This is a genomic window from Thermogemmatispora onikobensis, assembly GCF_001748285.1.
Lineage (GTDB): Bacteria > Chloroflexota > Ktedonobacteria > Ktedonobacterales > Ktedonobacteraceae > Thermogemmatispora > Thermogemmatispora onikobensis.
In genome coordinates this window covers 1-57,081 of record NZ_BDGT01000031.1, presented here as the reverse complement: position 1 = coordinate 57,081, position 57,081 = coordinate 1, and the positions used below count along the sequence as shown (strand labels likewise).

The following is a 57,081-nucleotide window of genomic DNA, read 5'->3' as shown; positions in this document are numbered from 1 at the left end:
TGGCCCCCTGCGGCGTCGCGGGACAAGGCCAGCAGAAGCATCAGCCTTCCTTCCTGATATTTTCTCTTCAAGGAAGAGCCGTCGCCCCTCTCGTGTCTCCAGCTGGGCAGCGGAGAAACGAGTCGGGAGCACTTCACAGAGCTGTGACCAGTTGCCAGGAGGTTTTTCCGCCCATGTCCGATCTACGCATCCTCGTCAGCTGCGGCACCGGGATCGCCACCTCAACCCTGGCCGCCGACAAACTCAAGCGCCTGCTCAAGAGTCGCGGCCTCAGCGTTACAACCGCCTCGTGTAAAGCCGCCGAAGTCGCTGGCAAAGTCTCCACCTTTCGACCACACGCTATCGTCTCGACCACCCAGGTCGCTGTGAAAGTGCCCGTCAAGGTCTTCAACGGCCTGCCCCTCATCAGCGGCGTGGGAGCCGACCAGCTCGCCGACGAGATTGCCGCCTATCTTAAGACTCTCAGCGCTAGCTGAGCTGAGTTGCGCTAGCAAACAAGAGAGGAACCCCCTGGCAAGCAGGTAGAGGGTAGGCAGGCACGCAGCAGACAGAGCAGACAATCACCGCAAGGTTCGCGAACGGGCGTACATCGCGCGCAAGAGTAGAGATGTACGCAAAGAGTTGGCTTTTTATCCTCACTACGGGTAGGAGGAACCAGCCATGTCCGCTGTTATGGGCGTTATCAACTATATCTTGAATCTTGGCCCCAGCGTCATGATGCCCATCATCATCTTTATTCTGTGCATGATCTTCCGCATGCCTCTTGGGCGCTCGCTGCGGGCCGCCATCACCATCGGCGTTGGCTTCATCGCCATCAACCTGGTGATCGGCCTACTGGTCAATACGCTGGGGCCGGCGGCGCAGGCGATGGTCAACAACCTCGGCATTCACCTCGACGTCATCGATGTCGGCTGGCCGGTGGCTGCCGCCATCTCCTTCGGCACTGTCTCCGTTGTTCCCTGGGTCTTCATTCTGGGTATCCTGCTCAACCTGCTGTTGATTGTCGTGCGCTTCGTCAAGACGCTCGACATCGACATGTGGAACTACTGGCACTTTATCTTTACCGCGGCCTTCGTCTACGTCATCACCGGCAACTTCTTTATCGCCCTGGCGCTGGCCCTGCTCACTGAGCTGTTCATCCTCAAGCTGGCCGACCTTTCGGCTCCCGTCGTCCAGGACTACTACGGCCTGCCGGGCATCTCGCTGCCGCACAGCAGTACCGTCGACTGGTCGCCGGTCGGCTGGGTCTTGAACAAGCTGCTGGACCGCATTCCCGGCCTCAATAAGCTGCACGCCGATACCGGCACCATTCAGGAGCGCTTCGGCATCGTCGGCGAGCCGATGATCATCGGGCTGGTCCTGGGCCTGCTCATCGGCCTCCTGGCCTATTTCCCGGGCCTGAGCAGCGACTTCGGCGGCTCCTTCGCCAAGATCCTGACGACTGGTATTACGCTGGGCGCCGTGATGCTGGTCCTGCCGCGCATGGTGGCTATCCTGATGGAGGGCCTGGTTCCGCTCTCGGAGGGCGCACAGACGTTCATCAGCCAGCGCTTCCCGGGCCGGGAACTCTACATCGGCCTGGATGCCGCTATTGTGATCGGCTTCGCCAATAATATGACGGTGGCCCTGCTGATGGTGCCAATCACGCTCATTTTGGCGATCGCTCTCAGCTTCCTTGGCCTGAACCATGTGCTGCCTTTCACCGATCTGGCAGTCCTGCCCTTCCTGGTGATCTGGGCCACGACCTGGTCGCGCGGTAATGTGATCCGTGGGGTGATCATCGCTACGATCTTTATGGCCGGCATTCTCTCAGTGGGTACTTTCCTGGCGCCGATGACGGTGGTGCTGGCCAAGGGCGCCCATTTCGCTATCCCCAAGGGGGCAATCTCTATCTCTAGCCTCGATTCTGGCGCTCACTTGATTTCCTTTGCACTGGTCTTCTTCTTCTCGCTGCAGCAGGTTGGCTCCTACGGACCGGTCTTCTTGATCTGGTCGGCACTGTGGGTGGCCTTCACGGTGGCCTGCTATATCATCTACTTCCTCTATTGCCGCTCCCATGTGCCCGGCATCGACGATAAGGCCCTCTACGTGCGCGAGGAGGCAGAGACACCGGAGAACGAAGCCGGGGTCGGGATCGAGGCCGAGGGCGCCAGCGGCCAGGCGATCGCTGGCCAGGGCTAAAGGCAGCTCTGGACCGTCTGTCTGTCTGTCTGTCTGCCTGCCTGCCTGCCTACCGGCCAGGCTCACTACACGGTCAGCGGGCGGATCGCTCTGGCCCGCCGCGGTGCGGCTGGAACCAGGGCGATCGAGCGCCCGGCTGGCCGTGGGCCGAGGAAGGGCCTGCCTGGCCTGGCCAGGCTAATGGGACGGAGAGCAAGCAGAAGAAAGGGAGCCAACCAACGATGATCGGCGTTCTGGTCGACTATTTGATGGGGCCTTTGGGGCGCGCCCTGGAAAACGCTTATCTGACCCATTCCTTGCCCATTGGTCTGCTCTTGCTGGTCTGGATGGGAGTGGTCTGTTGGGGCCTGCGCGGAGTGATCCGTCTGCGGCAGCAGCTGCGGCGCTGGGTACAGGAGCTACTGCCGCTTTGCGATCCCTCGCAGCCGGGGACGCCCCAGCAACTGCTAGCGGTCCTGGAACCACGCTGGCAGGAGGCGGCGGCCCGCGTGCGCTATATGCCAACCCGCCACGGCCTCTGGATACGGCGAGCCACTCCCGAGGCCCTGCGCGCGGAAGTGGGCTTTACTGCGGAGGGCCTGGCTCGTCTGCTGCTCCGCCTGACCCCCCAGTCAGCAGCGTCCCACCCGCCGTCTGCGTCCCACCGGCGCCGCCAGTCCCGCACGGCGCTAAGCGCGCGGCCCCTGGACCAATGAGTCTGCATTGTTTCCAGACAGGATCAGTAAGAAAGGAAGCGACCGACGACGACGACGACGATAGGAGAGGGCATTACTCGGAACATGGAACCGATCGAGCTAGAGCTAACGCTCAGTGGGATCACGATGCCAGTGCTGGTGCTGTGGGGCCTGGCGGTCAGAAGCAAGGAGGAGCTGTTTGCCTGCGTGCATGCAGAGTTGCTGCGGCGCGGCCAGGTGCACCCGAGCTATCTGGAGGGCGTCCAGGAGCGCGAGCGACAGTATCCGACAGGACTGGACTTCGGCGACTTCGCCGTGGCCCTGCCCCACGTCGACTTCGAGCATGTCATTCAGCCAGCATTGGTGGTGGCTCTGCTCAGCGAGGCGCTACCTTTTCAGGCGATGGATGATCCCGCACGGCAGCACCTCTGCCGGCTGGCTATTTTCCCCGTGCTGACTTCCGGAGACGCACAGCTGGCTTTTTTGCAGGCTGTGACCTGTGCGCTGCAACAGCCCGGCTTCTATGAGCACTTCATTGCCCTGCAGACGCCCCAGGAGATCAAAGCCTGCCTGCAAAGCATGCTGCAAATCGCCGTGAACGAGGGGTAGCGAGAGTCCGGGCCCGCTGGAGGCAGACAGACCAGCGCTCCTGCCCCAGCAGGCCCCTGGCTCCCCGCCTCGCCGCCTTCTTCCGTGCTTCACGTCATCAGCCCTGACGCTTCTTTACCCGGGGAAATGGTTTCGTTTCATCGCGAAGCATCTCATACAGCCTCTGAGGAACGTTCCCTTGATCAAGCCCAGCGTGGAAGGAAGAGAACGGCCTCCCATCCCGCTCCCCGCCTCGCTTCACGCCGCCCGCCTATTGACAGCTGCCCTTCAGCATGGTACATTGAATATGTGTGCATTATTGAATATTTGTGCAACAGAGCAGGAGAGGCCAGCTATGTCTGAAGCGGTTCCCGCCCTCTCTCCCGAGCAGATGCGCTGCCTGCTGCAGACCATGTACCGCATCCGCGCCTTTGAAGAAAAGGTTGATGAACTCTTCATGCGCGGAGAAGTCCACGGCACCACCCATCTCTCCATCGGAGAAGAGGCTACCGCCGCCGCGGCCTTACAGGCCCTGCGGCCCGATGACTATATCACCAGCACCCACCGCGGTCACGGTCATTGCATCAGCAAAGGGGCCGACCTCAAGCTGATGATGGCCGAGCTGCTCGGCAAAGAAACCGGCTACTGCCGCGGACGCGGTGGCTCCATGCACATCGCCGACGTCGCCTCCGGCAACCTCGGCGCTAACGGCGTGGTCGGCGGCGGTATCCCCATTGCCACCGGCGTCGGACTCAGCATCAAGATGCAGGGACTTGATCGTGTCTGCCTCTGCTTCTTCGGCGACGGCGCCGCCAACGAAGGCACCTTCCACGAGTCGATCAACCTGGCCGCTATCTGGGATCTCCCCGTCATCTTCCTCTGCGAGAATAACCAGTACGGCATGTCGATGTCCGTGCGGAAGGCCACGCGCTGCGAGACCATTGCCCAGCGTGCCGTGGCCTACGGCATTCCCGGCGAGCGCGTCGATGGCAACGACGTCTTCGCCGTTTACGAGGCCGTCTCTCGTGCTGCCGCTCGCGCCCGCTCCGGCCAGGGTCCAACCCTGATCGAGGCCGTCACCTATCGTTACAAAGGTCACTCCAAGAGCGACCAGAACCGCTACCGCACACGCGATGAGATCCGCGCCTGGCAGGAGCGCGACCCCATCAAGCGGTTGGCCGCCTATCTGCGCGAGCACAGCCTGCTGACCCAAGAGGAGATCGAGCGCGAGGAAGCCGCGGCCTACCAGGCTATTGAGGAAGCCTATCAGTTCGCTCTGGCCAGCCCCGAACCCGATCCCGACTCTCTCCTGGAAGGAGTGTACGCATGAGCGGTCCTTCTTCTCTCCCGACAACCGTCGCCGCCGGCACGCCTCAGCAGGCAGAGGCGGCTCAGAGCCAGGTTCAGGAGATGACCTACGCCGAGGCCATTCGCGAGGCCCTGCGGGAGGAGATGCGGCGTGATCCGCGTGTCTTCCTGATGGGCGAGGACATCGGCATCTATGGGGGGGCCTTCGGCGTGACCTATGGCCTCATCGATGAGTTTGGCGAGGAGCGCGTGCGCGATACGCCGATCTCGGAGGCAGCCCTGGCGGGTTGCGCCATCGGGGCCGCCCTCACCGGTATGCGCCCAGTGGCCGAATTCCAGTTCAGCGACTTCATGGCCATCGGCATGGACCAGATCGTCAACCAGGGGGCCAAGCTGCGCTTTATGTTCGGCGGCAAGGCCCAGGTACCGGTGGTCTTCCGCGCCCCGCTCGGCTCCGGCACCGGCGCAGCGGCCCAGCACTCGCAGAGCCTGGAAGCCTGGTTTGCCCATGTGCCCGGTCTGAAGGTGGTCCTCCCTTCAACACCTGCCGACGTCAAGGGGCTGCTGCTCTCGGCCATCCGCGACCCCAATCCGGTGATCTTCCTCGAACACAAGCTGCTCTATCGCTATAAGGGGCCCGTGCCTCGTGGTGAATGGACGATCCCTATCGGGCAGGCCGAAGTCAAGCGTCCCGGCAAGGACCTGACGATTATCGCCCTCTCGATTATGGTGCCGCGCGCCCTGGCCGTGGCCGCACGCCTGGCCGAAGAGGGTATCGAGGCCGAGGTGGTTGATCCCCGCACGCTGCGCCCGCTCGACGAGGAGACCCTGATCGCTTCGGCGCGCAAGACCGGGCGGGTGCTGATCGTCCATGAGGCCGTGCTGACCGGCGGCTTCGGCGGTGAGATCGCGGCCCGCATTGCCTCTAGCGAGGCCTTCTACTATCTCGATGCTCCGATCCTGCGCCTGGGCGGGGCCGAGACGCCCATTCCCTACAACCGAACTCTCGAACGACGGGCCACGCCCCAGGAAGAGGATATTTATCAGGCCGCCAGACGCCTGTTGCAGCGGAGGCCGCTGTGAGCTGGCTCAGCCGCCGGGCAGTCCCAGGTAATCCAGCTAAGCAGACAAGGCAGAGGTGACGGCGCGATGCAGACGCAGCATGAGCAACGTACGCTGACAATGCCCAAGCTGGGCATGACGATGACCGAAGGCACGGTGGTGCGCTGGCTTCTCAGCGAGGGGGCGCGCTTTGAGAAAGGGGAGCCATTGGTCGAGGTGATGACCGATAAGGTCGCTCTGGAGGTCGAGGCCCCCTGTACGGGTCAGCTCCTGAAGATTCTGGCCGGCGAGGAGGAGACACTGGAGGTGGGCGCCCCGCTGGCTCTCTTGCTGGCGGAGGGGCGCGATCCGGCTGCTGCTGCCGCTGCTGCTAGCTCGGCTGCCACTGCGGCTGTGGCCTCCGCCCATCGCCAGGAGCATCCTTCTCTCTCCTCTCCTGCCGCCGAGGTTCCTTCCTCAACCGCAGTCTCAGCCCCGTCCAGCCCGGCAGAGGCGCCCACGGAAGAAACGCGCATCGCCAGTACGCCCGCCGCCAAGCGTGAGGCGGCGTCGCAGGCTGTTGATCTGCGCGCCGTGGTAGCGGCTGGCTTCGAGCCTCCGCTGACACGCGCCGATATCCTGGCCTTCATGGCCACCCAGCCGGCTCAGCAGGCAGGCCCAGAGGTACGGGCCACGCCGCTGGCGCGCAAGATGGCTCGCGAGCATCAGGTAGACCTGGCGGCCCTGGCCGAGCAGAAGAGAGGCGAGAAGGTGACGCGCGCCGATGTCGAGACAGCCCTGGCGCTCCGCCAGCAGCAGGAGACGGTTCAAAGCACCCCGGTCGATGGCGCCACGGCCAGTGCGGCAGTGGCCCAGTCCCGGTCACAGGCTCCTGCAGCGCCCACGCCTGTGACCCCTGCAGAGGAGAGCGAGGAGGCCGAGGTCATCCCACTCTCGCCAGCACGGCGCCTCATCGGACAGCGCATGCTGACCAGCGTCACCACCATGCCCCATATCTATCTTGATCTGGAGATCGATATGAGCGAGGCGGAACGCTGTCGCCAGCGCCTGGCCGCCAGCCTCGCAGCCCAGCGCGAAGAGGTCCCTTCCCTGACGGCCATCATCATTCGCGCGGTGGCCGCTGCTCTGCGCGCCTCTCCCGAGGTCAATGCCACCCTCGATGATAGCCGTGGACGAGGCAAGGAGGTCATCCGTCGCTGGCACGCCATTCACATCGGCGTGGCCGTCGATACCGGCCAGTCTCTCCTGACGCCGGTCATTCGTCATGCCGACCGCCAGAGTCTGCCTGACCTGGCGCGTACCCTGCGCCGTTTGGTCGAGGGGGCGCGCTCCGGCAGACTTTCGCCCGACGACCTCAGCGGGGCCACCTTCACTATCTCGAACCTGGGCATGTACGGGATCGATACCTTCCACGCCATCATTCCCCCGGGCCAGAGCGCCATTCTTGCTGTAGGCAAGGTGACACGGCGCAGCGTGGTCGTCGACGAGGGCCTGAGCGGCGCCGCAGAGCAGACGGCCCGCCTGGAGATCCGCCCCGTGATGAAGGTCTCGCTCTCCGCCGATCACCGCGTCCTCGATGGGGCCAGCGGCAGCCGCTTCCTGCAGCGCTTCAAGCAGCTGCTGGAAAATCCCTACTTACTGCTCTAAGATGCAGGCGCGGCAATTCTTCCTACGAGGAAGCGCACGGGCAGAGGTACCATCTGGCTACATCCCCCGTCCGACAACAGGAGCGGGCACCGCTGCCGGGTCATTACCTATCAGCCGGGAGGGTGCATGGTCCACACCGGTGTCCGCGGCGCCTGTCTCTCGTTGTCCGGGAACCGGAGCCAGAGAGGCGACAGGGAGCCACGGAGATGGTACACTGTCCTCTGGAGCAGAGTGCTCCACCACCGACTGAAGGAGACAGGTGCATGCAGCAAGCAAAAACCATTGTGCGCAATGAGGTTGGCCTGCACGCCCGCCCTGCAGCGCAATTCGTCAGGCTGGCCAATCAGTTCAAGAGCAAGATCACTATCAGCAGCAAAGGCAAGAGCGTCAACGCCAAGAGCCTGGTCTTGATTCTGACGCTGGCCGTGGGGAAGAATACCGAGGTGGAGATCACCGCCGAAGGCGAAGACGAGCAGCAGGCCGTCGCCGCCCTGGTCGATCTGATCGAGCGCGACTTTGCCGAGGAAGCCTTGCCGCCCTCTTCGTAAGGCAGGCCAGGTAAGACTGCAGGCAGAGAGGGGGACGGCAGGCCGGGCACAGCGCGGGTCTGGCATCTGCTCGCTGCGCTTGACGGTACTACCCCGTCCCCGTACCTCTCTCTCCACAGAAAGATGCCGGGCCGGGCTAGCTGGCTTAGCCGGGGAGCTGAGCCAGCTCCTGGCTAGCAGCCAGCTGCAGCAGGGCACGGGCCCCCGGTTCGTCGGTGATCAGCACTTTGACGACGCCGGTCCGCAAGGCCCCAAACATGGCTTCCTTTTTGGCCGCACCCGCCGCTACGGCGATGACCAGCGGCACTTTGCGCAACGTCTCAAACGAGACGGTCACCGTGCGACAGAGCAGTTCCTGGGCGCAGAGGCAGCCCTCGATATCAAAGTAGCAGCCGCAGATATCGCCGACAGCACCCTGACTGCGAATGACCTGCAGCTCCTCCTCATCCAGGTAGCCAGCACGAAAGAGACCAGAGGCCTCCGGGCGTGCGCCTCCGATGCCCACCAGCGCCATGTCCATCTGCTCCATCATCTGGAACGAGCGACGCAGGCTGCGCTCCTTGAGCAGCCCTTCGCGCACCGTGGCATCGGCCACTAACAGGGGCGCGTGCAGGTAATAGCAGCGTCCACCATAGGCGTCCGCCAGGCGACGCGCGATCTCCGGTCCATCGATGTCGGGCCGGCTGGAGGTGTCGACGCTGCCCATAAGTTGGATCACATTGAGCGGCAGGCGCCGCCGGGGACGCAGGGCTTTGAGCATCTCCAGCATCGAGGTCCCCCACGAAATGCCGACCGTGCGAATGGGCCGCTTCCCCTCTGCGTGCGATTCCTGGATGCGTCGGTCAACGTAGCGCGCCGCCAACGCCCCCACACGGTCCAGCGCTACCCCTTCCGCTTCCGCCGCCTCAAGCACCTGCGCATCCTGTAGCCTAAAGCGCGCTACCAGATCCTCTTGCAGAGCGGCAGAGGTGCGCAGCACCTGATGGACGTGAATGTCGACCAGACCCAGCTCCCGTGAGCGGCTCAGCAGGCGAGAAACGCCAGAGCGCGAGATGCCGATCATTTTGGCAATCTGCTCCTGCGTGTAGTTCTCCTCGTAGTAGAGGCTGGCCACTTCGGTCAGGAGATAAATGTCGTCACTTTCCTGAGTCATACTGTTGTGCCCTTTCCCTGAGCAACAGAGATCGTTCGCACGCCCGTTTCGGCACAAACGCCGACCTTTGCACCAACGTGCAACCTTGAGAAATATTGTAAAAGGCCAGCGCTCCCCTTGTCAACAGCGTCGGTCTCTGCCGCATAGCCCAGCTCAGGCCAGGCAGTGCGGACACGACCCGCGCCTGATAGCTATGCTGCTGGAGCTTCACGCCTCTGTCGTTGTGCCTGGTGTGGCTCGCGCCGCGCTCGCCGATATCGCACCGTTCTGGCCACGCTCGACAACGAGCAGGCCGCCGGCGCATTCTTCGCACCAGTAGCATCCTCCTTGCTCTCCCCAGTGCTCCAGGCAGCGTCTCCCCAGCTCCTCAAGGGTGGCCGGCGAGAAGACCCGCAGATGCCCATAGACCGGCTCAGGCTGCTCTTCATAGGGGACGGCGATCACCAGGAGGCGCCTGGTGGCCGCCAGCAGGTTGCTCAGAACCTGCTCACCTTCCTGGGGGCCGAAGTGCTCCAGCACGTGCAGAGCCACGACGGTGTCGAACTGGCCAAGAGCCGCGACCTGGTCGGCGCTGCGCAGATCAGCCTGCACAAAACGCACCTGCTGCCAGCCACGTTCAGCGGCCAGCTGACGAGCCACAAGAAAGGCGTCAGGACGCAGATCGAGGCCGACAATCTCCCTCAATTCAGGAGAAGCTTCGGCGAGCAGCAGGGGGAGGAAGCCGAAGGAGCAGCCAGCATCGAGCAGGGCGCCGGCAGCAGTGGCGCGCTCTCGCCTGATGAGGGCAACGACGCGACGGTAGAGGCTGGAGAAGACGGCGACAGGCGAGTCTGGCCGGAGCTGGGGCAGCGGCGCCTGCGGCTGAGCGCTCTGCAGAAGATGACGGTAGCGCCAGAGGGTGTTTTCGCCATAGCGCCGCCAGGCCAGAGCAGGGTCACGCGGGGTACAGGAGCCAATGACGCCCGCGAAGAGATGGGCCAGGTCGGCAGAGGTCGCCAGCCAGCCAGCGGGTCGCAGCTCTTCGAGAAACCAGGCGCCAAGATCGGCATCCAGTTCCTGGGGAGCGAAAAAGTGCACCAGCAGGCGCCGCGGCTCCTCCGCTCGCTCCGCCATGAGAAAATGGGCCGTGTGCTGTAGCCGGTAGCCGCCCACCTGCAAGCGCTCAGCCACCGCCTGACGCCGGGTACGATGACCGTCGATGACGATCAGGTCGCCGACGCGCAAGGCTCGCTCACGAACCGGCACCGGGACGCGACGCCGCTGCTCGCCGCTCGCTGCAGGCTCATTCACGTCCAGTGCCTCCTTTCTGCGCGCATCTCACGGGATAAGTCCTTTGCTATTATAGCACCGCCGTCCCCACCTGGGGTACCCATGCTGCTCGCCCATTCGCTCCAGCCTCGCCAACATAACCACGCCCTTGATTCTCCTCCATCCGTTCCAGCCATACCACTCCCTTGCAACTGACCTTGCCGGACGGGGGGCGCGTGCTCGACCTGGCCTGCGATCCCAGCGGCTAGGCCATCGAGGTCGCCGCCGTCTTTCCCTCGGTCAAGGTGGTAGGCATCGACCTGAGCGCACGAGCGGTCAAGCGAGCCAGTGCCCTCGATTGGTCCTACGGCGCGCCGGCCCACGAGCGCTTCCTCCAGGAGGCCGTTATGGCCCTGGAGCTGGGCCCCCCTTCTACCTCAAGCTGGGACTGGCCAGCGAGGCCGAGCCGCCCCGGCTCTACCAGCAGGCCATCGCTGACAGGCAGCAGGCAGATTTTTGCGGCCTCTGGAACGTGCTGACCGCCTGCCTGGGGCCGACAGCCGGAGTCGGCGCCTACCCCGCCAGCCACATCCTGACACAGCCCCGCTTTAGCCTGGGCGAGGCTGGCTGCAGACCTGTCCGCCAGTCGGACAAGCGAGCAGGTCCAGGGCACCCGGTGGGAGCATCACGGCGTCTCTTCCCGCACATAGCGCGCCCGCAGTTCCGCCTTAAGAACCTTGCCCATCGCATTGCGCGGCAGGGCCTCGGCAAAGACGATCCCTTTGGGGATCTTGTAGCGGGCCAGACGCTCGCCACAGAAAGCCAGCAGCTCTTCAGGGCGCAGGCTGCCCGGCACACGCGGCACGACGATCGCCAGCCCAACCTCACCCCAGCGCGGGTCGGGCCTGCCGATCACCGCCGCCTCGGCCACCCCCGGATGGGCAAGCAGCACCGCCTCCACCTCGGCGGGATAGACATTCTCTCCACCCGAGATAAAGAGGTCCTTCTTGCGCCCCACAATGTAGTAGTAGCCATCTTCATCGCAGCGCGCCAGATCGCCAGTATGCCACCAACCGCCGCGTGCGGCCTCCGCTGTCTCCACCGGACGCCGCCAGTAGCCCGAGCAGACATGTGGCCCCGCCAGCACCAGCTCGCCCACCTCGCCAGGCGCCACATCTCGATCGTGTTCGTCGACCAGGCGCGCCCGCGAATGGAAGACCGGACGCCCCACCGAGCCAGCCTTGCGCAGCGCATCCTCGGGCGCCAGGCTGAAACAATTGACCCCGACCTCGGTCAGGCCATAGCCCTGGCGTAGCAATACGCCGCGCTCCCCATAGCCGCGAATCACCGGCAGTGGACAAGAAGAGCCGCCCGTCACGCAGAAGCGCAGCGATGACAGGTCTGTTGTAGCAAAAGCCGGATGCTCCAGCATCAGTTGAAAAACGGTCGGCACGGCAAAAACTACCGTGCAACGTTCGGCCTCAATGGTGCGCAAAATCAGCGCCGGATCAGAGGAGCGCAGCAGCACCACCGTGCCGCCACAATGGTAGAGCGGCGTCGTCAGCACATTCAGGCCGCCAGCATGAAAGAACGGAGCAAAGGTCGGCGTGATATCGTCGTCGCGCAGCCCCCAACTGATTTGCGTATTAATAGCATTCCAGGTGATCATGCGGTGCGAAAGCAAGGCTCCTTTGGGCACGCCCGTGGTGCCAGAGGTATAGAGGATCAGCACCGGCTCCTCACCGTCGGCACTTGCGAAAGGACGCGCCAGCGCGGCCAGCCGCCGATCGTCCCCGGGAAAGGCCGCAAAGGAGAGCAGGCGCGGCACCACGCCTACAGGTGACAGCGCCGCCAGCAGCTCGCTGGCCCGCTGGCTGTGCTCCTCGTCGTGCATGAGCAGACACGGCTCACAGTCGCGCACTATCGTCAGCAGCTCAGGAATCGTCAGGCGCCAGTTGAGCGGCACCAGAATGGCCCCGAGCAGGGCCACGGCGAAGAGGGCATCCAGATACTCGGGCGCATTGTGGGCCAGCACCGCCACGCGCTCGCCCGGGCCAACGCCGTAGCCCTCGCTCAGCAGCGTCGCCAGGGCCCGGGCCCGCTCGTTCAAAACGCGATAGCTCAGCCGCGCCCCACTCTCGACATCGATCAGGCCGATCTTCTCGGGCGTCAGCTGGGCACGGCGCTCCAACCATTCGCCCAGACCAAGAAAGGTCTTCTCCATCCAGGACCTCCTCACAGAGGAAACTCTCGCAGCTCGCAGCAGCGCAAGCCGCAACTCAGCTACCCAGGTTCTTGGCCGTTATGCTAAAATATGATATGTGAATCATCTATCATATCGCTAACTGTACCCGAGGTCGGGCCGAAAATCAAGCTGGGAGAGTGCCAGCCAGGCCCCTTGCCCCTCGCTCGGGGAGTCCGCCGCCATCGCAGTCCGCTTTTGCCCTCCAGCAAGGAAGCGGCAGAGTGACGGAGTGCCAGCCAGGGGCAAGAGCAGGTACTGGACACGAAGTACCCACTTGTGTGACCATAAGAGCATCGCCAGACCATCATCATCGCATTGCGAGGCCACCGTGAAGTCCGGCACTATCAGAAGGAGCATGAGGAGGAATAGGCAACAGCACATGATGGACGAAGCAGCCCAGCCGAACGCCTTGGAGAACGAGCGCGCCGCCCCCAGCAAAGCAGGGTCGACGCAGCCAACCAGAGAGAAAGAGAGTGCGAGTACACCCAGCCTCTCGCGCGGTGAGATCACGCGCCAACGCATCCTGGAGGCCGCCGAAGCGGTCTTTGGCGAGCTGGGATACTACGAGGCCAGCATCTCAGAGATCACGCGGCGCGCCGGTGTCGCTCAGGGCACTTTCTACATCTATTTCCGTACCAAGCGCGAGATCTTTGTTGAGCTGGTCAAAGATCTGGGGCGGCGCCTGCGCGAAGCCTCGGCGGCGGCCACCGCCGGTCTGACCAACCGTCTGGAGACCGAGCGGCAGGGGTTCATCGCCTTCTTCCGCTTTGCTGCCGCTCATCGCAGCGTCTACCGCATCGTCGAAGAAGCTGAGCGTGTCGCCCCCGAAGCGGCGCAAGAATACTACCAAAGCATCAGCCGGGGCTATGCGCGCGGCCTGCGTGCCGCGATGGAGGCCGGCCAGATCCGTTCAATGGACCCGGAGACGCTGGCCTACGCCCTCATGGGCATCGGCCACTTCCTCGCCCTGCGCTGGATCGTCTGGCCCCAGTTGACGAGTGCGCCAGAGTCCGCCGCTGCGAGCGAGGCGAGTGCTGCACGTGCTGCAGCCCATCAGAGCCAGCCCGAGAGCGAGCAGAGCGCAGAGCAGGTGCTGCCTCCCCAGGTCTTTGCAACGCTCATGGACTTCATCACCCACGGTCTGGCCCCCACGTCGCCCTCGGCAGAGCCAGGGTCGGAGGCCAGGACGTTGGAGCCGCAGCCCTGACTGACTGCGGCCCGCCCAATCCGGCCCGGCCTGGTCCTCGCGGTCTTCGCCCGTCCTCTCCCCGGCTGGACTACTGCGCCGTCCAGCCGCAGTCGATCACCTGAGCGCTGCCCGTGATACCCGCCGCCGCCTCGCTACAGAGATAGCTCACCAACTGAGCCACTTCCTCCGGCTCCAGCAGGCGGCGAATGGCGCTGCGCGCCGTCATCACCTCTGCCACCACGCGCTCCTCGGCAATCCCATGCTGGCGGGCCAGGGCCGGAATCTGGCCCTCGACCAGCGGCGTGCGCACGTACGAAGGGCAGACAGCATTGCAGGTAACGCCGTGGGGCGCCCCCTCCAGGGCCGTCACGCGCGTCAGTCCCAGCAGGCCATGCTTGGCGCTGACATAGGCCGCCTTCAGCGCCGACGCTCGCAAGGCATGTACCGAAGCGATATTGACAATGCGTCCCCAACCACGTTCATACATGCCGGGCAGCACGGCCCGTGTCAGCAGAAAGGGAGCTGTCAACATCAGATCGATCATCTGACGCCACTTCTCGACCGGGAACTGCTCCAGCGGCGCCACATGCTGGAAGCCAGCATTATTGACCAGAATATCGATGCGCCCCTCAGCGTCCAGCGTTGTGGCGACGAGACGTTCAATGTCGGCCTCGTGCGTCAGGTCCGCCGCCACAAAGCGCGCCTGTGGTAGGGTCGCCGCCACCTTCTCCCCCTGGGCGGCGTTGACATCGCACAGCGTCACGCGCACCCCATGCCCTGCCAGATCACGCGCAATGGCCAAGCCAATACCCGAGGCGGCGCCCGTGACCAGCGCCACCTTGCCTGTCAAACCTTCCATTGCTTGCTCACTCCTCTCCTCTTGCTTCGTTGTTCAGGCCCCCGCGCACCAGGGAGCGCGCGTCAAGGCTTTTCTCGTCTGGCCCTTCGGCCTTCGCCTCGCCGCCCAGATAGAGATGCTGTATAGCCGGGCTGGCTGCCAGGTCAGCTGGCCGGCCCTGCAGGACGATGCTGCCGCTCTGGAGCACGTAGGCCAAACTGGCTACCTTGAGCGCCTTGCGCGCATTCTGCTCGACCAGCAGAATGGTCAGCCCCTCGTCGCGGTTGAGGCGCGCCAACACGGCGAGCACGCTTTCGACGATGGCCGGCGCCAGGCCCTGGGACAGCTCGTCGATGAGCAGCAGACGAGGCCGGCTCATCAAGGCTCGTCCGATGGCCAGCATCTGGCTCTCGCCACCACTCAAGCTGGCTGCTGGCAGAGCCAACCGCTCCTTGAGGCGCGGAAAGCAGGTCAGAACACGCTCGATATCAGCCTCGATGGCCGCACGCCCGCGGCGCGTGAAGGCCCCCATGAGCAGATTCTCGCGCACACTCAAGGATGGAAACAACTCTCGTCCCTCGGGCACCAGTCCCAACCCCAGGCGCACCCGCCGCTCAACGCTGGCACGCTGTACCTCCTGGCCAGCGAACAGGATGCGCCCGCTCCGCGCCGGCAACAGGCCCAGCAGTGTGCGCATCAGGGTTGTCTTCCCGGCCCCATTGGCCCCCAGTAGGGCCACCAGGCTCCCCGTGGGGACCTCCAGCGAGACACCATGAAGAATCTCCAGCGGCCCATAGCCGGCGCGTAAATTCTCAACCCGCAGCATGGTCGCTCACCTCCCATTCCTCACGAGCGCCGATCTCCTCCTCGCGCCCGAGGTAGGCTTCCAGGACGGCAGGCTCGCGCAGCACCGTCGCCGGCTCGCCTTCGGCCAGCTTGCGCCCGTAGTTGAGGACACAGACGCGCTGCGCTACCGCCTGGACCACCTCCATGTTGTGCTCAATCAGCAGCAGGGTCAGACCCAGCTCCGCATTCCAGCGTCGCAGCTGCTCGGCCAGGGCCGCCACTTCGCGCAGAGGGACCCCCGCCGCCGGCTCATCCAGCAAGAGCAGGCGTGGCTCTCCGGCCAGGGCCCGCGCTACTCCAATCAGCTTTTGCAGGCCCGCCGGCAGCGTGGCCACCAGGCGATCGGCGTAGCTCTCCAGCCCGAGCCAGGTCAGGACCTCCCTTGCCCGCTGACGCGCGGCTGTCTCTTCGCGCCTGGCCGGGCCAATGGGAAGCAGGCTCTGGAAGAGACCAGCACGCAGCCGGCTATGGCGCCCCACCAGTAGATTTTCCAGGACCGTCATGCTGCTGAACAGCTGTCCATTTTGAAAGGTCCGCCCGATTCCGAGGGCTGCCCGGCGCTCCGCGCCCAGGGCGAGTAGATCCTGCCCGGCCAGGCGAATGCTGCCGCTGCTCGGCCTGACGAAGCCACTGATGCAATTGAGAACCGTCGTCTTGCCAGCCCCATTCGGGCCGACCAGGGCAAAGATTTCGCCCTCCTCGACACGCAGATCAAGATCGGCCACCGCTACCAGGCCGCCAAAGCGCACGGTCAGCCCCTGCACCTCCAGCAAGGGCCTGCGCTGGCGCACCTCCTGTGCAGCTGTCTGCCACTCAGCACTCATGGCTTTCCTCCCTCTCCCTGAGCCAGGCGCCCGCCTCGGCTAAAGACTGCGCTCAGGCCGCCGGGGAAGAAAATCAAGGCGAGCAGCAGCAGCACGCCGTAGATGCCCGTGGTCAGTGTGGCAATTGGGAGCTGCAGCGGCCCCAGCGTCAGCGGATCAGGTAGCTCGCCTAAGAGCAGCGGCACAAGGCCCACAAAGAGCGCCCCCAGTAGGGAGCCGGACAGGGAGCCGGCCCCGCCGACGACGATCATCGTCAAAAAGGCGATGGTCTGGTCAACGCTCGACATACTGGCCGTGGCCGTCGTGCCCCAGGTCGCATAGAGCACGCCCGCCAGCCCGGTCAGCACCGCGCTGACCACAAAGGCTAACAGCTTGTAGCGCGTCAGGGCCACGCCACAGGCCGCCGCCGCCACCTCGCTGTCGCGCAGAGCGATCCAGGCCCGCCCGATGCGCGAGCGCAGCAGGTGGAAGGCACAAAAGAAGATGAGCGCTGTCAGAACCAGCACCAGATAATAGAGGACGCGATCGTCGCCCAGGGCCTCGGGCAGGGCCGTCAGCTCGTAGCTCTGGCGACCCGCACTGGTATCCCACAGCGTCAGCAGTGAACCGGTCAAGACAACCAGGCCCAGGGTGGCGATGGCCAGATGGGCCCCCGAGACGCTGAGGGCCGGGCCGCCGACGATCAGGCCAAGGAGGGCACAGGCCAGGAGAGCAACCAGCACCGCCAGCCAGTAGGGCTGCTGCAGGTCGCCATTCAGCCAGGCCAGTAGATAGGCGCTGACGCCGAAGAAGGCAGCGTTACCCAGCGATGGCTGGGCAGCATAGCCGGTAAGCAGGTTCTGGGCCAGGGCGGCGATCGCCAGGATCAGGATCAACGTGACACGGTGCAGCTGGAACTCGGCGCTGTCGCCAAAGAGCAGGTCGAAGAGCGATGGCAGCATGACCAGGGCGATGAGCGCCAGGAGCGACGCCGTCGCTCGCGGCCAGCCGAGGCGCGCTCTCCCTGGCGCCCTGTCTGACCGTTCGCTCGCAGCCAGAGACAGCGCTTCGCTGGGGGAGGGCTGCCCGACCCGGCCTCTCTTGAGCGGCAAGACCATCCGTTTCATAGCCACTCACCTCCATCCGCGCTAGACACGCCGCAGGGCGGCCCCGCCAAAGAGTCCGCGGGGACGCAGCAGCAGCAAGAGCACAAAGCCGGCGAAGATCAGGGCCTCACGGACGCCCGGATTGCCCAGGTCCAGGGCGCCCAGGCTGTGGCCGGCCAGCAGCAGAGCCAGCACATTCTCCGCCAGACCCACGAGCAGACCGCCGAGTACCGCCCCCTCCAGACGGTCGAGGCCGCCCAGCACGGCGCCGATAAAGGCCAGTAAGAGCACCGGGTCCATGAACTGCACGTCGATCACGGTCTGCCGGGCGGCGATCAGGATGCCGGCAACGGCAGCCAGAAGGCTGGCCAGTATCCAGACGAGCAGGAAGATCAGCCCCACGGGAATGCCCATCAGCCGCGCCGCCTCGAGACTATCAGCGGTCGCTCGCATGGCAATACCCAGGCGCGTGCGCAGCAGAAAGAGCTGCAACACGATGAGCAGCAGGCCCGTCGTCAGGAGCGCCAGAGCATCGCTCAGCGAGAGATAGAGGCCGCCGAGACGCAGGGCGTGGCCCTCGAAAGGAGTTGGGAAGTGCACCGGCGAGGTCAGTTGCGGCCAGAGCGCCTGAACGAGCGTCTGCAGCACCAGGGCTAAAGCGAGGGTAGCAATGGCCTTGGTGAGAATAGGGGCCGCCAGCAGCGGACGTGCAAAGGCGCGCTCAACGACGGCGCCAAGCAGGAGGGCAAAGAGCAGGCTGAGCAGGACGGCCAGCCAGAAGGGAAGCCGCGGCCCCGTCAGCAGGATATACAGTAAGCAGGTCGAGGTGGCAGCCAGCGCTCCGTAGGCGAAGTTGAGCACGCCCGTCGTGCGATAGATCAGAACAATGCCCAGCGCCAGCAAGCCGTAGAGGCTGCCGGTGACCAGCCCCGACAGCAGGACCTGGAGCAGTGCAAGCACAAGGTGCCTCCTCTCTTCGTCAGCCAGGACGAGCCAGTCAGCAAACAAGCAGAACGACAGCCAGAGCCTTAGACCGCCGGCGCCCTTCTTGTTTATAAGGAAGGCCACAGCAGCGGCGCTGGCTGTCGAGTTGCAGGCGGCAGGCGAGCACCGTCTCTCACCCCACGCCCATGCAGACAGAGCAGGCTCTAGGGCCAGACGGCGCTGGCTTTGACGAACGAACTGACAGGCGTGAGCTGCCCTTGCTTGATCTGGAAGAACATGAAGTCGCTCACCCCCCCGTGACGCTCCGGCGTCCAGGTCAGCGTCGGCCCAAAGCCAGTATCGTAGTTGACGAAATCGTGGTCGAGAGCGTCGCGCAGGCTGGCGCGCGTGGGATTACTGCCGGCCTTGCGCAGGGCATCGACCATGATCTTGGCATTGATGTAGCCGTAGAACTTGTAGGCGCTAAAGACAGGATCGCTGCGGGTGGCCTGCAAATATTGCTGCGCCACGGGTGTGTCCATGCTGGTGTAGCCACTGACGTAGATGCCTTCGCCGGCAGCACCCAGGACCTTGGCCCAGGAGTTGTCAGCCATCGGATAGTTGGCCAGGTAGCCCAGCCGCGGACGATAGCCCTGGGCGGCAGCGGTAGCGACAAAGCGCGCTGTGGGACTGGGCAGGCCGTTGAGGACGATCAGGTCGGGCGCGGCGGCTTTGAGGGTCTGGAGAGCCGCCGAAAAGTCGGTCTGAGTGGCGTTGTAGCCGACGGAGGCCACGAGCTTGCTGCCGTACTTTTGCAGCGCCTCACCCAGGGTGGTCTTCTGCTGCAACCCAAGGACGTCGTCTTCATAGAGGAGGCCAACACTACGCGCTTTGAGGGTGGTGGCGGCATAGTAGCCAATGACGTGCCCTTCGTCTCCATAGTTGGGCTGGGTCATCCAGACCCAGGGTAGGGCCTTGCCGCTCTGGTCGGTGTATTTGGAGCCGCCGCCAATGGGATCAATAAAAGGAATGCCACGCGGGACGGTGTAGCTCTCGGCGACGTTGGCATTGCCGGAGCCGCAGACCTGGAAGATGGCGAAGACATGGTCTTGCTCGACGAGTTGACGCACCGCATCGCGCGTGCGCGTGGAGTCGCCATTGTCGCTGACCTGGATGAATTTGATCTTGCGCCCATTGATCCCGCCAGCGGCATTGATCTGGTTAAAATAGAGCTGGTCCCCCTGCAAGATCGGAGCACAAATAACCTTGATGGGACCGGTGGTGTCTAGAACTCCCCCGATGGTGATGGTGTCGGCGCTGACTCCAGGCGCGCTGGTGCTGCTTCCCCCGCCTCCGCCGCCGCTGGTGCTCCCACAGGCGCTCAAGAGGAGCAGGAACAGGAGTACGCTGGGGAGAAGCAGGCCCACACCGGAACCGCCGCGTCTGCGCTGCTCCATTGGTGCTGGTGGTCGCTGAAGCCTCATGGTCTCGCTTTCCTCCTTCCGCTGGTGACAGCCTCGTTGCTTAGCAGCCACACCGATCGCTGTGCTGGGCTATGCGTGGGCTATCGCAGTGATCAGCTGAGTGAATCATGAGTCACTCATCATATGACACATGATTCATGTATCATGATAGTCGGAAAACCGCCATTGTCAAGGGGGAATTCTCCACCTTCTACCCTTGACAGGATCAGGCGAAATATGATACATGAATCATGTGTCATGTTCGCTCCTCCGGTCAGCCGAGGCAGGCCCGACTCGCGAGGGAGGGCCAGCGTCACTGACGAGCTGGTTAGCGCCCGAGTGGGTCGGGGCTGGCCGGAGGCGGCGAGCGCAGGATGGCGACAGCGCTGCCCTTCCTGTCCAGACAACCTGTTCAGGTCTGTCCGCAGACAGACCGCGGCCTCGCGATGCCATGAGGGCATCCATGAGCAAGCAAGGGAGATTGCCGTATGCCGAACTCCACGCCCCCTGGTCCTCTTCCTCACAGCCGTTGGCTGCTCGTCGGCCTTCTCGTCCTCATGCTGACGAGCCTTTTCCTTCTGCCAGCGCCGGCGGCCCATGCCAGCGGCGGCACCTTTGTCCAGTATCTCTATAGCGGACCAGCGGGGAGCCGTCCCTACTACGTCTACACCCCTGCCGGCTACCATGTCGGCACTGCAGTGCCTTTGATCGTCATGCTGCATGGCTGCCTGCAGACACCCGTTGACTTCGCCGCTGGGACGCAGATGAACGCCCTGGCAGATCAGCAGCAGTTCATTGTGGTCTATCCCCAGCAGACGACCCTGTATAATGCTTCTGCCTGCTGGAACTGGTTCCTGCCAAGCAACCAGGTACGAGGTTATGGCGAGCCGGCCATCATCGCTGGCATCGTCCAGACCGTTGAGCAGCGTACGTCGCAGTGGACGATTGATCGTAAGCGCGTCTACGTGGCCGGCCTTTCAGCCGGGGCGGCGATGAGCGTGATTATGGGTGTCACCTATCCTGATCTCTTTGCGGCTATCGGTGTGGCTTCGGGCCTCGAATACCAGGCGGCGACCTCGGCCTACACTGCGCCGCTGGCTCAGCTCTATGGCGGCCCTGATCCGCAGCAGCAGGGCCAGCTTGCCTACCAGGAGATGGGCAGCCGGGCGCGGGTTGTGCCGACCATTGTCTTCCACGGTCAGAGCGACTACGTGGTCTATCCGATCAATGGTGATCAGGTAGTGCAGCAGTGGATGACGACCGACTCTCTCGCCTCGGGCGGTAGCTACAACGCCAGTTTCGGCAGCCCGTCGAGCAGCAGCAACGGCCAGGTTCCGGGGGGACACGCCTATACGGTCCAGACCTGGACCGATAGCAGTGGCAGAGAGATCCAGGAATACTGGAAGGTCTACGGCATGGGCCATGCCTGGTCGGGCGGCAGCAGCAGCGGTAGCTATACCGATCCCGCCGGACCGAGCGCGACCAACGCCATGTACACCTTCTTTATGAATCACCCCATGTCCTGATTATTCCCCACTTTGCGGCTTCCTGCCCTGGCAGCAGCAGGCCAGCAGCCTGGCTGTTGAGTCGACACGGGACCGGTCCGGGCGGCGCGACGCTCTTGCACATCGTCGTCACCCGGACCGGTGGCAGGATCAGAAGACGGGGGAGAGCGACCGGTCGCGACCGACTCGCCCTCCCCAACCTGAGCGGGCCAGAGGGTTAAGAGAGCAAACGAACACTCGAAGAGCGGATCGGAAAGGGGTCTGCTTGTGAGCCAGACGCTGCAGCGGGCTGGGCGCTGGCGGGTCTGGCGGGTGTCTCAGCGCAGGTCTGGCCCAGGCGATAGCGGCGCAGGCGGCGTCGAATGCGAGCCGGCAGAAATTCGCGCTCGGCACGTTCGAAACGTGGGGTGAGCACCATCACGGCGACAGGATCATCGCCGAAGGAGCCATAGGGTCGGCAGGCGCGTCCCGAGGCCACCAGCCGACGGCGATAATCCTTCTCTCGACGGCGCGCGATCGCCTTATAGATGGCCATCGTGGTGGGCTGGCTCTCTTCTGCGCTTCCCTGAACAGTGATCATTGCATCGAGCCTCCTCCAGGCATTCCTTATTAGAGGGCAACCACGGCTTGACGGACGTAGCCGCGACAGCAGGCCTGGCGGCGGAAGGCGCGGCGCTCAGTCAGGCAGCCGTAGAGGCGGGTGCGAATGGCGGCCCATTCCCAGCGCAGGGCCTCGTAGGCGGTGAAGGTCTGCGGATGGCGGGCAAAATAGTCGGCCAGCTCGCGGGCCTGCGCCAGGTAGCCGCCCAGGATCAGAGCTTCCAGCGACTTCACCACAAAGCCCCCGCGTGCCCAGTGCCAGGTTCCGTCACTGAGCATCAGCTCAGGGTGCCACCAGACGTCGAGCGTGAGGCGGGCCAGCTCAGCAGCGGCCTGGGGCCTGGTCAACAGGGCAAGCTGCAGGCGGAGCTGAGCCAGGTCGCCATCGTGCAGGAGCGTGCCGCGGAGCTTGTGCGCCAGGCTGTGGGCCGTCTCCAACATGGGGGTATCGTGGTGCTGACGGGCATATTCGCCGCAGAGGACCGCCAGATAGGCGACGGGGACCTCGGTGTAGGGAGAAGTCGAGCGCCGGGCTAGCTCAGAGGCCGCCTGCGTCAGGCGCAGGGCCTCAACCAGCCTGCCGCTGCGTTCGGCCAGCGTCGCCGCTCGCATCAGCAGGCGCGCCTGACACTCGTCTTTATCCAGCGCCAGGACCACGGTCGGATCGTCACAGGCGTCGGCGTCTTGCGCAGCCGTTCCGGTCCCGGTCAGGGCCAGGGCCAGCGCGGGCGAGCCGAGCAAGAGGGTGCGTCGTAACATCAGAACCACTCTCCACTTCTTCAGCAAGGTAACAAAGCCAACTCCACGAAATAGCAGGCCATCACCATCACATCAGGCGAGGCGAGGCAAGGCAAAGCAAGACCAGCAGCGCAAGGCAGGCCGCCCTCACCATCTCACAAGGCACTGTCGAAGTGCGACAACGGTTCCCACCTCTCTTTCTCCAGAGCGAGCCTGGTCAGGGGATGACCTTCTAGCGCGTGCTGGCGCTGGCGCTGCCAGTCCTGTTCTTTGGTGACCAGGAAACAGAGACCATTGGCATGGGCGCAGAGCAGATGATAGCTGCCCGGCGGCTCGCGCTGCTCTTGAATGCGCAGGACCGTGACCCGCGCTTCTCGATCGTTGCGGATGCGCTCGGCCAGCGCTTCAGCTTCCTGGCGCGTCATCTTGCACGCTCCTTTCTTGAGATAGGCATCTTTGGGATCTTCGGTAGTAGTAGTACCAGATCAAGTATATCATATCAGAGTGTTCTTATCAAGGATCTTTTATAAGAGCGCTCTAAAGTTTGGGGATTCTAATGAAATGCACTAGATTAGACTCCTCTTATCAGAGTGCTCTGATGAGGGGAGTTCTATCACTAGTAAGTGATCTGTATACTCAGAACAAGAAAGCTGGGGAGAATCTGAGTGCTATTCCTATGCTACGTTTGCGTGTCAGAGAAATCCTGCGAGAGAGAGGAATCAGTCAAGGTCGCCTTTCTCGCGAAGCCAATGTCCCCATCAACCTCGTTCGGCGTCTGGTGAACGACAAGCACTACATGCCGAGTTCGCTGACGCTCTGGAAAGTAGCGCGTTACCTCAAGGTGCCGATGGAAGAGCTGCTTGAAGAGGTTGAGGGGCCGGAGGAAGAAGCGGAGAACGGGCACCAGGACCAGGAAGAGTGAGCTGTCGTCTTCCCTGTCCCCATTCGTCTTGCACTGTGAGCGCCGAGATATGGGCTAGCTGCTCCCGGCGACTGTCCCACTGTCCCACTGATCATGCTGTGTGCCTTCGAAGTTTCAGCCTGCCAGTCTGGCCGTCGTCAGGCCCCTTCAGACCGACTTTCTCTTGAGCGCGAGCAGGCGGCGTGAGGTCCCTGCCCGCGGAGCGGACGGACGGGGCAGCGCCTTGCCGCAGTTTTCTCCTTCCGTCAAGCAGGCCGGCGAGCGGCTGTGAGAGGCTTTCGCAGTGGCTCTACTAAATATCGCTTGCTTGTTTAGAAATGATCACTTCTTTTTCAAGCGATCTTTCCATCAAAAGCCCTTGATCTATGTTTCCAAATCTGCTATACTTCCCTCAGCACGCTGAAGGAGGTTGAGCGCCTCACTCTATGGTCTCGTCCTGGGATCTCAGCCTGAAGCGGCTGTTCTCGCTGGCCGCGCAGGATCTGATCACCTTTGTCTTGCCGGGGGCCAGCCATGTCCAGCAGGCTTCGGGCGAGTTTGTGCTTGCCATTGATCCGCCGCTCACCGAGCTAGGAGCCTTGTACGCTGATGCCTTGAGCACTTGCACGCTGGCGGGCAAGCCTCTGCTCATCCACCTGGAGTTTCAGAGTCGGGCTGACCCCAGCATGCCCCAGCGCCTGCTGATGTATAATATTCTTGCAGACCGGCGCTTCGGGTACCCGGTGCTCTCGTGTGTCATCTACCTGCGCCGCTGTGGTGTCCCGACGACGCCCTATCAGCGCTTTCTGCCTGATGATTCGCCTGTGCATGAGTTCTACTTTCGCATCGTCAAACTCTGGGAACTTTCGGCACAGGCCTTGCTGGCGCGGCAGCTTCCGGGGTTGCTGCCTTTGTTGCCGCTCTCGCGTGAGGGGCACAGTCGCCAGGTTATCCGCACGATGATCGAGCGCCTGCAGCGGGCGCGCCAGTATGAATTACTCGAAGTTGGTTTGTTGTTAGCCTCGCTGGCCTGGGCCGACGCTCCCGCCAGCGAGCGCCAGTGGCTTCAGGAGCAGTTCACAATGCTGACCGAATTTTTACAAGAATTGAAGCAGACCGACGCCGCCCGCGCTCTTATCCAGGAAGGCCGTCAAGAGGGCTTACAAGAAGGCCTCCAGCAGGGTCGCCAAGAGGGCTTACAAGAAGGCCTCCAGCAGGGCCGTCAAGAGGGCTTACAAGAAAGTCTCCAGAAGAACCGGCGGCTCCTGGTAGACATTGTCAGTGCCCGTTTCTCCTCTCTCAGCGAGCTTGCCGCTCTGGCCGCTACCGCCATCAGCGATCTTGACACGCTTTTGACGCTCACTGGACAGGCCAGCACTGTTCCCGACGCCGAGCACCTGCGTTCCTTGCTGCTCGCCCATCTGCCTGACAACGCGGGTCAGTCCCCGACCGGCAACGGCTTCCAGCCATAACCTCAACGCTTCACCCTCCACTTTCACCAAAGTCGGAGCCGGCTTCACCCCTCACGGTGGTCAGCCGCAGCTTCCTCAGAGCGGGGCTGACCACCCACCCACCCCTCTTCATACAGAAAGGATGGAGCTGCCATGTCCCTCGATGACCTCATCGCCGAACTCAAACAGACCGACGCCGCCCGCGCTCTTATCCAGGAAGGCCGTCAAGAGGGCTTACAAGAAGGCCTCCAGCAGGGTCGCCAAGAGGGCTTACAAGAAGGCCTCCAGCAGGGCCGTCAAGAGGGCTTACAAGAAGGCCTCCAGCAGGGCCGTCAAGAGGGCCTACAAGAAAGTCTCCAGAAGAACCGACGGCTCCTGGTAGACATTGTCAGTGCCCGTTTCTCCTCTCTCAGCGAGCTTGCCGCTCTGGCCGCTACCGCCATCAGCGATCTTGACACGCTTTTGATGCTCACTGGACAGGCCGCTACTCTGCCCGACGCCGAGCGTCTGCGCGCTCTCCTGCTCGCCCACCTGCCCGCAAGCGATGACCAGCCCCCAAGCGCTCCCACCGACCACGGCTCCCGCTAGCGAGTCCAAGAGCTGATCCTGCTCCGAGATCCCGTCGGCCCGCAGAGCGAGCACGCCCTCTCGCACCCACCTGCTCGCTCTGCGCTGACGGCCCTCCTCCTCACCACCACTACCCGGGCAGAGTCGTGGCTCCCATTTCACTGCTCGCTTCTTTAAATATAGCTTGCTTGTTTAGAAATGGTCACACATTCTCAGGAAAATTTATCGTTTTAGATATTGATCTCTATTACTCAAGCTGGTATACTCCTCTCAGAAGCTCTGCCATCAAGGAGGAAGTGCACCGGGCGATGGTTTCCCACTGGGACCGGAGCATGAAGCGACTCTTCGGGCTGGCGGCACAGGACCTGATCACCTATATTCTGCCGCAGGCTCGCTTGCTGCAGCATGCCTCTGGGGAGTTTGTCCTGAAACCCGATCCGTCCCTTCCTGAGCTAGGGCTGCTCGCCGCCGACACATTGAGCGCCTGCTCTCTGGAAGGGAAAACGCTGCTCATTCATCTAGAGTTTCAGAGCCGGGCCGATGGCAAGATGGCCCAGCGTCTGCTGATGTATAATATCCTTGCAGACGAACGCTACGGCTATCCTGTGCTCTCCTGCGTGATCTATCTGCGTCGTTGCGGGGTAGTTGCGACACCCTACCGGCGTCAACTGCCTAACGCTACCCCCGTTTACGACTTCTACTTTCAGGTGATCAAGCTCTGGGAGCTGCCCGCGCAGGAGTTGCTTGCGAGACAATTGCCAGGGTTATTACCTCTGCTGCCACTCACTCGCGAGGGGCGCAGTCGCCAGGTCATCCGGGCGATGATCGAGCGCCTGCAGCAGGCACGTCAGTATGAGTTACTCGAAGTGGGTTTGTTGTTAGCCTCGCTGGCCTGGGCCGACGCTCCCGCCAGCGAGCGCCAGTGGCTTCAGGAGCAGTTCACGATGCTGACCGAATTTTTACAAGAACTGAAACAGACCGACGCTGCCCGTGCCCTCATTGAGGAAGGGCTGCAGCAAGGTATTCAGCAAGGCATCCAACAAGGTATTCAGCAAGGCATCCAACAAGGTATTCAGCAAGGCATCCAACAAGGTATTCAGCAAGGCATCCAGCAAGACCTGCTAGAGGGCCGCGAGGACTTCATCGCTGGCGTGCGCAGCCGCTTCCCCCAGTTGGAGCCGCTCGCCACCACCGTGGCCGCTCACATCCATTCGCTGCGCACCATCCATCAGCTCCTGCTCACGATCGGCCTCGCACGTAGCGCCGAGGAGCTCCAGTCGTCGCTGCTCGCCCACCTGCCTGACAACACGGGTCAGCCGCCGACCGGCAACGGCTCCCAGCCTTAGCCAGACCCTTTCTCTCATCACCCACTTTCACCGCCGTCGGAGTTAGCTTCTCCCTTTCTCTGGTCAGCTCCCACTCGTCACGAGCGGGAGCTGATCACTCACCCCCTACGAAGATAAGGAAAGGATCGCAGGCCGCTATGTCACTCGATGACCTCATCGCCGAACTCAAACAGACCGACGCTGCCCGTGCCCTCATTGAGGAAGGACTGCAGCAAGGCATTCAGCAAGGTATTCAGCAAGCTTTCCAGCAGGGTCGTCAGCAAGCCCTCCAGCAGGGCCGCGAAGACTTCGTCACCGGTGTGCGCAGCTGCTTCCCCCAATTGGAGCCCCTCGCCACCACCGTGGCCGCTCACATCCATTCGCTGCGCACCATCCATCAGCTCTTGCTCATGATCGGCCAGGCCCCTGACGCCGAGCACCTGCGCGCTCTCTTGCTCCCCTATCTCCTCGAGCACGAAAGCGACGACACTGAACCCTAAAGCTCACCCCCCCGCACTCCCAGACCTGTGCAGAAAGAGGGCAACCATCCCGCTCGCTCAAAGCAGGACGGTTGCCCTCTGCTTTTTCGTGATCCATGAACCGGCAGGCAGCCTGGTCCAGCAGCCTTCCTCAGTCAGCCCCACCAGCTTGAACCGACTTGCCGGCCTCACCGACCTCATCAACCGTCAGGACCGCTGCCGCCTCCTCCGGCCTTTCAGGGACATGCTCCTCAATCTCAAAGCCTAGATCACGAATCATCTGCCACGTCTCCTCATAATGCTGCCCCGGCGTCGTCAGATAGCCCGACACAAAGACCGAATTGGCCGCATAGAGCGCCAATGGCTGCAATGAACGCAAGTGCACCTCACGCCCCGCTGAGACGCGAATCTCCTGCTTTGGATTCGTCAGGCGCATCAGGCAGAGAATGCGCAGGCAGTCATAGGGGCGCAAATAGCGCGTGTTCTCAAGGGGCGTCCCCGCAATTGGCAACAGGAAATTCACCGGAATCGATTGCGGCTCCAGCTCGCGCAGGGCCAGCGCCACATCGATAATATCCTCCAGCGACTCCCCCTGACCAAAGATCGCCCCACTACACAGGTGCAAGCCAGCCCGCCGCGCCGCCTGGAGGGTCTGCCAGCGATCTTCATAGGTATGTGTCGTACAGATGGTCGGATAGTAGCGCTCGCTGGTATTCAAGTTATGATTGAGCTGCTCCACTCCCGCCTCAGCGAGCCGGCGCGCCTTCTCTTCCGAGATCAGCCCGACGCTGCAGCAGATGGCAATGTCCACCTCTTCTTTGATACGCCGCACGGCCCGCACCAGAAAATCGATCTCACGATTGTTGGCACCACGCCCGCTGATGACAATGCAATAACGCCGACAGTGCGCCTCCTTCGCCCGGCGCGCCCCCTCCAGCAGACGCTCCAGACTGACCAGCGGATAGCGCTCGATGGCCGCCCGCGAAATACTCGACTGCGAGCAATAATGACAATCCTCGGGACAGATCCCGCTCTTGGCGTTGATGAGCATGTGCAGATGCACACGCCGACCACAGAAGGTCAGTCGCACGCGATAGGTCGCAGCCAGGAGATCTAAGACACGCTCATCCGGGCAGGTCAGCACCGCAAGACATTCCTCGCGCGTCAAAACCTCTCCATTGATGGCTTTGTCAGCCAAATGCTGAAAATCAACAATCATCAATCTTCTTTCCTCCCCAGGCAGCTTGCCGGTAATCAGGCGCCCGCTTCATTGAGCGGCTCGGTGGGAATCCCCTCTTCCGTCGCCGACGCCGACGCCGCCGCAGTCGTGCCAACTCCCTGACCCTCGGCGATGTCCAGCGCCATGCTCTCCAGCAATCCGGCGCCCAGAAGCTGGCTGCCGGCAGCCGCCAGGGTCTCCTCGTTCAGGTCGGTGAGATGGGGCAAGGGACCATACAACGGCACCGGACACCAGCGCCGCAAGGCGTCGGCATTGCTGCGCACCGACAGATCGCTCTCGTCAGGTGCTCCCGGATGGTTGAGCACAACGCCCAGGACGCGCGTCCGCCGGCTGGCCACGGCGACGGTCAGACAGGTGTGGTTGATGACTCCCAGGACGTTGCGCGCGACGACCAGCAGCGGTAGCCCCAGCGTGACGGCCAGATCAAGCATAGTCTGCTGGGCCGTCAGCGGCACCAAGAGACCACCCGCTCCTTCGACAAGCACCGCATCATGGGTCGCCAGGAGCTGTCGATAGCAGTGGACGATTTCGGCCAATTCGATGGTGACCCCGGCCTCCTCCGCCGAGAGGGTCGGGGCCAGCGGCAGCGGCAAGGCATATGGGACGATCAGCTCCAGCGGCGCCGTACAGTGCGCCACCTGACGCAGCCACTGCGCATCATGGGCCCCCTCACGTCCCTGCTCCGGGGGACAGTCGGTCTCTGCCGGCTTCATCACCCCGACGCGCAGCCCGCGCTGTACCAGGGCCGCAGCCAGGGCCGCCGTAACCACGGTCTTGCCAACGCCCGTATCGGTGCCAGTAATAAAGCAGGCCCATTTCATGAGAGCACTTCCTCCGCAACTTTCTCGATAGCAGCATACGTAATGTCCAATAAGCGCACCAGCTCGGGATGCGAGATCGCCAGCGGCGGCATGATGACCAGAACATCGCCAAGTGGACGTAAGATCAGGCCACGCTTCCGTGCTTCCTTGATAACGCGCACAGCCACCCGCTGCTCGGGCGGGAAAGGCGTCTTTGTCTTCTTGTCCTGTACCAGCTCGATCCCAACCATAAAACCGCACTGGCGAATGTCTCCGACGATCGGTAGAGCGCGGAACGAGCGCAGCCACTCCTCCATCAAGGCAATGCGCAGCTCCAGCCGCTGCAGAGTCTCCTCCTGCTCGAAGACCTTCAGGTTGGCCAGGGCCGCCGCACAGGCCAGCGGATTGCCGGTATAGGTGTGGCCGTGATAGAAGGTGCGCCCAGGACCAAGGAAGGCGCGATAGATCTCTTCGGTGGCCAGGGTGGCCGCCAGCGGTAGATAGCCCCCGGTCAGGCCCTTACCGATGGCCATCAGGTCAGGCTCGATACCTTCGTGCTCGCAGGCGAACATCTTGCCGGTGCGCCCGAAGCCGGTGGCGACTTCATCGGCGATGAAGAGGATGCCATGACGTTTGGCGATCTCCCAGACGGCGCGCGTGTAGCCTTTGGGATAAACATAGATGCCCGCCGCTGCCTGGACCAATGGCTCCATGATGACCGCCGCCAGCTCGTGAGCATGGGTGCTGATGACTCGCTCCACCTCTTCAAGACAGGCCATCTGACAGGCCGGATAGCTTTTTTGCAGATGGCAACGATAGCAGTAGGCGCTGCGAGCTTCAACATGAGGGAAGAGTAGCGCTAGATAGGAACGACGATACATGTCGATACCGCCGACGCTCATGGCGCCGACGGTGTCGCCGTGATAGGCGCTGTGCAGGGCGAAAAACTTGGTGCGCTGCGGCTGGGGCGAGGGACACTGTTGCCAGTACTGGATAGCCATCTTCAGAGCGATCTCGACTGCGGCAGCCCCGGTGTCGGAGTAAAAGACGCGCTGCAGGCGCCCCGGCGCGAGATCGACGAGCCGCTGCGCCAGTTCGATGCCAGGAGGGTGGGTCAGGCCGAGAAAGGTGGTGTGGGCGACGCGCTCTAGCTGCTCGCGAATGGCCTGATCGATGGTCGGATGACGATGGCCGTGGATGTTGACCCACAGCGATGAGACGCCGTCAAGATAGGGATTGTTGTCGCTATCGATGAGATAGCAGCCATCGGCGCGCTCGATGACAAGCTGGGCTTCCGCCTCCCAGTCGCTTTGCTGGGTGAAGGGATGCCAGAGGACGCTTTTGTCGAGATTCTGCCAGCGAATGCTCTCGCTGTGAGAGGCCATAGCTTCTCCTTTCTCCTCCGTTGTCTCTTTCCATCTCTCTGCCGGCACGTCCAGACTTCCACCTCTACCGCGTTCTGGCCTGCTTCGGGCTGCTCAGGCCGAGCCTGATTCAGCTCTGCCCGGCCCATGCGCTCAGCGGAGCAGCTTCAGTTCGCCCCCGACACGCTCGAAGGCCTCTATGGCGAAATCGAGGTCGCTGCGCTCGTGCACGGCCATGACGCTGGCCCGGATGCGCGCCATGCCCGCTGGGACCGTTGGCGGACGGATGGCGACGGCGAGGACGCCATAATCTTGCAGGCGCGCCGCCATCTTGAGGGCCAGCCCGGCATCGCCGACGAGCACCGGCACGATATGGGTGCGGGAGGTCAGGGTGTCATAGCCGAGGGCTTGCAGTCCCCGACGCAGGTAGGCAGCGTTGGCCTGGAGACGCTCGACGAGTGTGGGCTGCTCTTCAAGGAGGGTGAGCGCGGCCAGGGAGGCAGCAATGACCGGCGGAGGTAGGGCAGTGGTGAAGATGAAGGGGCGCGCGACGTTGATCAGGTAGTCGGTGAGCAGGACCGGGCCGGTCACGAAGGCGCCAAAGCTGCCGAGGGCTTTGCTGAGGGTACCGATGGCGATGAGGCCCTCGTAGTCGCTCGCTACAGTAGCCAGCAGCCCGCGCCCGCCCGGTCCCAGACAGCCAGTGGCGTGGGCTTCGTCGACGAGCAGGAGGGCGCCGTACTGACGACAGAGGGCGATCAGGTCCCCCAGGGGAGCGACGTCGCCGTCCATGCTGAAGACGGAGTCAGTGACGACGAGGATTCGGCGATACTGCCCGCTGCGATATGCTTCGGCAAGCAGCTGTGCAACGGTATCGCTGTCGTTGTGCGGGTAGACTTTGCAGGTGGCGCGGCTGAGTCGACAGCCGTCGATGATGCTGGCATGGTTGAGGGCATCGCTGAGGATGAGGTCGCCGGGACCGACGAGGGCGGTGATGACGCCGACATTAGCAACGTAGCCGCTGTTGAAGAGAAGGGCGCTTTCGCTCCTTTTGAAGCGGGCGAGGCGCCGCTCTAGTTCGGCGTGGAGATCGCTGCTGCCGGCGATGAGCCGCGAGGAGCCGGCGCCGCAACCGTAGCGCTCGCTGGCCTGCTTGGCGGCTGTTTTGAGGGCTGGATGGGTGGCCAGGCCAAGATAATTGTTGGAGCTGAGATTGAGCAGGCGATGCCCGTTGCACTCTAGCCAGGGTTCGCTACTCCCCAGTTCCGGGCGCAGCCGCCGATAGAGTTGAGCCTCACGCAGGGCCTCCAGCCGCTCGCGCATGAAATCCAGGGGCCTGCCCTCTTGCATCATTCTACCTGTCCCCCTCGCTCACTGCTGTGATGTCTCTGGCTCGCTCTGCCTCGTGGCCCCGGTTGCGCTCTGCTCCGGCGAGGCGCTGAGGCGACGCGGTCGGTCCTATTGTAGCGGAGCCAGCCCAGGCTGACAAGGGCACTTTTGGGGGACGGCTCAGTTGAGGCTCTCACGCCGCGGCTGGTCGCGCAGGGTTCTCCCAAGGCGCCGCAGCAGGCTGCGCCCAAGGCGCAGTTCGAGCGACAGATCTCTCGTCTCCACTCTATGGCAGAAGCGCCTCAGTAAGCTTTCGACCAGGCCCAGGAGCCAGCGGACCTGGTGCATTTCCGGCTCAGTGAAATAGACCAGGCAGGCTGTCCGGCTGGCCATCGTCTGCTGGCAGCGCCGCTGCAGCAAGGTGAGCACTTCCTCTATTTCTCGCATGCCGCACAGGGTGGCTCGCTCCTCATCACTCAACTCTCGGGCAATGGGTCCCTGGAGCCAGAGAACTTCTCGCGCCTGGAGCCAGTGCTCCCAGCAGGCTTGTCCGCCAGGGGAGAGCATGGCAAAGAGCTGCTCCTGGAGTTCGGCCAGCAGACGCCCGGCAAGGACCCATTCAACCAGGGTGGTCAGTGGAAACTGCGGCATGCCGGCCAGCAGCGAACGGCGGCGCGGGCGTCTCGGCTGGCGCTCTTGAGGAGAAGGACGGCGCCGGCTCATGGTTTGCGCCCCCAGACGGCCAGTCCTCCGCTGCTGGTGCGCAGGCGCTCCCATTCCTGGGACAGAGCGGCGAGAGTCTCGGCCACCTGCTCGCGAGGGAGATGGTTGACGGCGGCAAGCTGCGGCTGGGTGAGATAGAGGCTGCGGCAGAGGCAGCGCTCGCAGAGCGGCTGTTTGCTCGCTACGCTTGGGAGACAGGGCTGGGGCGCGGTGGCCATGTTGAAGTTTCCTCCTCTCTACTTGTCAGTATCTTCGTCGAACGACTATACTGTCCATCGAGATAGTCAGATGCTTCTCTGACTTGTATCATAGCAGGAATATCAGGGCGATAACGGTGCTACATGTTCCTTACGACGGCACACAATGTCACCTATTAGAAGCGGAGGATGCCTTCGTTATGTTACCCAAGAATACTTTCGGCCACCTCATCCGCACCTACCGTCGTCTCCGCGGTTGGAGCCAGGCCGACCTGGCCCAACGCTGGGGCTACAGCCGTGAATACGTCTCCCAGATCGAACGCGGCAAACGTAAGCTCGACAGCCTCCAGCAGGTCTTGCGCCTCGCCGACCTCCTCGACATCCCTCAAGACCAGCTCGACGCCATCGGGCGCGGCATCCCTCGCCGCACCATCCAGATCCAGCGCCCCGAACAAGCCGATAGCGCCATCCTCCAGATGCTCCTCGCCCCTAGCCGCGACATGGTCCAGCTCTCTTACCTGCTCTGGATCGCCGATCAAGCCCCCTCCCTCCAAGACAAGCTCCACGACCTCGTTTCCCAACTCGACCAGGCCCTCATCTCTTACCACGGCGACCTCCTCAAACCCGCTCAGCAGCTGCTCGCCTACGCCCACCAGATGCTCGGACGCATGGCCGTCGACCGCCTCGACCTGGCTGCCGCCGCCGGCCACTTCTCCGAAGCCATCGCCCTCGGCGAGGAGCTTCGTGACCCCGATCTGCTCACCATCGGCATGGTCTATCAGGGCAGCCTCTTGCGCAAGCGGGGCCGCTTCGAAACGGCCATCCGCTGCTTCGAGGCCGCTCGCCAGCATCTGGGTAGCACCAGCCCGGCCACCCAGGGCATGTACTACGTCCATCTCTCCACGGTCTACGCGGACAGCGGCCAGGAAACCCCTTTTCTGCGTTGCATCGAGCAGGCCCTCGATCTGGCCTCCAGCCAGCAGGACAGCCTCGCCGGACTGGCCAACGATTTCAGCCTCGATGATGTCCTCTGGGCTAAGGCCGGTGGCTTCTCAGAGTTGTGGAAACCTGCCGAGGCTCTCAAGGTCTATGAGCAGACAGACAAATTGCGCCCATTCAGGCCACTGCGAGAGCAGGGAGCGTACTTGATTGATAAGGGAGAGGCTTACCTACGCCTGGGAGAGCTAGATGAGGGAATCTCTCTGTCCTTGAAAGGGATAGAACTAGCCACCTCCTATCAATCAAGACGTCAGCTAGGCTGGGTCGAAAAAACGTATCAGCGCTTGCGCGTACTCCCCATCGGGAAGGATAAACGTCTTGATACTTTGAAAGACGCCTTGTCTGAGGCAAGAAGGAAGCTAGAATAATCAGCCTGAGAGCACAGCATGATCGTTCCAGGCCAGCCTGCTCGTGCCTGGCTCTTACCATAGCAGGAAGACTAGAGCTAAAAACGGTACTACATGTTCCTTATGATGGCACACTATGCTACCTATCAGAAGCGGAGAATGCCTTCGTTCTTGTTATCCAAGAATGCTTTCCGGCCACCTCATCCACACCTACCGTCGTCTCCGCGGTTGGAGCCAGGCCGAGTACCCCCTGACCGAGCATCCCTACAGCACGAGTCAGAGGCTCCTACCTAGCTAGCACGCCTCCATTGCTAGCCCCAGTGCCTCAGCTACCTTTCCCCGACTGCCCACGGCTGCCTCCTCTACCTGCCCTCTCCATTACCTCTGTCCTGCTCACTTTTGCCTCTCGCTTGCTTATGCTATGCTCATCCATATCGATAGTCTGCTCTTGACTCTGACTCTACTCATAAAGGGTGAGGCCACAATGAACCCTGTCGCACGGAAGTCCTTCGGCCCACTCAGCTCGCAGCTTCGCTCGCGCGCGTCGCTTGACCTGGCCATAGCCTGGCTACCCGTCAGCTGTTTGTTCTTACTCGCCTTGCTGCTCTACTTGCATGCTCTGGGATCGCCCAGCCTCTGGTTTGACGAAGCCTTCTCCGTCGAACTGGCGCGCCAACCACTGCCGCGGCTCTGGCAAGCCATCTGGGGACCTGAGCCGAATATGGAGCTGTATTATCTCCTACTGCATTTCTGGCTGCAACTCACCGGCGCTCTCGGGCTGGCACCCACCGAATTCATCGTCCGCCTCCCCTCGGCCATCTGCGCCGCCCTCAGCGTCGTTGTCGTCTACCTCTTCGGCAAACGCTACCTCAGCGTCACCGCCGGTCTTTGCGCCGCCCTGCTCTACCTGCTCAACTACTCGACGCTCATCTACGCCCAGCAAACGCGGGCCTACGCCCTGCAGCTTCTGCTGCTCACCCTCTCCTGGTACGCCCTGGCTGCCTGCTACACCGCCCGCCGACGCCTGGCCGGCTGGTGGACCCTCTACGTGGTCACCACCACCCTGGCCTTCTACGCCCAGCTCTTCAGCCTGGTCATCTTCTTCATCCAGCTTGTAACCATTGCCGGCCTCTGGCTGCTGCCCACAGCCTGGCGCGAAGACGCCCGCCAGCGCTGGAAGCTCATCGCCAGCGCCCTCGTCGCTATTGGCCTGCTCGCCCTCCCGCTGATCCCCGTCGCCAGGCAAACTGGTAAGACCGACTGGCTGGCACAGCCGCATTTCCACGACCTGCTCAACCTGCTGGCCGTCATGCTCGGCGGCGATCATCCACTCGTGACCCTGCTGGTCCTGAGCTGCCTGCCAGCCCTGCTACTGATCCCGCTGGCCCTCATCCTGCGCCGGGCCGAACGTCAGGGCTTAGCCTTCTCTGTCCAGCACGGCAATCGCTGGCTGGCCTATGCCAGGCATCTGGCCGCTGATCACCTGCCGCTGCTTTGGCTCATCAGCTGCTGGTTCATCGTGACCATTCTGCTCAGCTTCGGCCTCTCACTCGGACCAGCCCGCCTCTTCTCCTCCCGCTACCTGGTAGTCACCATGCCCGCCTTCGCCCTCCTCAGCGCCCTGGGCCTCTCACTCGTGCGTCCGCGTCTGCTCCAGGGAGCGCTCGCTCTCCTCCTCGTCGCCCTCTCCTTCGTCAATGCTCTCAACTACTACCCACACGCCCAGCTCGAAGACCGGCGCAGCGCTGCCATGTGGCTCCAGCACCACTACCAGCCCAACGACGGCCTTGTCTGCTACAACACTATCCAGGGCTGTCAGGTCTCCTTCGAATACTATTTCGCCGCCTACCCCATCAGCCAGGCCCACTTCACCAATGACGCCCCGGGCAACCTACTCTCCTGGCAGACCGACAGTGGCTACGCCGCCCCGGGACGCACACCAGACGCCGCCCTCGACATCAACGCCGTCGCCGCCTACGCCCGCCAACACCCGCGCCTCTTCTACATCGTCGGGCGCGTCCCCGATAGCCAGGCTGCCCAGCAAGTCAGCGCCGTTGAGAGCTGGCTGGACCACCACTACCGCCTGTTGGCCTCCATGAGCAGCGCCGGGGACATCAGTGTGCGCCTCTACGCTGTTGCACCAGAGATCTCCTCAGAGCGCTCCCCGGCCACTGCCAGCAGCCGGTTGTCAACGCTGGTCCCTACGGCTCCGCCAACGGCAACCTGATTGCAAACGTGCTGCCCTGGCCCAGTGTGCTCTCAACGCTGACACTGCCCCCATGCGCCTGCACAATACTGCGCACAATGGCTAACCCCAGCCCACTACCACCGCGGTCGCGACTGCGCGCCCGATCGGCCCGATAGAAGCGCTCGAAGACATAGGGCAGGTCCTCGGGCGCAATGCCGATCCCCGTATCGCTCACCCGTAGTTGCGCCTGCCCCCCCTCGATCGAGAGCGCCAGCGAGACCGTCCCTTGGGCAGGAGTATACTTGAGCGCGTTATCCACCAGGGCGATCAGGGCCTGCTTGAGAGCGTCAGCATCGCCATAGACCTGCACCGGCTCCGTCTGCAGCAGCACCAGCCGTGGCCCGCAATCACCCTCGTCGAGAGTCCCCTGGCCCTCGGACCGCTCGGGCCGGCTCAGCCGCCGGTATTGATGGAAGACCTCCAGCAGCAGATCGTCAAGCGGCACACGCGACAAGGAACGTTGCGCTGCCTGCCACTCCTGCCCGCCACCGACACGCAGCCGCTGCTGCTCATCGCTACGCGCCAGTAACAACAGGTCCTGAATCAGACGCCCCATGCGCTGGGCCTCCGCGCGGGCATCTTCCAGCGCCGCCTGCACCTCGCTAGCTGGCAGATCAGGCGCACGCGCCAGCAGATCAAGGTTGCAACGAATGGAGGTCACAGGGGCCCGCAACTCATGGGAAGCGTCGGCGATAAAACGCTGCTGAGCACGATAAGCCTCTTCCAAGGCGGCTAACATACTATTCAGTGTGCGAGCCAGCTCCCCCAGCTCCTTACTTCCTTCCAACTCACCACCATCCAGAGGCAGCCGCTGGCTAAAATCACGCGCATCCTTAATCTGCCGGGCTGTGCGCGTGATGCGCTGCATGGCCCGCAGCGGCCCCCGCGTCAGAAACGAGCCTCCCAGCATGGCAAGTAGCAGCGTCAGCGCAGCCCCTCCGAGGAGCGCTGCGCGCAACCAGGTCAGCCACTGCTCGATATCCTGCTCCGAGCGCGCTACCTGGATCACGTGATAGGCCCCCTGGCAACCAGGACCGCTGAGCAGGGTGTAGACGCGCACATGACGGCCACCATAGGAAAGGGTGGTGAAGAGGCCCTCCTCCCCCGCCGCCACGGACTCGTTGCGACTGCTCTGGATAACTTGCCGAAACGCGGCAGCATCCCAGGGCACCGGCTGGGGAAGAGGTGTCATGCTGCCCGGATCAAGATACACCAGCGCCTCCAGCGGGTTGGCGTTCGCGGCAGCCGCCGCCCCGGCCCCCGAGGTCGTGGCCAGCAGTTTTCCCGTCGCGCTCAGCACCTCGATCGAGACCCCCGCCCCCAGCGTGTCAACCCCGTTGAGGAGCACAGGCAGCTCCCGCGGCAAGGACTCCTGCGCAGAAGCACTACACTCACTGGCCCAGAGGATCTTTCCAAAGCGCACGCTTGCAGCACGGCTGCGTAGCAGATCATCCAGCCCCTGATAGGCCGTGCGCTCAGCCTGCCGGTAGACGGGCCACCCGAAAGCAGCCAGCGCCAGCCCCAGCAGCAGCATATAGACCAGTGTCAGGCGCACCTGCAGCGGGAGCACCCTCCAGGCCCTCGGCGCCATTGCTACCATCGCTGCCATCGCTACCATCGCCCTCCTCCGGCTCCCCTTACTCGGAAAGCCGCAAGACATAGCCAGCGCCGCGCACCGTCTGAATCAGCCGCTTCTCCCCTTGCTGCTCCAGCTTATTGCGCAGGCGCCCAACATAGACTTCGAGAATATTCGGACTCCCCTCAAAATCATACCCCCAGATCTGTTCCATCAAGAAAGCGCGCGTCAACACCACCTGCGGATTGCGCAGAAAGAGTACCAGCAGCTCATACTCCGTCGTGCTCAACTCAATCAGACGCTCGCCGCGCCGGGCCTGGCGCGTGGCCGTGTCCAGCTCCAGATCGGCAAAGCATAGCACCTCACGGCTGAGGGCAGGCGGAGCTGCGCGCCTCAGCAGCGCTTTGACACGCGCCAGCAGCTCTTCAAGCGCAAAGGGCTTGACAAGATAGTCATCCGCCCCCAGCTCTAGCCCCTGTACGCGATCCTTCACCGCATCACGCGCCGTGAGCATTAAAATGGCAACACGCTCCCTGGCCTCGCGCAGGTGGCGACAGACCTGCAGACCGTCGAGGCCGGGGAGCATGATATCGAGAATGACCAGATCGGGCACAGCCGCCCGTACCGCCTCCAGCGCACTTTGTCCGTCAAAGGCCGTCGAGACCTGGAAGCCCTCGTAGATCAGGGTGCGCCGCAGTGTGTTGACCAGGCGGCTATCGTCGTCAACAATCAGAATGTGTGCCTTCTTCATCCTGCCTGGCGGGGCCGGAAGGCCCCCAGATTCGATCATGGGCCGCGGCGGAGCGAGACGGCACGGCCCCCAACCGAAGACCGCAGGCCGTTCCCCCGCCACAGCCAGCCTGACTCGTATCACTCGTCAAACCGCTCATCAATCAAGACGACCAATCGCCCAGGGAGTCCTGGCCGGCACTTTCAGCGGAGCCTGGGACTCGCCGCTGCTGAGGTCGATGGGGATAATCCCCTCAGTAGGACTGACAGCATAGAGCATCCTGCCCGTCCCATCAATGGTCAGTCCAGTGAAGCTTTGCTGGGGAACATACTCGCTTTGCAGGCCCGGCAGCTGAGGATCAAAAACCCAGATGCCTTTCAGGCCAACAACGTAGAGCCGCCGCTGATCAGGTGAGAGCACCGCCCCGCCGGCCAGTTGGCGACTCATGGCCTTGGCATCCGCCTGCTGCATGCGCCCAGGACTGAATTGCTCGGTCTTTGGCCCAGGCACCCCCGTCACGCTCTTCGGATCATACGCGAGCCTGACATCAACCACTGCCATCACCCCCAGGGCCGCATTGACCGCGTACAGGGTCTGCTCATCCTGCGAAAGAGCCAGCGTATAGAAGTGGAGCAAGGCCCTGGCCTGCGCACCTGTCCCGGTCGGCAGATCGACGCAGCGCGCCAGCAGCGGGTCATCCAGCCGATCAGTGAGGGGCAGAACGTGAATGAAGGCCTTATTCTGCCCGGGATTGATGTAGATGGTAAAGGCGGCCTTTCCGTTGGGTGCCAGTTGGCGGGTCAGAGCAAGCCCCTGCATCTTCTCATCAGGCTCGTTCTTGTCAACGATCACCTGGGGCAGCAGTCGGCCATCCGCCACATCATATGCTCGCACATTATAGTGATAGGCGGCGCGATCAAGATATTCGAGCAGATAAAGGATGCGCCCTTGGGATGAAATGCCATCAAGATCGAAATCGCCGCTCAGGCTAATGGTAGCTGCCAACCTGCCCGCCACCATATCGATCAGCGCGAGACGGGTGCTCTGAGCTGGCGTACTGAGATCACGCAACACAAGCCAGCGACCATCGCCAGAGAGCAATGATTTGCCGGCGCCGAGGTCCGCGGTCGAGTAGCTGCCGGCAATGGTCAGCGAGCGCAGCGTCTCCCCCGAGCGTGTATCAACCACTGTGATCCTCGTCTGTCCTCCTCCTGCCAGCGCGCGATAGAGGCGGTGGTGATCTTGCGACATCAACCCAACGGGCAAGGTCAAGACCTTCCCAGAAGACTTGCCCACGGCCTCAAACACGAGTAGGCGCTGGCTGCTTTGGCTGGAAGGTGAACCATCCACAACATACAATACGTTGTTTCCAAGGAGACTCTGCCTCTCTCCGCCTCCGCGCGACGGCGCTGGCTGGCCACCACAGGCCCCCAACGCCAGGAGCAGGACAACCGTCACCAGCAAGAAGAGCTGCAAAGGCTGCGCGCTGCCCCTCATCTTTATGCAGTTCATCGGCTCCCCCCTCTCTGCCCCTTCCATAGGAGTCAGGGCATGAGTGAATACTACGGAGACTCTGCTCAGGCGTGACTGACTGACTCTTCGTTATAGAAGGTATACCTGAAAGACCTGAATTGGAGCTAAACAGAGGGGGGCATCTCGATGACCTACGCAGAACCTCATCCAGCAACGGCAGCAGAGCCAGCATCATCCCCAAGAGAGCGGCACGCGCCCCCACTGATGAGAGAAGCCCACTACCGAGCGCCAGTCAGCAAGCCAGACCTGCCGCCAAAGAGGCAGCCAAAAACAGGGTGCCCCGCCACCCGCCGCTGAAGGTGGTAGGGCACCCAGCATGATCTTGTCCGACCCGGTGAAGGCCAGTCCCTGCCGCTTGCAGTCAACCAGTCATAAGCCAGGCAGTCAGCGCGTCTCGGCAGGGCGGTCCTGCACATCGCGGCGCGTGACACTCACATAAGCCACAAACAGCACCAGCAAGATCAGCAAGACCAGCGAGACCTTGTCGTCGCCGAAACCCAGGCCGCCCAGATACGGCTTGCCCAGCCAGTCCGCAATCGAAGCGCCCAGGGGCCTGGTCACAATATAGGCCCACCAGAAGGCTGCGATCGCATTGAAGCGGAGCAACCAGTAGCCCAAGGCGGGCAGCGCAAAGAGGACCGCGAAGAGCAGAATCGAGGGGAAGTAACCGAGATTCAGGGTAGCTGCCGTCAGGTCGCCTGCCGCTGTTCCGAGGGCAAAAGTAGCGATCACCGCCGCCCAGTAGAACAGCTCACGGCGCCCGCGATAGACGCTGTGGATCGAGAGCGTGTGCTCAGACACATACCAGGCCACGAAGATCACCGCCAGAGCCGCCGAAAAAAGGACCGTCGAGACCACATATGAGACACCCAGCACCACATGCAAGACATCGGCGGCCATCGTTCCAAAGACCGCCACCATCAAGGCCGCCAACCAGTAGACCCAGGCGACATAGCGCCGCAGCCAGAGCTGCAAGATCACGGTCGCCACCAGCCCTAAACAGCCCAGGCCCACCGCCACATAGGGATTGATCTGGTAAACCAGAAAGTCCGAGGTCGATTCCCCCAGGGCCGTCGTCAGGAGCTTGATCACCCAGAAATAGACTGTGATCTCCGGTACCTTGACGAGCAGCGGCTGCCATTGCCGGGGTGAGAGCGCAGGAGAAGGCGAAGGTGGCGCCTGCCTGGCAGGATGGACTCCCAACGGAGAAGGGCGCCTGTCAGACACGGCAGCCTCCTTCCGGCTCACATCTTGACAGCGCCCCTCGCCCCCGATCTCGGAGCTGGCAACAAGCACCAACATTCCCAAGAAAAGCCCGAACAGGCTCAATTGGCTCCCCTCCCCTTACTGGATGAGCGGGAGCCACAGGAAGAGGAGTATGCATCGCGTCGATCTGTCCCTCCGTGCAGTGCAATCAATGTCGCGCAAGAGTAGCAGCAGGCAGAGCGGCCCATCGACCAATCGGCGCATCTCTGCACTGCCAGGAGCCACAGGAAGCATGGCAGCGGCCCCATCCTTCTCGTGCTCCATCACTGCTCTACCAGAACGATGGAAATCCTCAGCCGGCCACGAAGAGAGAAAGATGGAGTCAGCTCATCTTCAGACAGCAACAGGAGCCCGGCTCACCAGCGCGTTGTGGCTGGCAGAGGGTCAGACAAGAGTGCGGCGCGCGTCCTTATCAGGGAGAGGTTCTATGAGCGAGATCTCTCGGCAGTTGAACGTCGCTACTGGTTTCAAGATGGGTCCAACACATCTTTTGGGAGAGATCTTTAATGACCTACGCTGGCTTTCTGGCACTGTTCTTGCTTGCACCTTGCGCCTTACTGGCGCTTCTGTTGCGTCGACGACTGCTCTGTCGACGCTACTACTGGCTGGTCACAGCGCTGCTCGGCGGCATCGTCCTGCTTGCTATGGCCCCCTGGGATCATGCCGCCGTCGCGCGGGGCATCTGGAACTGGTCCCCCACCCAGACCTGGGGCCTGCGCCTCTGGCTCATCCCGCTTGAAGAATATCTCTTCGCTCTGCTAGAGACCCTGCTGACCACCCTCCTGCTTTTTGCTCTCTTGCCCCCTGACCCTGGTCCTGGTCCCAGGCGGAGGGTCCCCGGACGGAAGGTTCCACAGAGAGAGCCAGCCAACAACAAGAAGGGAGCCTGAGCAAGTATGGCCCACACGACCTATCTGCTCTTCCTACTGGTCTGGGCGCTGCCTATTTTGGCCCTGCAATGGCTCCTCGGCTGGCGCAAACTCTGGGCCTGGCGCCGACGTTGGCCCTGGGCAGTGCTTCTGGTCGGCAGCTACCTGACGCTGGCCGATAGCCTGGCGATCGCTCAACATATCTGGTTCTTCCAGCCCGCTCTGACCCTCGGCCTCACTCTCGGCAACGTTCCCCTGGAGGAAGCCCTCTTCTACTTCCTGACGGCGGCCATGATCGCTCAGGGCTTCGTTCTCCTGCTGCCCGCCTCCCTCACTCCCCCCGGTTCGCCACCCAGGCCCGAGGCAGAGACCCCCGTCCACTGACGCGGCACAAGCAAGAGCAAGAGAAGAGGCGGGCCCCGCTCCGCAGACAGCGCTGCTGACGGGACCCGCCCCGTAATGGCCCCCTCTCCCCCTCCCCGAGGCAGAAGAAGCGGCCTGAGCAGGCCGAGAGCAGGACCAGGACCTGGCCAGACTTACTGCGCCTGCGGCGCCAGCGCCGTCCCCTCGCCCCCCACCTCTTCTACAGCAGCCTGACCGGCCAGCTCACGCCCGATCAGGGCCGTCGAGATAAAGGAGACCACGGCCATAAAGATGATGAAGACGGCAATCAGCGTAAAGGACGGCGCCCCATTCCCCAGCCAGGTATGCGTATTGGCCACTAGCCAGGTCGCCAGGATCGGCGCCGGGCCGCCCGCCGTAATCGAAGCAAGCTGGTAGCCGAGTGAGGCCCCACTGTAGCGCAGCCGCGTTCCAAAGCGCTCCGAAATCAAGGCCGCCTGCGGACCGTAGAGCCAGTCATGGCAGAAGCTGATCGAGAGGATCATCGCCAGCAGGACCACCACCGGCAGGCGCGTCTCCAGCAGCAGGAAGTACGGAAAAGCATAGAGGGCCATCAAGACGCAGCCAATCATGTACCAGCGCTTGCGCCCGAAGCGATCCGAGAGATGACTCCAGGTCGGCATCAGGATCAAACTGCAAACCGCCGAGATGATCAGGCCAGCATAGAGAACGCTGGAATCAACCTTGAGCGTCTTGGAGCCATAGGAGAGAACGAAAGTCGTGAAGAGATAGAACGGCGCCTGCTCAGCCGAGCGCACCAGAGCCGAGAGGATGATCTCGCGCCAGTAATGGCGGAAGACCTCCACCAGCGGCACATGAGCAATGCGCCCCGTCTCCTTGACACGACGAAAAGCCGGCGTCTCCAGAATGCGCAGGCGGATGTAAAGGCCGACCAGGATCAGCAGCAAACTCAGCAGGAAGGGAATGCGCCAGCCGATCGCTAAAAAGGCCTCACCAGGGAAAATGGCCTGAAAGCTCAGGACGGCAATAGCCGCCAGGGCCAGCCCCAGTGGCACGCCAGTCTGTGGCCAGCTCATCCAGAAGCCGCGGCGGCGATCATCGCCATACTCCATTGAGAGCAGGACCGAGCCACCCCACTCGCCACCAACGCCAGCCCCCTGCAGGAAACGCAGTACCGAGAGCACCAACGGGGCCGCCAGGCCAATCTGGTCATAGCCAGGCAAGAGGCCCATCAGCGCCGTGGCGATCCCCATCAGCAACAGCGTCGCAATCAGCGTTGACTTCCGCCCCACGCGATCGCCAAACCAGCCGAAGAAGGCCCCACCCAGTGGACGTGCAAAGAATCCGACGAAGTTGGTCGTAAAGGAAGCGATTGTCCCAGCAACCGGGTTCAGCTCCGGGAAGAAGAGCCTGGGGAAAACCGTCGCCGAGAGGAAGCCGTAGAGGAAGAAATCGTACCACTCAATGGCCGTTCCGACGGTGCTGGCCGCCAGAATGGGCACCATACGGCGTACAGTGACGGGACTCGTCTCTGAGACCGTTGCCATGCATTCCTCCTTGAAGCGAAGTCAGGATCAACAGCGACATTCTCGCATCGAGGAAGACTCTAGCTGCAGAGCGCAGTCCGATAGGCGAGGACGCACCTGCTGCGCCCCCGTGCGCTCTCCAGAGAGAGCAGTGGCCTCACCTTCGCGGCACCAAACGACAGGGCAGGCGGCAGCGTTGCTGGCCCGACGAGGCAACGGCATGCTTCTTCTCATTCTTTTGTCGCTTGCAATGCCTCTCCCGGCATGTATGGACAGCAACGAGGCTGGCCAGCTTCCCCCTGCAGAGAAGAGCAGATTAGTCCTGCCAAGGGACCTACGTCCGGTCTCGCCTCTTCTTACCAATCTGGGCGAGCTGCCTGAGCAGACCACCACTTCGCTCGCTGTCTGAGGGGCATGCCTTTCCGAAGGTATGCAATTGGTTATATTATAACTGCACAGATGGACTCTGTCCAGAGCCGCCCGCTGGCGCCAGCGGGGAAGCAGATGCCCGGCTAGCGATCTGTTCCCACTCTATCCTCTATCCCCTCGGCACCTCACGAGCAGCCGCCTCGACAAGGCGCAGGCCCCCAAAAAGCCGGGGTGGCTCCCCCGGACGCCACAGCACAGCCCCCGCGCGCTGCGGAGCCACTGCCAGCGTCAGGCCCTCTTCCTCTAGTGAGAGACGCTGCTCACTGCCAGCTTCGGAGGCCACCAGCACGAGCATCCCCTCCTTCAGGGGACGACGCACTAGCAGCCAGGGCCGGCGCCATCCCTCGGGCCGCGGCTCCAACGGCGTTTTCCCCAGCACACGCCGATAGAGACGCGCCAACGGCTCCAGTTCACTGGCCAGCTCCAGTGGCACCCCAGCCCATAGTAAGCGTCCGGCACCGAGCCGCAGCTCCCGCAGCTCATTGTGAGCCTTGTGCACATAGCCCGTCTTCTCCTGCGTAAAGCTCAGCTGATAGCGGTTCCCATCCTCAAGCAGCAGCTCCTCATAGGAAGCCACCGGCTCTGGCTCCGGGAGAGCATCGCCAGCGTCCAGGCGCGCATCAAAAAGCAAATGATGCAGATCGTGACCGATGACGCCGCTCACCAGGGCCGTCCCGCCGCGCTGGACATATTCGAGCAGAGCGAACCAGGCCGTCGGTTCGCAGAGCTGCAGGGAGGGCACGATGATCACCTGGGGCCGATAGGGCATGGTTGCCAGCTCCGAGAGGCGCGGCTCACCAATAAGCTGCGGGATCACGCCCAGCTCATAGGCCAATGCACGCACCGCCTGGCGCGTCGGCAAGGCTCCCAGGTCCGGGCGTGCAAACCACTGGCTATAGGGGATCACCAGCCAGACCGCCGGCGGCTCCGGCGCCTCCTGCAGCTGGCCCTCCAGCGCCTGGACCAGGCGACAGAACTCGCGCATGGCCAGCAGCTCCGGCTTGGCGCTGCCATCGGCGCGCACCAGGCCAATGCTATTCTCATTCTCGCTGGTCATGTAGGCATTGGTATGCCAGAGCCACTGGATCAGGCCGGCCCCATTAGCCATCAGGCCCATGATCAGCTTGCGCTCCAGCAGCCAGGCACTGGCCTGCTCCGTTCGCCAGGGGCGGCCATCGAGGTCGCGCACCAGCATCACACCCGTCTCCTGGATCAGATTGGGGCGCTCCGGCGTCTTGTCGAGCAGCATATCCCAGAGCAGGTCATCGACATTCCACCAGGGGTGCGTCGTCGTATAATCGACAGCGCTGGCATAGAACTGCGGCGCAATGCGTGCTCCCGCCTCATCCTGGCCAACGCCAATCACGGTCTGGCTGCCAGCGGCCCGAATGGCTCGATACATGCGCCGCGCCCAGGCCACAAACGCCTCCTGCGAAAAGCGCGTATAGTCGGCCACCTTCAGCATGGCACGCGCCGCCGTATCGCGCACCGACGTTGAATAGTCGGACTCGCGCGGCAGGCGCAGCTGCTCCCAGGAAGGTAGCTCTGCCGGTGTCTCGCGCCAGCGCAGCTGCAGCTGTTCCAGCGTGTAGCGCTCCTTAAGCCACTGCACAAAAGCCTGCTGCTCGTAGCGGTCATAGTTAGGCAACGGACGCTGAGCGAAGGCGCGAGCTGGATCACCAAAGCTCGGCTCATTGATCAGGTCCCACGACAGCAACTCCACGCGCGCATAGCGGCGGGCCAGCAGCGAGAGAAAGCGCTCCTGCGCCTCCAGCGAGCGCGGATCAAGCCAGGGGTTCAGGCCATCGAAGAGAGGGGGGAAGAAGGCAAAGAAGGTAAAGATCACCTGCAGCTCGTGACGGCAGGCCGTCAGCACAAAGGCATCGAGCGCGCGCAGAAAAGACTCCGTCGGCACCCCGGCCACCGGCATTACCTCGCGCCAGGCTGTCCAGAGGCCAGTGCGCAGTAGATTGATGCCGGCGGCCTTCATCTCGGCCATCTCGCGCTCCCAACGGGCTGGATTGGGCAGGCGCCAGTACTTGCGCTGCACGCGGCTGTCCATATAGGTTGTGCCACAGACCAGAAAGAGCCGCTGGCCCTGATAAAAATAGTCGCGTCCGGCCACCAGGCGTTTTCCGCGTGTCGCCTCCACCAGCGCCTCATCCCAGATCCAAAAGCCCGTCTCCTGGCCCAGCCACTGGCCGCCCTTGGGCCGATACTCGGTACGCACACGATAAAGGCCAGCCCTGGGCGCTGGCGCCAGCTGCAGATAGCGCTCGGAATGCACCGGCGAGGCTGGAGCCTCGAACTCCCAGCGCCGCAGTACCTCACCAGTATCCGCATGCGTCACCGTGATGCGCAGCTCCAGCGTCAGCCGCTCAGGGAGCGTCACCACCAGTGCTGGCGCCTCTTCGGGCCGATAGCAGGCCAAGACGGGACGCACGGCGAAGCAGAGAGGGTCTTCCAGGGCCAGGGCCAGCAGACGCCGCACAGGCTCAGCCAGAGCCAGCCAATCCTCTGCAGTGTCAGGCTCCCAAAGCGAGAGCAGCCAGCGCCCACCCTGAAAGCGTCCCCCAAGCTGGTCGAGCACAAAGGCCGGCGTCGCCAGCCGCTCCTCGCCAGCGGGCGTCTCCGCGACGGCGAAGAGCAGAGGCAGCAGCAGTGTGTCGAACGGTCCCGCCGAGCCGATCTCTTCTGGATAGTCGGACGTCTGCGTCAGGCGTGGATAACAGGCCCAGAAGCGTCCTGGGCGCTCGGCAGGCAATGGCAGGGCATAATTCTGCAGAAAGCGCGCCTCCGCGGCAGCCACCAGGCGCAACGTGTGCGCCTGGACCCCGCTCGCCGCCAGGTCGACCGGGAAGAACGGCCCGAGGCAGAGCTGGCGCGCATAGACATCCTGTTCCGGCTCTACCTCACCAGCAGCGGTCACAGGCCGGGCAAAGGGCACACCTCCGAAGATAGCCAGGTTGCCCCCGCGCTCCAGAAAGCGCAGCAGAGCATTCCAGGCCGCTTTCGGGAAATAGGGACCGTGAAATGAGACCAGGAGACGCGGCGCGCTCTCCAGAGCCTGGGCTAGCTGAGCCGCATCGCAGATCTCAAAAGGGCCGGGCAGCAATTCACGCAGCAGCGCCTGACTGCAGGCCCGCGGATAGGCCGGATCAGCGAAGACGAGCACGCGATCTGAGCGAATCAATGAGACCATCGTTCCTCACACAAAAGCATCCAGACAAACAAGGCGCTTCCCTCACCGACAACAAAGACCACGGACGGAGGGAGCAGCACGCGCCCACGCCAGCAAGCCAGGATCAATCAGAATGCAGCAACTCCAGAGCAGCGGAAAGGAGAGAGGCGGCTGGCAGCATCCCTGCACGGTAGGGAAGAGACCAACAACAGCGCTTCCTTCTCAGCCTGTCAGGAGCATCAGGTTCAATGGCGGGCAGAGGCAGGAGGCGGAGCACAGGCCGACTCGCGTTGCACCAGCTCTACGTCTAGCATAGAGACTACGTGCACAGGATCAGGGTGACTGATCAAAGCGAGCAGCCGCCGCAAGGCCACCATGCCGAGAGCCTCCTTATTGACGCGAACCGTCGTCAGGGCCGGAGTCAGGTGCTCCACCATATCGATGTCGTCGAAGCCCACCAGCGAGACGTCCTCGGGCAGACGCAACCCGGCCTCACGCAGAGCTTTCATCGCTCCTACGGCCATCTCATCGTTGGCACAGAAAAGGGCACTGAACTGCTCGCCGCGTTCCAGCAGCCGCCTGCAGGCCAGATACCCCCCTTCCATCGAGAGGCCACCATCCTCGTAAAGCTCTGGCAGAATGGGCAGGCCGGCCTCCAGCAGGGCCAGACGATACCCCTGGGCACGGCGCTCAATCGTATAGACGCGGTTCCTTGGCAGTCGTGGCCCCCCTTCTTCTCCTGGCTGCTCCCGCTCGTCACTGGCCTCCGTCATCAAGGGTCCACCCATGAAGGCAATGCGGCGATGGCCCAGACTGATCAGGTACTCAACGGCCTGGCGCGCACCATCCAGGTTATTCCCCAAGACAGCATCTGTTTGGGGAACATAGTTGTCAACGAGGACTAGCGGCGTGCCCGTCTGCTGAATGGCCTGCACCGTGACGGCCTCGGCAGGCCCTACCAGCAGAATGCCGCCGAGACGCATATCGTAGATGGTGGTCAGCAGACGATCAGGGTCCGCCTGGATCTCGCTAATGGCGCGATAGGTCACTTTGACGTTGGCCCGCCGCGCCTCGCTCTCGACGCCGTGCAGGATGTGCGACCAGAATGGATTGGTGGGAACGCTGGTCTTGGGCAGAAAGGAGCAGAAGAGAAAGCCGATCTCTCTGACAATGCGCCCCTCAACAGGACGCTCTTCTTCTCCCACCCCTTGCCTCCCACTCCCAAAGTAGCCAAGCCGCGAGGCCGCACGCAGCACACGCTGGCGCGTCTCCGCGGTGACGTTGCCGTGGTTGTTGAGGACTCGCGAAACGGTGCCAACTGAAACCCCCGCCTCCCTCGCGATGTCTCTCAAGGTGACAGTGTTTGCCAACGCCGATCCCTCCAAGGATGTGAAACGTTCACGAAAAAGATAACATCTACATTGATATCTGTCAATCTACAGGCCAGCCGTGGGCGGCATGACGATTCTCAACCATTAGAAGGGGCACCTATTGACAGAATGGTTGGTAAGATGGTACCATTCTTCCGTGTAACGGTTCATTGAAAAATTTGCATCGTTCATTGAAACTCACTGGAGCGCAGCCATTCATCCAGGAAGGAGCAGAGCCTATGCAGGATGCACAACATGCTGAGACCCCGCAACCGCAAGCGAGCAGGAGGGCCTTTCTTGGAGCCGTAGCCGCCGCTGGTCTGAGCCTTTGGGCGGCGGGTCGTGGCTTTGGTGCGGGAACGGCATTTGCGCGCCCCAGTGCCGATGCGGCATCATCTCCTCGTTTCACGGCGGCCAGCTTGCGGCAGCAACGCAGCAGCTTCATCAGCCGGCGCGGGCCGTTCTTCATCCTGGACGGCAAGCCTTTCTATTTTGCTGGCACCAACAATTATTATATGCATTATCAATCCCACTTTATGATCGACGATGTCCTCAAGGATGTTGCCGCGCTGGGCCTGCCGGTCTTACGCATTTGGGGTTTTCTCGACGGGCAGCCGCACAATGGCTTTGTCATGCAGCCTGAGCCGGGCGTCTATCCTGAAGACGGCTACGAGCGTTTCGACTACACGGTCTGGCGTGCTGGTCAGCTGGGCATCAAGCTGGTGGTCCCCCTGGTCAACAACTGGGACGACTTCGGCGGTATGAACCAGTATGTGGCCTGGTTCGGAGCCAGCAGTCATGATGACTTCTACACGAATCCTCAGATTAAGGCTGCCTACAAGGCTTACGTGCGTCATTTCATCCATCGCGTGAACCGTTACACAGGCAAACCGCTCTATCTCGACCCAACCATTATGACCTGGGAACTGGCCAACGAGCCGCGCTGTCAGTCGGACCCCAGCGGCCAGACCCTGACGGCCTGGGTTCATGAAATGAGCGCCTTCATCAAGAGTATGGATGGCCTCCATCTGGTGGCGGTCGGTGACGAAGGCTGGTACAACGAGCCGGGAAACGCCGACTGGGCTTACAACGGGAGTCAGGGCGTGGACTGGAAGCGCCTGGTGGCTCTGCCCACGGTTGACTACGGGACGCTGCACTTATACCCGGACTACTGGGGCAAAGACAATGCCTGGTCGCTGCAGTGGATCGCCGATCATATTCGCGATGGCCATGCGCTGGGCAAGCCAGTGGTCCTGGAGGAATATGGCTGGCTGGATCTGACGACGCGCGATGATATCTATCGCCAGTGGACCGACCAGGTCTATCGGTTGAACGGCAATGGTGATCAGTTCTGGATTCTGACGGGCCTGCAGGATGATGGCACGCTCTATCCCAACTACGACGGTTTCCGTGTGACGTATCCGAGCAGTACGGCCACGGTGATCGCCCAACATGAGGCCCAGATGCGGGCTAAATCCGAGCGGCCTGCGCGTGGCCCCCGGGCCGGGGCCTAGTGGCTCTCAAGCAATGGGAAAAGCTGTAGCAGCAGTAGCAGATCGTTACCACCTCACTCACACCCTCACGCCCTGGGTTTCCTGCTTGTTGTGACACCGGACTGCCTGGATCACCCGGTCCAGGCAGTCACTTTCCAGACTTTAGAGCTTCTTGAGTGGGAGGAGGATTGAGTGGGTTCAAAAGAACAAGCATTTTCTCTGATGGCTCCGCTCTTTGGCGATGGCGAAATGGCAAGCCATGCCAGCGGTACTGCCCCCCTTCAAGGAAAGGATTTCCCAGAGCCTGTTAATGTAGCCAGCGTGCCCCAGCGCAGTCCCTTTCGCTATCCGGGCGGCAAGACCTGGCTCGTCCCTTACATACGCCGCTGGCTCTCCGCCAAGGGCAGAGCGAGCCGCGGCTTGTCACCAGCCCGTCCGACTGTGCTACTAGAACCCTTCGCTGGCGGCGGCAGCGTCAGTCTGACCGCCGTCGCTGAGGGACTGGTAGAGCAGGCCCTGATGGTAGAGCTGGACGAGGACGTGGCCGCCGTCTGGCAGACTCTCTTGCAAGAGGAGCCATGCGCCCAGCTACTACAGCTCCTCCAATCCTTTGAGCTGACACCCGCAGAAGTAGAGGACTGGCTCACACGCCCGCGCCAGACCCTTTCTCTCGCCGAGCATGCCTTTCAGACCTTGCTTCGCAACCGCGTCAGCCACGGCGGTATTCTGGCCCCCGGCGCCGGTCTTCTCAAGCATGGCGAAGATGGACGCGGCCTACGCTCGCGCTGGTATCCAGCAACCTTGCGGCGGCGCATCGAGGAGATCGCCCGCCTGAGTCCACGCCTTGCGTTCATCCACGGCGATGGCCTGGAGCAGCTCCGCCAGTATCAGGGACGCCATGACGTGGTCAGCTTTATTGATCCCCCCTACACACTCACCGGCAAAAAGGCCGGGCGCCGGCTCTACCGCTACTCTGAGCTGGATCACGAGGCGCTGTTTGCGCTGGTGAGCTGCCTCGCGGGCGATTTTCTGGTCACGTACGACGACACACCAGAGGTACGCGCACTGGCCAGACGCTACAGCCTGACTCTGGCCGCCGTGCCTATGCGTACAACCCATCACACGCAGCAGATGGAGCTGCTCATCGGGCGTGAACTGCGCTGGTTGGAGACATCAGGGCTATCGTAGAGAGCAGGGTCTTGTCTCTGCCATTGGCTTGCTTTCTCGGAGGAGAGACAAGACCCCGCTCTGCGCGCTTCTCCTGAGAGCCAAGCAGTCACATTATTACCATACGCTTTCCTCTCAGCCAGGGAGGCAGAGAAGGCCCCTTAGCTTCCTCTTCTCTCCAGTCCTATCGCTCTATCTCCCCGCTTTGCGTCGATCTAGGGCCTTCGATAGGAGAGGGACGGACGCGCCAGCCAGACACCTATGATCAGCCCACACAGCAGACAGAGCAGGGCAATCGTACAGAGCAACCAGACATCTAGTGTCACCATGTGCAACCTCCTGCTTATATATTGACATTCAATATGCTCAGCATATAATTTATATACAAGATGGTCGCATCTCGCTCTAAGCATAGCACACCCCTGGCACGCCAGGAACCGCCAGCAAGGAGCCAGCACAGGAGCAGCAACGGGGCCAGGAGCATACAGGGCAGGGGCCAACAGGGGGCCAGCCAGATTCCTCCATCTTCTGCACGAAATACCCTTGAAAGATGGTCTCTCTCTGAGTAAACTGAAAGTGAGAGCAGCGATGAGCGACGGGGTCAGAGAAGCACCTTCACCTAAGAAGGCCAATCAGCTGCTCAGGCGCGCGAGCTGCGCAGCTGGCAGGCCATTGAGCTGAGTCTTGCCACACCCTCGATCTCAGAGCGCGCCAGCAACGAGTCCATCATTTATCAGGCCGATGCCGCTCGCCTGATCGGTGAGCTGGACCTCTTCGCCCGCTACGTACGCCAGGGGGCCGAGTTGGCCCTGACGCTGCACAGCCAGAAACGCTATAATGAGGTGCTCGAAGTCTTTCAGCGGGCGCCGCGCTCCTGGCAGCACAAGCCACAGATCCAGTGGCTGGCCCGTGATTTCTTCAAGCCGTTGCCTAGCCCAGAGTGAAGGAAGGATCATGCAGACAATGGCAGAGTTTCTTGAGGTGCGCACAACGATCGATTCGGAGGAGGGCGCACGCCGGATCGCTCAGCAGCTCGTCGAGCAGCGCCTGGCCGCCTGTGTGCAGATCTCCGGTCCTATCCAGAGCGTCTACTGGTGGCAGGGAGCAATCGAGCAGGCCCAGGAATGGCTCTGTAGCGCCAAGACGCGCGCCGATCTCTACAGCGCTGTCGAGCAGGCCATCCGGGCAGCCCATTCTTACGAGGAGCCGGAGATTATCGCTCTGCCGCTCGCCGCTGGCAGCGAGGGCTATCTGCGCTGGCTGACGGCTGAGACGACTCGCCCTACGAGCGACAGGCCACAGTGAGACAGCGCTGGCTGGCCGCTGGCCAGCGCTGAGTAGACAGTTGGACAGGAGGGGAACAGGCTCCGCTCCTGTCCGCCGCTTTGCCGGCATGGCGTGACTTGATGGAAAGCCAAGCAAGGATCGCCGGCCAAAACAACTCCCCCGTTGATCCTCTCTTCATGAGATCAGACTGATTGGCACATCCTGCCAGCTTCTCATCAGCCAGCCAATCATTGGACCATCGGCCTACCAGCACCAGCCATCGGCCCGGCCATAGGGAAGCGCTTCAGCAAGGGTTTTACAGCGAAGAGAAGAGTGTTTCTCTTGATTGCGGCCCTTTCTTTGGAGTATAGTAACTCTCATCGATGGGGCTACGCCGGGGAAGGCAGGCGCCTGTGATCACCGGGGACTCATCTTCCAAAGTCGGTTTTGTCGCCAGGCCAGAGCAGGCCGCCTTACCCTCTTCCCGGTTGAGCAAGATCCAGCGGCTGGGGTCCTGTCTCTCCTTCTGGCAAGCAGTCGGCATCAAGATAGCAGGCCCCTGGGGGAAGGTCGATGGCCAAGCTTTTTCAGACGAAGGACGGGAGCCACTACTATATTGTCGCGGGCAAGAGCCAGGGCACCTTTCAGATCACGCCAGAGGGCCTTTTGCGGCTGGCCAAGTGGGGTATTCGGCCCCCTCGCCCCGGTAGACAGAGCGATGAGGGCGTTTCTCTTTCGCTGGGGACATTTCGCAAGCTGCGAGATATCGGCTGTCTCTACAGAAAAGGTCTCTCGCTCTCGCCCGCGGCCAGTCCACCAGGCAGTCCCAGGCAGGACGATGACGACGACGAGCGCAACGAAGGTCAAGAAGAGATCCCCGCCGGGCTTCCTCTGCTGCTGATGGTGGCAACAGACGACCACAAGGAGCGCTGGCAGCTCGCTCTTGATCTCTCTGCCCTGGGTGAGGAGACGTGGCAGGAGCTGCAGCAGCTCGCTGGCCCGGCGGCTGACGCTCGTCTGCTGGCTGGCTCGCCAGAGCTAACCAGGGGGCGATCACTCAGGGAGCTGGCATTTTCACCCCTGCTACCGGTGCCCCCACAGGACAGCGCATATGAGCTTTGCTGTCAGCTCGCCGATGGGTGCCATTGCCTGCAGACAGTCCCCCCAACACCCGGTCTCGCAGCCGACTGGCAGGGAACACTCTTTTGTGAGGACGAGGAGGAAGATGAGAAGCTGCCCCGGCGCCTGCGTCGCGGCGAGAGCGTGAGGCTCTATCGTGGGAGGCGCCTCTACTGGCTGGTGCGCAGCGAGCTTACTGTTGAGCAGGGACTGCTTGAGGACTGGCCAGGTCTGCAGCGTCAGATCGGCCCACCTTGCTCCGACTGGCAGTTATGGGAACTGGAGCTGACTTCTTCGACCCTGGCCACGAAGGACGCTGAGGCCCGGCTTGAGCGCTGGCTGAACTACAGCGAACTGAAGGGGCAGCAGTCGAGCTGGTCGCTGCTGCTGCTCAGTCCGCCCCTGCTGCTCCCGAAGGAGAGACCACCCGTGCTGGGATCGCGCTCGCAAGTGCTTGTGGGCTGCAGACCACCCACCGACTTGCTCTCTTCTCAGTCTGGGCGAGCTGGCGCCCTGACCCTGGATCTGCGTCTGAGACAAGAGGGTGGGGGTCCGCCTGTGGAGCAACGGTTTTTGCTGCCCACGGAGACCAGCATGGTTTACGTGGCCGTGGACGGTCTGGCGCCAGGGAGCTATCAGCTCTGGCAGGAGAGGCAGTCGGGTCGCCTGGCCTTCACTCTTGATCCTTGCGCTGGGGAGGCCGGGACCGATCTCTTGCCGCCGGAATGGCTGGCAGGCTTGCGCTGCACAGCGGTGACCCAGGGTGGTGCCCGGCAGGAGTTCACCGCGTTCAGCCCGACGGCAGAGGCGGCAGCGGGAGCCACGGAGCCAGGCCGCCTGGTGCTGAAGAGCGCAGAGGAAGGGGCCACACTGGTATGGGAACTGGCCCCGCCGGGCCTGCCGGTCAGCGTCTCCTGGCGCTGGTGCACTGCAGAGGCCCCCTGGCACCAGGATCGTGCTTTCTCCCCAGTGACCACAGGCGAGAAGCTGACAGACCTCTGGCGACAGCAGATCTGGCCAGCGCTCGCCAGGGCCAGCCAGGCCCGCTTGGTCCTCGACGGGGGGGCCCTGGGCTGCCTGGAGATCTCTCTAGAGCCTGCCCCCAGACCGGTCGCTGCACCACTACGGCTCAGTACTGCCCAACGCGCGCAGTTGCTCTGGCTGGGCCATTGTCTCACCACCCTGCCAACGGCTGAGCTTGCCCATACGCCAGGGCTTCCGGCTGCTCTGCAGCAGCAGTTGCGCTCTCTGGAGCAGACTGCCCGCCAGGATGATCCGCCGCTGGCCCTGGCGCTGCGGCGCCTCCTGACCTCGCATCTGCCTCCCTGGGTAGTGAACCGCCTCATAGCACTCTTCTCGGGGAAGCTGATACCATAGAGCGAGTGCCATAGTCAGTGTTCTGTACGCTCCCCCTGTCCCTATGGAAAGGTCTCGGCCATGTCGGATACAGAAAGATACTATTGGATCGGAATTATTAGGAAAGACGATATAAAGGAAAATTTATCTTTTATAACACCTCTTGCATTTTTAGGTAGTGAAATGAAGGTCTGGGAAGCACTGGTCTGGGAGGCTCGCAAACACTTCTTCCCCAATACCGGTAAGGTCGCCTGGCCACGTGGGCCGAGTGGATGGAGACCCGAGCTGCTCTACAGCTTTCGCGTTGAACCGGCCCAGGGTCGCGAGGACCTCAAAGACTCCCCGACCTACGCCTATTACCGTATCGCTGGTTCCCCCTGGCCCTCGCCCGAGGGACTGGCTCAAGTCCTCGACTGGAGCACGATCCCACGGGAGCGGCTCCTTGCCAGACTGAGCGAACCTTTCACCAGGCCATGCTATACGAAAACCATCTATATCCAGCATGGGGGCCAGCTCTATGGGCCCATCCAGCTAGACGGCGAGCGGCTACGTCCTCTCGCCTACAGCAACGGCCTTACGGAGCAAACACTGTATGTCGGCGTCTGCAAGCTTCCCGACGATGAGCAGGCGATTCTTACCTTCCCGCTTGACAACGGCGAGGAGCTGCGCCTCCTGACAATCGAGCCAGCCGTCTCCGAGCAGCTGGACTGGTCTCCTCCAGGTGTCATTATCAAGCAGGTGCTCACGGCCTATCACAAGCAGCCCCTGGTCAAAGATCTCGACGTGGACCAGGTGCGGCGCGTGCTCAAGGCGCTGAAGCATGCCTTCAGCACCCAGTCACCAGCCACCAATCTGCCATTGCTGCCAGATACCCTCACACGCGCCAAAGCCCTATTGCAAGCTGGCGAGCAGGTCATCGACGACTGGGAAGAGTTCAGCGACTTTCTGCAACAGCTCCCCGCTGTCCGGCAGCAGCTCGCCGCCATCCGCGAAGCAGCTCACCAGCAAGCCTATCAGGAGGCTCAGGAACAGACTCGCCAGGAGATGGCCGACTTCCGCCGCCAGCAGGAGGAGGCCATCGCTCGCGAGCTTGAGGCCCGCTTTGCTGAGCAGCGCCAGCAGCTCGCCGAGGGTCAGAGGCAGCTTGATACGCTGGAACAATCTCTTAAAGAAGCCTCCGATGAGCTTGAACTGTATAAGG

At 62.7% G+C, this 57,081-nt stretch carries 50 protein-coding genes; 24 read left to right on the top strand and 26 right to left on the bottom strand.

All coding sequences use genetic code 11. The features are described from left to right. The first annotated feature begins 173 nt into the window (after window positions 1–173). From BGC09_RS14260 to BGC09_RS14225, 8 genes are all read left to right on the top strand, one after another. Entirely contained in the window at window positions 174–476 is a 303-nt protein-coding gene (locus tag BGC09_RS14260) for a PTS sugar transporter subunit IIB (RefSeq protein ID WP_069804656.1), read from the top strand. 184 nt (window positions 477–660) lie between these two features. Beyond that, the gene (locus BGC09_RS14255; RefSeq protein WP_069804655.1) at window positions 661–2,181 is read left to right on the top strand and encodes a PTS galactitol transporter subunit IIC; all 1,521 of its coding nucleotides are present in this window, start codon (window positions 661–663) and stop codon (window positions 2,179–2,181) included. Between the two features lie 221 nt (window positions 2,182–2,402). Beyond that, window positions 2,403–2,876 carry a hypothetical protein gene (locus BGC09_RS14250; RefSeq protein WP_069804654.1) on the top strand — a complete coding sequence of 158 codons (474 nt, stop codon included), beginning with the start codon at window positions 2,403–2,405 and terminating at the stop codon, window positions 2,874–2,876. 84 nt (window positions 2,877–2,960) lie between these two features. Continuing rightward, entirely contained in the window at window positions 2,961–3,464 is a 504-nt protein-coding gene (locus tag BGC09_RS14245; protein ID WP_084658868.1) for a PTS sugar transporter subunit IIA, read from the top strand. Between the two features lie 334 nt (window positions 3,465–3,798). Continuing rightward, window positions 3,799–4,773, top strand: a complete 975-nt coding sequence (locus BGC09_RS14240; RefSeq protein ID WP_069804653.1) for a thiamine pyrophosphate-dependent dehydrogenase E1 component subunit alpha — start codon at window positions 3,799–3,801, stop codon at window positions 4,771–4,773. A gap of 80 nt (window positions 4,774–4,853) precedes the next feature. Then, on the top strand, window positions 4,854–5,834 hold the full coding sequence (locus BGC09_RS14235; protein WP_069804670.1) for an alpha-ketoacid dehydrogenase subunit beta: 981 nt from the start codon (window positions 4,854–4,856) through the stop codon (window positions 5,832–5,834). 66 nt (window positions 5,835–5,900) lie between these two features. Further along, window positions 5,901–7,460 carry a dihydrolipoamide acetyltransferase family protein gene (locus BGC09_RS14230; protein WP_069804652.1) on the top strand — a complete coding sequence of 520 codons (1,560 nt, stop codon included), beginning with the start codon at window positions 5,901–5,903 and terminating at the stop codon, window positions 7,458–7,460. A gap of 263 nt (window positions 7,461–7,723) precedes the next feature. Continuing rightward, window positions 7,724–8,008: an HPr family phosphocarrier protein gene (locus BGC09_RS14225; protein ID WP_052890245.1), complete on the top strand. Its 285-nt coding sequence runs from the start codon at window positions 7,724–7,726 to the stop codon at window positions 8,006–8,008. Window positions 8,009–8,153: 145 nt separating this feature from the next. Here BGC09_RS14225 and BGC09_RS14220 read toward each other — a convergent pair whose 3' ends face one another. The 3 genes from BGC09_RS14220 to BGC09_RS14200 all read right to left on the bottom strand — a co-directional run bounded on the left by BGC09_RS14220 (window position 8,154) and on the right by BGC09_RS14200 (window position 12,633). Beyond that, window positions 8,154–9,161 carry a sugar-binding transcriptional regulator gene (locus BGC09_RS14220; protein WP_069804651.1) on the bottom strand — a complete coding sequence of 336 codons (1,008 nt, stop codon included), beginning with the start codon at window positions 9,159–9,161 and terminating at the stop codon, window positions 8,154–8,156. Window positions 9,162–9,368: 207 nt separating this feature from the next. After that, complete coding sequence (locus tag BGC09_RS14215; RefSeq protein ID WP_069804650.1) at window positions 9,369–10,451, bottom strand: class I SAM-dependent methyltransferase; 1,083 nt, start codon at window positions 10,449–10,451, stop codon at window positions 9,369–9,371. Window positions 10,452–11,094: 643 nt separating this feature from the next. Continuing rightward, window positions 11,095–12,633 (bottom strand): acyl-CoA synthetase, encoded by a 1,539-nt coding sequence (locus tag BGC09_RS14200; protein ID WP_069804647.1) that lies wholly within the window; start codon window positions 12,631–12,633, stop codon window positions 11,095–11,097. A 400-nt stretch (window positions 12,634–13,033) separates the two neighbouring features. Between BGC09_RS14200 and BGC09_RS14190 the strand changes: the two genes are divergently transcribed. Then, a complete protein-coding gene (locus BGC09_RS14190; RefSeq protein WP_218104056.1) occupies window positions 13,034–13,861 on the top strand; it encodes a TetR/AcrR family transcriptional regulator in 828 nt (275 codons plus the stop codon). Between the two features lie 70 nt (window positions 13,862–13,931). Here the strand turns inward: BGC09_RS14190 and BGC09_RS14185 are convergent, their stop codons facing one another. The 6 genes from BGC09_RS14185 to BGC09_RS14160 form a co-directional block, all read right to left on the bottom strand. Further along, window positions 13,932–14,702, bottom strand: coding sequence for a 3-hydroxybutyrate dehydrogenase (locus BGC09_RS14185; RefSeq protein ID WP_069804645.1), 771 nt, complete (start codon window positions 14,700–14,702; stop codon window positions 13,932–13,934). A gap of 7 nt (window positions 14,703–14,709) precedes the next feature. Continuing rightward, window positions 14,710–15,507, bottom strand: a complete 798-nt coding sequence (locus BGC09_RS14180) for an ABC transporter ATP-binding protein (RefSeq protein ID WP_069804644.1) — start codon at window positions 15,505–15,507, stop codon at window positions 14,710–14,712. Continuing rightward, complete coding sequence (locus BGC09_RS14175) at window positions 15,494–16,351, bottom strand: ABC transporter ATP-binding protein (protein WP_069804643.1); 858 nt, start codon at window positions 16,349–16,351, stop codon at window positions 15,494–15,496. Before BGC09_RS14175 ends, BGC09_RS14180 begins: the two co-directional genes overlap by 14 nt. After that, a complete protein-coding gene (locus BGC09_RS14170) occupies window positions 16,348–17,457 on the bottom strand; it encodes a branched-chain amino acid ABC transporter permease (RefSeq protein ID WP_069804642.1) in 1,110 nt (369 codons plus the stop codon). Before BGC09_RS14170 ends, BGC09_RS14175 begins: the two co-directional genes overlap by 4 nt. Before the next feature lie 21 nt (window positions 17,458–17,478). Beyond that, the gene (locus BGC09_RS14165; protein ID WP_170293296.1) at window positions 17,479–18,396 is read right to left on the bottom strand and encodes a branched-chain amino acid ABC transporter permease; all 918 of its coding nucleotides are present in this window, start codon (window positions 18,394–18,396) and stop codon (window positions 17,479–17,481) included. A gap of 188 nt (window positions 18,397–18,584) precedes the next feature. Then, window positions 18,585–19,844 carry an ABC transporter substrate-binding protein gene (locus tag BGC09_RS14160; protein ID WP_069804641.1) on the bottom strand — a complete coding sequence of 420 codons (1,260 nt, stop codon included), beginning with the start codon at window positions 19,842–19,844 and terminating at the stop codon, window positions 18,585–18,587. Between the two features lie 467 nt (window positions 19,845–20,311). On the opposite strand from BGC09_RS14160, the gene BGC09_RS14155 reads away from it, so the two are divergent. Continuing rightward, window positions 20,312–21,349, top strand: coding sequence for an extracellular catalytic domain type 1 short-chain-length polyhydroxyalkanoate depolymerase (locus BGC09_RS14155; RefSeq protein ID WP_084658854.1), 1,038 nt, complete (start codon window positions 20,312–20,314; stop codon window positions 21,347–21,349). 196 nt (window positions 21,350–21,545) lie between these two features. On the opposite strand, the gene BGC09_RS14150 is transcribed toward BGC09_RS14155, so the two are convergent. From BGC09_RS14150 to BGC09_RS14140, 3 genes are all read right to left on the bottom strand, one after another. Continuing rightward, on the bottom strand, window positions 21,546–21,908 hold the full coding sequence (locus BGC09_RS14150; protein WP_069804640.1) for a hypothetical protein: 363 nt from the start codon (window positions 21,906–21,908) through the stop codon (window positions 21,546–21,548). Between the two features lie 29 nt (window positions 21,909–21,937). Then, on the bottom strand, window positions 21,938–22,687 hold the full coding sequence (locus BGC09_RS14145) for a hypothetical protein (protein ID WP_069804639.1): 750 nt from the start codon (window positions 22,685–22,687) through the stop codon (window positions 21,938–21,940). A 134-nt stretch (window positions 22,688–22,821) separates the two neighbouring features. Then, window positions 22,822–23,091 (bottom strand): hypothetical protein, encoded by a 270-nt coding sequence (locus BGC09_RS14140; RefSeq protein ID WP_052890258.1) that lies wholly within the window; start codon window positions 23,089–23,091, stop codon window positions 22,822–22,824. Window positions 23,092–23,342: 251 nt separating this feature from the next. Between BGC09_RS14140 and BGC09_RS14135 the strand changes: the two genes are divergently transcribed. The 5 genes from BGC09_RS14135 (at window position 23,343) to BGC09_RS14115 (ending at window position 27,410) form a co-directional block, all read left to right on the top strand. Beyond that, window positions 23,343–23,588 (top strand): helix-turn-helix domain-containing protein, encoded by a 246-nt coding sequence (locus BGC09_RS14135; protein WP_069804638.1) that lies wholly within the window; start codon window positions 23,343–23,345, stop codon window positions 23,586–23,588. Window positions 23,589–24,013: 425 nt separating this feature from the next. After that, window positions 24,014–25,039 (top strand): RpnC/YadD family protein, encoded by a 1,026-nt coding sequence (locus tag BGC09_RS14130; RefSeq protein WP_069804637.1) that lies wholly within the window; start codon window positions 24,014–24,016, stop codon window positions 25,037–25,039. Window positions 25,040–25,171: 132 nt separating this feature from the next. After that, window positions 25,172–25,606 carry a FliH/SctL family protein gene (locus tag BGC09_RS14125; RefSeq protein WP_069804636.1) on the top strand — a complete coding sequence of 145 codons (435 nt, stop codon included), beginning with the start codon at window positions 25,172–25,174 and terminating at the stop codon, window positions 25,604–25,606. Between the two features lie 287 nt (window positions 25,607–25,893). After that, complete coding sequence (locus tag BGC09_RS14120; RefSeq protein ID WP_069804635.1) at window positions 25,894–26,931, top strand: RpnC/YadD family protein; 1,038 nt, start codon at window positions 25,894–25,896, stop codon at window positions 26,929–26,931. A 137-nt stretch (window positions 26,932–27,068) separates the two neighbouring features. Continuing rightward, entirely contained in the window at window positions 27,069–27,410 is a 342-nt protein-coding gene (locus BGC09_RS14115; protein WP_069804634.1) for a hypothetical protein, read from the top strand. A 130-nt stretch (window positions 27,411–27,540) separates the two neighbouring features. Here the strand turns inward: BGC09_RS14115 and bioB are convergent, their stop codons facing one another. From bioB to BGC09_RS14085, 6 genes are all read right to left on the bottom strand, one after another. Further along, the gene (bioB, locus tag BGC09_RS14110) at window positions 27,541–28,608 is read right to left on the bottom strand and encodes a biotin synthase BioB (protein WP_069804633.1); all 1,068 of its coding nucleotides are present in this window, start codon (window positions 28,606–28,608) and stop codon (window positions 27,541–27,543) included. 35 nt (window positions 28,609–28,643) lie between these two features. After that, entirely contained in the window at window positions 28,644–29,450 is an 807-nt protein-coding gene (gene bioD / locus BGC09_RS14105; RefSeq protein WP_069804632.1) for a dethiobiotin synthase, read from the bottom strand. Next, window positions 29,447–30,814 (bottom strand): adenosylmethionine--8-amino-7-oxononanoate transaminase, encoded by a 1,368-nt coding sequence (gene bioA / locus BGC09_RS14100; RefSeq protein ID WP_069804631.1) that lies wholly within the window; start codon window positions 30,812–30,814, stop codon window positions 29,447–29,449. The genes bioD and bioA overlap by 4 nt, the downstream gene beginning before the upstream one ends. 132 nt (window positions 30,815–30,946) lie before the next feature. Next, window positions 30,947–32,146 (bottom strand): 8-amino-7-oxononanoate synthase, encoded by a 1,200-nt coding sequence (bioF, locus tag BGC09_RS14095; RefSeq protein ID WP_218104055.1) that lies wholly within the window; start codon window positions 32,144–32,146, stop codon window positions 30,947–30,949. 156 nt (window positions 32,147–32,302) lie between these two features. After that, window positions 32,303–32,845 carry a hypothetical protein gene (locus tag BGC09_RS14090; protein WP_069804630.1) on the bottom strand — a complete coding sequence of 181 codons (543 nt, stop codon included), beginning with the start codon at window positions 32,843–32,845 and terminating at the stop codon, window positions 32,303–32,305. Beyond that, window positions 32,842–33,063 (bottom strand): hypothetical protein, encoded by a 222-nt coding sequence (locus BGC09_RS14085; protein ID WP_069804629.1) that lies wholly within the window; start codon window positions 33,061–33,063, stop codon window positions 32,842–32,844. Before BGC09_RS14085 ends, BGC09_RS14090 begins: the two co-directional genes overlap by 4 nt. 179 nt (window positions 33,064–33,242) lie before the next feature. On the opposite strand from BGC09_RS14085, the gene BGC09_RS14080 reads away from it, so the two are divergent. After that, window positions 33,243–34,409 carry an NsdA family TPR-like regulatory protein gene (locus BGC09_RS14080; protein WP_069804628.1) on the top strand — a complete coding sequence of 389 codons (1,167 nt, stop codon included), beginning with the start codon at window positions 33,243–33,245 and terminating at the stop codon, window positions 34,407–34,409. A 463-nt stretch (window positions 34,410–34,872) separates the two neighbouring features. Then, the gene (locus BGC09_RS14075) at window positions 34,873–36,615 is read left to right on the top strand and encodes a glycosyltransferase family 39 protein (RefSeq protein WP_069804627.1); all 1,743 of its coding nucleotides are present in this window, start codon (window positions 34,873–34,875) and stop codon (window positions 36,613–36,615) included. On the opposite strand, the gene BGC09_RS14070 is transcribed toward BGC09_RS14075, so the two are convergent. The 4 genes from BGC09_RS14070 to BGC09_RS14055 form a co-directional block, all read right to left on the bottom strand. Continuing rightward, on the bottom strand, window positions 36,590–38,254 hold the full coding sequence (locus BGC09_RS14070; RefSeq protein WP_141727790.1) for a HAMP domain-containing sensor histidine kinase: 1,665 nt from the start codon (window positions 38,252–38,254) through the stop codon (window positions 36,590–36,592). The genes BGC09_RS14075 and BGC09_RS14070 overlap by 26 nt on opposite strands. Window positions 38,255–38,273: 19 nt before the next feature. Further along, window positions 38,274–38,963: a response regulator transcription factor gene (locus tag BGC09_RS14065; protein WP_069804625.1), complete on the bottom strand. Its 690-nt coding sequence runs from the start codon at window positions 38,961–38,963 to the stop codon at window positions 38,274–38,276. Between the two features lie 138 nt (window positions 38,964–39,101). Next, a complete protein-coding gene (locus BGC09_RS14060; protein WP_141727789.1) occupies window positions 39,102–40,454 on the bottom strand; it encodes a YncE family protein in 1,353 nt (450 codons plus the stop codon). A gap of 405 nt (window positions 40,455–40,859) precedes the next feature. After that, a complete protein-coding gene (locus BGC09_RS14055) occupies window positions 40,860–41,702 on the bottom strand; it encodes a COG4705 family protein (protein ID WP_218104054.1) in 843 nt (280 codons plus the stop codon). Between the two features lie 545 nt (window positions 41,703–42,247). Here BGC09_RS14055 and BGC09_RS14045 point away from each other — a divergent pair. Continuing rightward, the gene (locus BGC09_RS14045; protein WP_069804622.1) at window positions 42,248–42,631 is read left to right on the top strand and encodes a lycopene cyclase domain-containing protein; all 384 of its coding nucleotides are present in this window, start codon (window positions 42,248–42,250) and stop codon (window positions 42,629–42,631) included. A 6-nt stretch (window positions 42,632–42,637) separates the two neighbouring features. Next, window positions 42,638–42,994: a lycopene cyclase domain-containing protein gene (locus BGC09_RS14040; protein ID WP_069804621.1), complete on the top strand. Its 357-nt coding sequence runs from the start codon at window positions 42,638–42,640 to the stop codon at window positions 42,992–42,994. A gap of 152 nt (window positions 42,995–43,146) precedes the next feature. Here the strand turns inward: BGC09_RS14040 and BGC09_RS14035 are convergent, their stop codons facing one another. From BGC09_RS14035 to BGC09_RS14025, 3 genes are all read right to left on the bottom strand, one after another. Then, window positions 43,147–44,520 (bottom strand): MFS transporter, encoded by a 1,374-nt coding sequence (locus BGC09_RS14035; protein WP_069804620.1) that lies wholly within the window; start codon window positions 44,518–44,520, stop codon window positions 43,147–43,149. A 517-nt stretch (window positions 44,521–45,037) separates the two neighbouring features. Further along, the gene (locus BGC09_RS14030; RefSeq protein ID WP_069804619.1) at window positions 45,038–48,130 is read right to left on the bottom strand and encodes a beta-galactosidase; all 3,093 of its coding nucleotides are present in this window, start codon (window positions 48,128–48,130) and stop codon (window positions 45,038–45,040) included. Window positions 48,131–48,354: 224 nt separating this feature from the next. After that, a complete protein-coding gene (locus BGC09_RS14025) occupies window positions 48,355–49,479 on the bottom strand; it encodes a LacI family DNA-binding transcriptional regulator (RefSeq protein WP_084658836.1) in 1,125 nt (374 codons plus the stop codon). 239 nt (window positions 49,480–49,718) lie between these two features. Between BGC09_RS14025 and BGC09_RS14020 the strand changes: the two genes are divergently transcribed. After that, the gene (locus BGC09_RS14020; protein ID WP_084658833.1) at window positions 49,719–50,993 is read left to right on the top strand and encodes a glycoside hydrolase 5 family protein; all 1,275 of its coding nucleotides are present in this window, start codon (window positions 49,719–49,721) and stop codon (window positions 50,991–50,993) included. A 171-nt stretch (window positions 50,994–51,164) separates the two neighbouring features. Further along, window positions 51,165–52,160: a DNA adenine methylase gene (locus BGC09_RS14015; protein WP_218104053.1), complete on the top strand. Its 996-nt coding sequence runs from the start codon at window positions 51,165–51,167 to the stop codon at window positions 52,158–52,160. Window positions 52,161–52,840: 680 nt separating this feature from the next. Here the strand turns inward: BGC09_RS14015 and BGC09_RS14010 are convergent. Then, window positions 52,841–53,023, bottom strand: coding sequence for a hypothetical protein (locus tag BGC09_RS14010; protein ID WP_141727788.1), 183 nt, complete (start codon window positions 53,021–53,023; stop codon window positions 52,841–52,843). A 70-nt stretch (window positions 53,024–53,093) separates the two neighbouring features. On the opposite strand from BGC09_RS14010, the gene cutA reads away from it, so the two are divergent. The 3 genes from cutA to BGC09_RS13995 form a co-directional block, all read left to right on the top strand. After that, a complete protein-coding gene (gene cutA, locus BGC09_RS14005; protein WP_069804616.1) occupies window positions 53,094–53,444 on the top strand; it encodes a divalent-cation tolerance protein CutA in 351 nt (116 codons plus the stop codon). A 534-nt stretch (window positions 53,445–53,978) separates the two neighbouring features. Further along, window positions 53,979–55,901, top strand: coding sequence for a hypothetical protein (locus tag BGC09_RS14000; RefSeq protein WP_069804615.1), 1,923 nt, complete (start codon window positions 53,979–53,981; stop codon window positions 55,899–55,901). A 162-nt stretch (window positions 55,902–56,063) separates the two neighbouring features. Further along, a partial coding sequence (locus BGC09_RS13995) for a hypothetical protein (protein ID WP_218104052.1) occupies window positions 56,064–57,081 on the top strand: 1,018 nt, incomplete at its 3' end.

Bases quoted from the DNA above. Each gene is read 5' to 3' on its own strand.
- bioB (WP_069804633.1), bottom strand. From the start codon at position 28,608: ATGATTGTTGATTTTCAGCATTTGGCTGACAAAGCCATCAATGGAGAG.
- BGC09_RS14230 (WP_069804652.1), top strand. From the start codon at position 5,901: ATGCAGACGCAGCATGAGCAACGTACGCTGACAATGCCCAAGCTGGGC.
- BGC09_RS14120 (WP_069804635.1), top strand. From the start codon at position 25,894: ATGGTTTCCCACTGGGACCGGAGCATGAAGCGACTCTTCGGGCTGGCG.
- BGC09_RS14220 (WP_069804651.1), bottom strand. From the start codon at position 9,161: ATGACTCAGGAAAGTGACGACATTTATCTCCTGACCGAAGTGGCCAGC.
- BGC09_RS14035 (WP_069804620.1), bottom strand. From the start codon at position 44,520: ATGGCAACGGTCTCAGAGACGAGTCCCGTCACTGTACGCCGTATGGTG.
- BGC09_RS14080 (WP_069804628.1), top strand. From the start codon at position 33,243: ATGTTACCCAAGAATACTTTCGGCCACCTCATCCGCACCTACCGTCGT.
- BGC09_RS14240 (WP_069804653.1), top strand. From the start codon at position 3,799: ATGTCTGAAGCGGTTCCCGCCCTCTCTCCCGAGCAGATGCGCTGCCTG.
- BGC09_RS14150 (WP_069804640.1), bottom strand. From the start codon at position 21,908: ATGATCACTGTTCAGGGAAGCGCAGAAGAGAGCCAGCCCACCACGATG.
- BGC09_RS14030 (WP_069804619.1), bottom strand. From the start codon at position 48,130: ATGGTCTCATTGATTCGCTCAGATCGCGTGCTCGTCTTCGCTGATCCG.
- BGC09_RS14170 (WP_069804642.1), bottom strand. From the start codon at position 17,457: ATGAAACGGATGGTCTTGCCGCTCAAGAGAGGCCGGGTCGGGCAGCCC.
- bioD (WP_069804632.1), bottom strand. From the start codon at position 29,450: ATGAAATGGGCCTGCTTTATTACTGGCACCGATACGGGCGTTGGCAAG.
- BGC09_RS14045 (WP_069804622.1), top strand. From the start codon at position 42,248: ATGACCTACGCTGGCTTTCTGGCACTGTTCTTGCTTGCACCTTGCGCC.
- BGC09_RS14070 (WP_141727790.1), bottom strand. From the start codon at position 38,254: ATGGTAGCGATGGCAGCGATGGTAGCAATGGCGCCGAGGGCCTGGAGG.
- BGC09_RS14235 (WP_069804670.1), top strand. From the start codon at position 4,854: ATGACCTACGCCGAGGCCATTCGCGAGGCCCTGCGGGAGGAGATGCGG.
- BGC09_RS14020 (WP_084658833.1), top strand. From the start codon at position 49,719: ATGCAGGATGCACAACATGCTGAGACCCCGCAACCGCAAGCGAGCAGG.
- BGC09_RS14200 (WP_069804647.1), bottom strand. From the start codon at position 12,633: ATGGAGAAGACCTTTCTTGGTCTGGGCGAATGGTTGGAGCGCCGTGCC.
- BGC09_RS14130 (WP_069804637.1), top strand. From the start codon at position 24,014: ATGGTCTCGTCCTGGGATCTCAGCCTGAAGCGGCTGTTCTCGCTGGCC.
- BGC09_RS14145 (WP_069804639.1), bottom strand. From the start codon at position 22,687: ATGTTACGACGCACCCTCTTGCTCGGCTCGCCCGCGCTGGCCCTGGCC.
- BGC09_RS14000 (WP_069804615.1), top strand. From the start codon at position 53,979: ATGGCCAAGCTTTTTCAGACGAAGGACGGGAGCCACTACTATATTGTC.
- BGC09_RS14060 (WP_141727789.1), bottom strand. From the start codon at position 40,454: ATGAACTGCATAAAGATGAGGGGCAGCGCGCAGCCTTTGCAGCTCTTC.
- BGC09_RS14255 (WP_069804655.1), top strand. From the start codon at position 661: ATGTCCGCTGTTATGGGCGTTATCAACTATATCTTGAATCTTGGCCCC.
- BGC09_RS14085 (WP_069804629.1), bottom strand. From the start codon at position 33,063: ATGGCCACCGCGCCCCAGCCCTGTCTCCCAAGCGTAGCGAGCAAACAG.
- BGC09_RS14040 (WP_069804621.1), top strand. From the start codon at position 42,638: ATGGCCCACACGACCTATCTGCTCTTCCTACTGGTCTGGGCGCTGCCT.
- BGC09_RS14175 (WP_069804643.1), bottom strand. From the start codon at position 16,351: ATGAGTGCTGAGTGGCAGACAGCTGCACAGGAGGTGCGCCAGCGCAGG.
- BGC09_RS14185 (WP_069804645.1), bottom strand. From the start codon at position 14,702: ATGGAAGGTTTGACAGGCAAGGTGGCGCTGGTCACGGGCGCCGCCTCG.
- BGC09_RS14180 (WP_069804644.1), bottom strand. From the start codon at position 15,507: ATGCTGCGGGTTGAGAATTTACGCGCCGGCTATGGGCCGCTGGAGATT.
- BGC09_RS14190 (WP_218104056.1), top strand. From the start codon at position 13,034: ATGATGGACGAAGCAGCCCAGCCGAACGCCTTGGAGAACGAGCGCGCC.
- BGC09_RS14090 (WP_069804630.1), bottom strand. From the start codon at position 32,845: ATGAGCCGGCGCCGTCCTTCTCCTCAAGAGCGCCAGCCGAGACGCCCG.
- BGC09_RS14065 (WP_069804625.1), bottom strand. From the start codon at position 38,963: ATGAAGAAGGCACACATTCTGATTGTTGACGACGATAGCCGCCTGGTC.
- BGC09_RS14075 (WP_069804627.1), top strand. From the start codon at position 34,873: ATGAACCCTGTCGCACGGAAGTCCTTCGGCCCACTCAGCTCGCAGCTT.
- bioA (WP_069804631.1), bottom strand. From the start codon at position 30,814: ATGGCCTCTCACAGCGAGAGCATTCGCTGGCAGAATCTCGACAAAAGC.
- bioF (WP_218104055.1), bottom strand. From the start codon at position 32,146: ATGATGCAAGAGGGCAGGCCCCTGGATTTCATGCGCGAGCGGCTGGAG.
- cutA (WP_069804616.1), top strand. From the start codon at position 53,094: ATGCAGACAATGGCAGAGTTTCTTGAGGTGCGCACAACGATCGATTCG.
- BGC09_RS14250 (WP_069804654.1), top strand. From the start codon at position 2,403: ATGATCGGCGTTCTGGTCGACTATTTGATGGGGCCTTTGGGGCGCGCC.
- BGC09_RS14245 (WP_084658868.1), top strand. From the start codon at position 2,961: ATGGAACCGATCGAGCTAGAGCTAACGCTCAGTGGGATCACGATGCCA.
- BGC09_RS14125 (WP_069804636.1), top strand. From the start codon at position 25,172: ATGTCCCTCGATGACCTCATCGCCGAACTCAAACAGACCGACGCCGCC.
- BGC09_RS14160 (WP_069804641.1), bottom strand. From the start codon at position 19,844: ATGAGGCTTCAGCGACCACCAGCACCAATGGAGCAGCGCAGACGCGGC.
- BGC09_RS14260 (WP_069804656.1), top strand. From the start codon at position 174: ATGTCCGATCTACGCATCCTCGTCAGCTGCGGCACCGGGATCGCCACC.
- BGC09_RS14155 (WP_084658854.1), top strand. From the start codon at position 20,312: ATGCCGAACTCCACGCCCCCTGGTCCTCTTCCTCACAGCCGTTGGCTG.
- BGC09_RS14115 (WP_069804634.1), top strand. From the start codon at position 27,069: ATGTCACTCGATGACCTCATCGCCGAACTCAAACAGACCGACGCTGCC.
- BGC09_RS14225 (WP_052890245.1), top strand. From the start codon at position 7,724: ATGCAGCAAGCAAAAACCATTGTGCGCAATGAGGTTGGCCTGCACGCC.
- BGC09_RS14135 (WP_069804638.1), top strand. From the start codon at position 23,343: ATGCTACGTTTGCGTGTCAGAGAAATCCTGCGAGAGAGAGGAATCAGT.
- BGC09_RS14140 (WP_052890258.1), bottom strand. From the start codon at position 23,091: ATGACGCGCCAGGAAGCTGAAGCGCTGGCCGAGCGCATCCGCAACGAT.